A 57,671-nucleotide genomic window follows, 5' to 3' on the forward strand; every position below is an offset into this window, starting at 1 on the left:
GCGCGGCTCCTTCTTCGGCTTGTCCCTGCGGCACAAAAAAGAGCACATGATTCGCGCCGCACTGGAGGGCGTACTGTTCAATCTGTATACAGTCATGCTCGCTATGGAAGAAGTCATCGACAGACCGTCAGTCATTCATGCCACGGGTGGATTTGCACGCTCGGAGCTATGGAGACAGCTCATGGCGGATATTTTCGACCAGGAAGTCATTATTCCCGAAAGTCTGGAAAGCTCATGTCTAGGTGCAGCTATTCTAGGCTTGTACGCGTTAGGGCGAATTGATTCGCTAGATGCAGTATCCGGTATGATCGGCACCACTCATCAGCATAAACCTGCGGCAGAGCATGTAGATATCTATCGCGATTTACTGCCGATCTATATTCGCATTTCCCGTAAATTTGAAGAAGAGTTCAAGGATATTGCAGAATTTCAGGCCAAGTCCCTACAATTTTAAATTAGTGGAACCTGTTCTAACACTGTTGCGTATTATCGTTTTATAAGACCTGTCTATGTCAGTTGGATAGGATAAGAAGGAGGATTAGACGATGCTCAAAAACTTACTGCACCGCCTGCTACATTCCACCTCTCATTCCCATAAGCGGCGATACAGCAGCTCAGATCGTTATTACGACCGTAAACGCCATTCTTCATCAGACGGATACAAGAACAGCCATAACGGTCACCGATATTACAAGGATAAACGCCGTCATTACTCCAGTTCCTAGCCAAACCACACGAAGCAGGGGCGGAGTACAACGTAACACAGAAGCAAACCACAGGCTCCTTAAACTTATAAAGCGAAGCCCCTTCTCATCAAGGGCCTTCGCTTTATTGTTGTGCGCCCTTCGTTTTGCAGAGCAACATCAGTGCACTTTACAGGAAATCGGCTATAACCGAAATTACATAAATTACAGAAACAGGGTTTTAGAGATAATCACCAGCAAAATAAACAGTACCAGAATCGCCCCTACAGAGGTCCAGGCACCTACACCGCAACCCATACCGCCTACTCCGCACATATGACTCATTTACAACACTCCCTTCGCTCATTTACAGGATCATTGTATGTAGACCTGGCCTAATGCGTAAGGGGGGCATTCCCCCATTTTTGCGGCGAATGCCTGTTTATTTTCAGCTACGATTCTGGATTAACCTCTAGCAGCAACAATGCTTCCTCCAGCTCCTGCATAAACTGTCGACTGTTTTCATAACGTGGGCGAATTTGGAAAAGCCGCTCCAATATATGACGCACTGGTTGACTTAATACTAATTCTTCCTGCCAGCTTCCAGGCGGTTGATCCGGCTGAGGCTCATAACTGCTATACAGCATAAAGAGCATGAAATGCCCGATATCGTACAAATCGCTGTAAAAAGCGACATCTTGTCGCTCAGGTGCGCGCTTTTCCAGCATGGCTTCGGTGAATACATCCTCCTGTCGTTCTCCCACGGCCAGAGCAAGCCCAAAGTCGATTAGGTACGGCTTCCCTTCACGGTGAATTACGTTAGGGATGCGGATATCACGATGGATATATCCCCGTTCATGCACATACAAAACTCGCTCCATTAACTCTAAAATGTAGACGATACATTCCTGTTCCGTAAAGGAACGCTCCTGTTCAAAGATAAGCTCCTCCAAGGTCATACCGGAGACGTATTCCATGACCATATACATTTCGTCCGAATGTTTGTCATTCTCGAGCAGTTTCGGAATATAAGGATGCTCCATCTGTCGCATAATGTGAGCCTCGCGCTGCAATAGCTGAACTGCCTGCGCTCGTTTGCTCGGTCTGGGCAGTTTGACCGCCACCTCCTGCCCGCTGTGCCGATCCAGACAGAGGTAGGTTAAACCATAGCTACCCATGCCTAAAAGCGAACGAACACAATAACGTCCGCTGAGCAAATCACCAGGCTGTTTGGGATAATCCATCCATGATTCATAAATATTCCGCAACCAAGCAAACATACTTAGATCCTTTCTTATACATGTCGCACCACGTTTCCTATGCGACTTGTCCTCGTATTCTTGTATTCCGTTATTATATCATCCACGCCAAAAGACCATCAGAACCGATTAGGTCTGATGGTCTTATTAGGCAAGATAATGTTCGTTATGCCTCTCTACGGCTACGCGGTGTCAGACCGAGCCAGGACAACAGCGAACTGCGCGTTTTGCGTTGCCGGCCCTGGTAGGTACGTAAATTAGTGATTAACTGCCGATCCCGTTCTTCCTCGACCCTTTCTTTCATCCAACGTTTATGATCCTCCAGTTGGTTAGATAAGCTAACATTCTTCTCCACCAAACGGCTATGCTCTGCTTCCAGTTCCTCCAAACGGCTCCGCATTTCCGACAAAGCGGTTTGCACCATATCCTGCATCTGCGCCAGCTCTTGCGGCTCTACAGACTCCTGTGTTTGTACGGATACAGGTGCTTGCTCCAATCTATATTCAATGGCTGATGTCAAAGTCTGAAGCTGCTCCTGCGGTTGCATGGGTTCCTCCGACAATTCCTGAACGCTCATTTCATCCTCTAACTCTGTCAGCTCAACCGTAGCAGCAGCTTGCTCCTGCACGACTGTCTCTTCTCTGTTCTCAGCCGCCGCCATTATTTCTTGCCAGGTTGCGGTCAGTGACTCAGCATCCGAGATAGGTGGCAAGCGGAATTCTTCATCCTCCAGTTGGAAGGGAGCGGTTATTCTCTCAAGTACCACCTGAACGGATTGCTCCATCGTCATATGCTGCTCACGCAGCGCCCTCCGCATCACCTTCAAACAATCAACATCCCCAGCACTGAACATTCTCGACTGGTTAGCGGAACGCTGAAACACATATCCCTGTTCCTCCAGCGCCGCTGCATATTTACGAAGGGTACTCGCCCCAATTCCCAGTTGCTTTGCTGCTTCCGTCGTCGACTTGCTTTCTTCCATTTAATCATTACCTCCCCGGATGGTATGGAAAGAAATAAGCTTGTATATGTAGAATTCGCGGAAACCATTGGAAATCCTTTGGCAAAAATGTTCTAATAATGCAGACTACTAAGAACCTTTGTCATAAACGAATACATTATAAAAATACAAGAAGCGACATCGCTGAGAACGCCCCTACACTGTATACTCTTGAGGCTCTTTAAGAAGCGTCACCTAAAATGTCATACTTTCAATATTGTTATGGCAACATTTCTTCCATGAGTATGGTCCATGTTATGATTTATACGAAAACCATTTATAAATAAATGGATATTTTCTTCCTGCCCTCCCATAAAAAGAATATTGATAATCCACGTTTATTCTTTAATTAATCCTTAATAGCTCTCCCTACTCATCTTTCGTTTTTTAATTTATCGGAATGAGGGCAAAAAAATGGATATTTTCAAAAGATCAGCAATATGTTATGTTATGTAACGTAAAATGGATTTCAGGCATAATTTGTAGCATATTAACGTTCGCTGGAACGAGGAGGAAACATAAATGAAGGGGAAGGCAAGGAAAGTAGCGATTGTCGGCGCGGGAATGGTCGGTTCGAGCTGTGCCTACTCAATGGTCAATCAGTCCATTTGTGATGAAATCATGATGATTGACCGCACGTATGACCGAGCTTTAGCCCATGCACTGGATCTGTCCCATTGTATGGATTTTACGTCTACACGCACCAAGGTCCGTGCAGGCACATATGCAGACTGCACGGATATGGATGTTGTAATTATAACAGCTGGATCCAACCCTAAACCCGGCCAAGACCGCTTGTCTGTATTGGACGATGCCGTGCATATCACCAGAGAGATTGTGACAGCTATTATGGAGGGCGGTTTCGATGGTATTTTCGTTATTGCCGCTAATCCTGTCGACATTGTTACTTATCTGGTGCAGAGTATATCCGGTCTGCCGCGTAATAAGGTGATCGGCACAGGCACCTCTATTGACTCATCCCGACTCAAGACGTTGCTTTCTGAGGTATTTTCCATAGATCCACGCAGTGTGCAGGGGTATGCCTTGGGCGAGCATGGCGAATCCCAATTCGTGGCCTGGTCGCACGTCACGATTGGCGGCAAGCCGCTCTTGCACATTTTGCGTCAGCATAAGGAACGATTCAGACACGTTGATCTGGATGACATCGCCCGTAAAACAAGGGATGCCGGTTGGGAGATTTTCACCCGCAAAGGTGCCACTTATTTTGGTATTGCCAATGCGCTGGCTTACATTACCCGTTCCATCTTAAATGACGACGGTAAAATTATAGCGATCTCTGCCGTATTGGACGGCGAGTATGGACACACTGATGTATGCACGGGCGTTCCAGCAATCATTGGCAGTAAAGGAATTCAGGAGATCATTGAACTTGAGCTGAGCCCAGAAGAGCAAGCCAAGTTCGACGCCTCTTGCCACCTGATCAGCGACAATATTCGTGCCATTTCAGGCTTAGTGTAAGCCCATAGAGTAAGTACCTTATTCAGAACACGAACCTGCCGCACAGCAAAAAAAGCTCCTTGCCCTCATTTAGGGTAAGGAGCTTTTACAGTTCCCACATTTCGTCTTATATCTCTTTATAACGAAATATCGTCAGACCGGCAATCGCAAACACGACAAAGCTACCCAGTACCACCATCAAGAGTGTATCCGTTGGCACCATGAACGCCCCGAAGTCGTCTCCCCCACTCGGCATCATCGCCAATAAAGGTTGTACCCACGGATAATACGGAGCATAGGTCTGAGAGTTGGCGATCAGCATATTGGGCACGGTGAAGACGAAATTCAAAGCAAGCGGTGCAGCAAAGCTAGACCACAAAAAGGACACCATCAGTTGCAGGGCGGCCAACGGCAGACAAGCAACCCAGCCTGCAAGCAGGCTTTGGGCGATCACGGTCCAAGGAATCGGCCCGTTCATCCCCTGCACAGCTCCAACACCCAGCAGCGCTCCTCCGAACAGCAGCTGAGTCAGTCCGACCATAGCCATAATGATGGTCAGCTTGGCTGCGTACAGACCCGTGCGGGACAACGGCAATGACATCAGCTGCTTCCAGCCGCCGCCCCCATGCTCAAAACGGCAGACTAGAGACCCAAACACGGCGGTCAGCATCGGCAGGAACAGCATTGCATGTATTGTAAGCATGGCAGCCAACAGCAACAGCCAGTTTCCTCCCGGATTCGCCAGTAAACCAACTAGGACGGCAATCGCCGGGCTGACGAGCGCAAGCAGCCAGACGGGCGATTTCGCCATTTTCAGGCGTTCGACAGAAAGTAACCGTACGTATCCTCCGAACATTACGCCACATCCTTTCGGCTAAAATGAGCTGCGGTCAGCAGGCTGAGAATTATACCTGTTGCGCATCCGATAGACGCGAATATCCACGCTTGTGGCGCAACCCATGCGAATTGCGGCCAAGCTAGCGGAAACCATTCGGACAGTTGGGAAGCGAATAAGCTGCCAATGCCTAACGTAATGCCCAGTGTTACAGGCAGAGCTTGATTATGGAACGTGACCGTTAGCCACAACAACAATACGAGTATAGGCAGCGTGCCGCCTAAGGGCCAAAACCCGAGCCGCAGTAGCTCCCCTATCGGTGCTGGCTCTCCCCCAAAGCCAAGAAGCATCCCCAAGGTCCAAGTCCCTACCGTCAAGAGTAGGCAGGACACGCACAGCATTCCAATGGCCAGTGTTAGCTTTGCCATATAAACACTAAATTTGGAAATAGGCAAAGCCAACAGCTGCTTCCAGGAGTTAGAGGTATGCTCCACATTCGCCAACATGGAAGCGACCATCGTGGCTCCTAACACCAGTGCAAGGGGAACAAACAGTGCGATGTTATCCATCAAGCTTTCCCATAAGCGGCCCTTATATCGCGGAATCAGATAGTCATAGCGGAGCCCAAAGTTCAGTCCCTGCATCGCCACCAGCCCAAGAGGACCGAGGAATACCAGGAACCAGATTCCCTTTCTGCGTGCTTTGAGCAGATCCGCTGTCAGCGCTCGCAGCATCATAGGGAGCCCCCTCCTTTGCCCACCACCTGCATGAACATATCCTCCAGCGATTTACGGCGTTCCTCCACACGATATACGGCATGTGTGTTTTCAACTAATCTTCTAACTAGCAGCGCAACAGCCGCATCATTCATGTTGTCAAAATCCAGCGCTGACCCGTCCTTCACTGAATGGTAGCCCTGTTCACGTGCAATCAATTGGGCTGCTTCCGGCTCCGATACTACGATCCGAATCCCCCCTGCGGACTCCTGACGAAGATTGTGAATCGTATTTTGGAAGACCAGTTGTCCTTCACGGATAATGCCGACGGTATTCGCCATATGCTCTACCTCACTCAGCAAATGGCTGGATACCAGTACAGTGATCCCCCGCTGCTTGGGCATCGCCTGTATCAATTCGCGCATTTCCTGAATGCCCTCGGGGTCCAAGCCATTCGTTGGCTCGTCCAGAATAAGCACTTCGGGATTGCCGAGCAGGGCTGCTGCGATACCAAGTCTCTGCTTCATGCCCAGCGAGTAACCTTTAACCGGGCGTTTAGCGTGCTTGGTCAGCCGAACGACCTCCAATACTTCCGCAATGTTCTCTTTCGGCACATTCAAAATACGACGAATAGCCTCCAGATTTTCGACGGCGTTCAAATGACCATAATACGAAGGATACTCTACCAATGAACCGACTTTACGCAAAATATCGAGTCTATGTCTGCGAATATCTTTGCCGAATATACGGATCGTTCCTCGAGTTGGGCGAATAAGCCCAAGTAGCATGCGGATCGTTGTCGTTTTCCCTGCTCCATTGGGTCCGAGAAATCCGTAAATATCTCCCCGCGCTATTTTCAGGTCCAGCTGATTAACCGCGGCGCGGCCTTTGTATATTTTGCTGAGACTGTTCGTTTCAATGATTGATTCGTTCAAGTTCCTCACCTCGACACCTATCGTAACGCGCCAAGTTTAAAGCCAAGGGAACACTGAGTTTAAGTTTTGTTTAAAAAACAGATTCGTGTCCCGGCCGATGAACTGCAAATCTCCCTCTCCAAATTCATTTCGCGCGCCAATAGTTCTGTGATCGCCAGGCCAATTCCAGCTCCTTTTTCACTGGATTGCCGTTCCATTCCCGGGCCTTTATCTGCAATGACCAATGCCTCTCTCCCGTTAACCTTCTGAACTTGAATACCAATATACCGGCCTGAGGCAGCATGACGAACTACATTTTGAAAAAGATTATCCAGCAGACGGCGGAAGCCCTGCTCGTCGACATTCCACACCATACTATGCTCGGGCAGGTCGATATCCACTTCAAAGCCTTCCTTTTCCCACACCGGATACCAGCTGGCCGCACACTCGCGCACCAGCCGCAAAATATCACGCGGTTCGTTATTCATGGTGTATTTGCCACTAGATAGGAGATTATAGGTCAGCAAGTTGTCGATCAGACTTCCAAGGTCTTTTAACTTATTTTCCATTAGTGTAATCGACTGCTTCCCTCTGCTGCTCAGGTTTTCTGCATCCAGTGTATACAGATGACTGCGCACAACCGTAAGCGGTGTTCGAATATCGTGTGACAGATCAGCGACCAGCCTCTTCCGCAGTTCCTCCTCCTGACGCTCACGTCCTCGGCTCTCTGCCAACTGTTCGACCATCCGATTAAACGCCTCCTCCAGTTTGCCTATTTCATCCGGGCGGCCGGTGGCAACAAGGATGGGCATTCCATCCTCTCCTCGCTGCGACATGGCAGCCTGAAGCTGCAACAACCTCCGCCGAATGCCTCCAAAAAACAGAAGAGATACGAATATAAAAGCTCCCAGAACCAATAGAATAAAAAGGAGATAATACATCAACATGCCATTGTCACTTGTCAGATGTTCAAAGAACGAACGGGGCACTTTTAATACCATATAGCCCTGATTCATATCATCCTTGCCCCCACCAATAAAGGCCACAACTGTAAACGGACCCTCAGAGCTGGCTTGCTTCATAAAAGCTATAGCCTGTGCCGCGCTCCATTGTTTTGGAATGTTAGGTTGGGTTGGCAGCTCTAATCTGGTTAACCCTGCGGTATCGACCCAAAATATTTGTGAATCCGGGAACATATCCTGCTGTATTTTGCGCAGACGGGCTGAAACTTGCTCTGGACTAGTTCCCTTCAAGGCGATAGCTTCTCGATGCCAGCTATGTTCAGTTTGGGTCGTAGAGGGATAGTAAGGATTCTTAGGCTTGACATCTGTCTGCAAGTTCAACAGTATGCTATATATCAAGGTTGTAACAGGCAATACAATGGGCAACAGCATCATAGCAAACACAATAATGACCAGATAGCGGAACAACAATGAATTACGAAACCGCCCCTTCTGACCTGAACGGGAGTTGCGATGCAATCTTACCCACTTCTTACGCATACCGCTCATTATGCTTTCACCCGATAACCTACACCGCGGATTGTTTCAATGATACGAGGTGCCGCAGGATCAATCTCCAGCTTTTCCCGCAAGTGCCGGATGTGGACCATCAAGGTTTTGTCTCCGTCGATATATGGATCTCCCCACACCGCCTCATACATTTGTTCCTTCGTCATAATCTGGCCCAAATGCCGCAGCAAATAAGCAAAAATATGATATTGCTTGCCTGTCAGCGTAATTTCCTCCCCGGTATCACGATTTACAATACGATTATCTGGAGGAAACACAGACAGATGCCCCAGTTGTAGAGATTCTTCGGATACGCTTCCTGATCGCCGCAGCAAAATTTCCATACGTGCTATGAGTTCATCGGGGTGAAAGGGCTTTGTCACATAATCATCAGCAAAATCCAATCCTTGCAGCTTATCGTCAATGGATGTACGGGCAGACAACATGAGAATGGGAAGCTCCGGGTACTCTTTCTTGAGCCGCTTCCCAATCGTGAACCCATCCAGACCAGGTAACATCACATCCAGAATCACGAGCTGGCACGTACGAGCTGCCTCCACAGCCCCATCCCCGCTGCGAAGCCAGGTTACAGCGTAATTTCGCTCTTCCAAATACTGATGCGTCCAAGCACCAATATCTTGGTCATCTTCGATGTATAGCACATTTGTTTTCATAATAGACACCTACTTATCGTTTTTCTTTTATGTAATGGGCATTATAGCATTTATGGTACATAACCCACTTAAAAAGGTTAATAACTACCTTATACGACATACGCTTCACAATTTCAAATTTGAATGCAGGTGAACAAGGAGGCCTATCAGATGCTGCTGGAAGCGATATACCACCACCCGAAACATAATTGGGCTTTTGGTTATGATGATGAAACGATAATTTTACGGCTTCGTGCAAAGAAAAATGACCTGACTTCTGTTCATGTTCTTACCGTAGATAAGTACGACTGGGATCGTACTCGGCAGCTTATTCCGATGTCCAAATTTGCCACCGATGGCAGGTTCGATTACTACGAATGTACTGTAAAGCCTACTCACCGTCGGCTGAAATATGGATTTTTGCTGGAAGATGGCGAGGAACGAATTTGGATGGACGAGGACGATTTCACCACCGAGGAACCTCAAAATGCAGACAGTCTGTTCCAATATCCGTTTTTAAATCCGATTGATATTTTGAAGCCACCCGCATGGGTGAAGGATGCTGTATTTTATCAGATTTTCCCAGAACGCTTTGCCAATGGTGACCCCTCCATTAGCCCGGAAGATGCTGAGGACTGGGGTGGCACACCGCAAAGAGACAATTTTTTCGGTGGCGATTTACAAGGGATTCTCGATCATCTGGATCATCTGAGCGAGTTGGGGATCAACGCCATATATATGACTCCTGTCTTCAAGGCGACGACCAATCATAAATATGATACTGAGGATTATATGGAGGTAGACCCGCACTTCGGGGACAAAAAGATATTAAAAAGGCTGGTGGAGGCCTGCCACGATCGGGGAATCCGGGTACTACTCGATGCGGTGTTCAACCATTCAGGACGTACCTTTAAACCGTTCGTGGATGTACTGGAAAAAGGCGAAGCCTCGCCTTACAAGGACTGGTTCCATGTTCATAGCTTTCCGCTGGAAGTGGTCGATGGCACCCCGACCTACGATACATTCGGGCTTGAACCGATGATGCCCAAGCTGAACACGGAACATCCTGAGGTGAAAAGGTACCTGCTGAATGTGGCAAAGCATTGGATTGAAGAGGTCGGTATCGACGGCTGGCGACTGGATGTGGCAGATGAGGTAGACCACGCCTTTTGGCGTGAATTCCGCACTACAGTCAAGCAGGCTAATCCGGATGCATATATTTTGGGTGAGATGTGGAATGAATCGTCTGAATGGCTTCAGGGCGATCAATTCGATGCGACGATGAATTATCCATTCACCTATGCGGTGAATGATTTTTTCGTCAAAAAAGTGACCGATGCCCAGAGCTTCGCCTTCGCCATTGGACGCCAGCTTGCCCGCTATCCGCAGCAGGCATCCGAGGTTGCCTTTAATCTGCTGGATAGCCATGATACACCACGCCTACTGACGCTGTGCGGGGGCGACAAACGACTGATGCGGCTGGCTGCTTTGTTCCAGTTCACGTATATGGGCGCACCCTGCATTTTTTATGGCGATGAGATCGGCCTGGATGGAGATGCCGATCCAGGCTGCCGCCAGTGCATGGAGTGGGATACCGACAAGCAGGACCACGAGCTGTTCAACTTTTATCGTGAGCTGATCGCTCTTCGCAAGGCGCACCCTGTCCTTCGTGATCAAGGAAGCATCACTTTCCTGGAGGCACAACCGGAGGGCGCCTCACTCGCCTACGAGCGGCGCAGCGACGAAGAAGTGTTGCTTGTGCTGCTCAACCGTTCCGATGAGGATCACACTTTTGAATTGTCCATTCCAGAGCAGGAATGGCAGTTAGTCTTTGGCGAAGGCCGGTGGTCCGTGGGAGCAAAGGGGCTGCATGCCGAGCTTTTGCCTTACGGATATGCTGTGCTGAAGGCAACGCCTGTGCGATCAGTCAACTCTGCAAAAGAAGTTGACGACAAGATGCAAAGCAAGGCATAGGCTATGTAGACGCGGATGCTGATGAAAATACCTGCCGACTGTAAAAAAAGCAAGATCGCCGGAAACAAGTTATCCAACTTATTCCCGGCGATTTTTTTACGTTGAGGATATAGCTTTTTGTACAAGCTGATTATTTATTTTGGACATCTGTTCTTACTACCCCAACGTCCGACGCATTGATAGAAATGGGGTTACCGCCTTGTCCTGTTTGAGCTGAAGAAGATTGTCTAACGTCCACCCTAATTCTTTTGCCCTTAAAGCCAGTTCGTCTCCTTTTTCCCAATGCCATGGCCTCCTTAAGTCTTCGTGGCTTCATAAACCTTTCAATATGACCTAACTGTGAAGAGATATGGTATATGCATATGCCACTGAAGAAAACAGGTCTCGGCGAATATCAGATCATAGAGAAAAGAGGCGATTAGCACCCGATCTTGCAAGATCATCCAAAAAATTACAACGAACATACTAACAGCAAAAGAGCGGAACCTGCTTTTACAGGCTCAATGCGACTTAAAACCATCATTGAGCCTGTAATGATTAATGATAGAGAATCATTGCTTATGTCAGTTTTCAACAAGCCAGTAGCCTTTCATGACTATCGTTGAGCGCTTGCAGATTCGCTTGTAGATGATTGAATATTTTAATCAGTAAAATTTAAAGCGTTTACAAGTTAAGCGGCAGGTTGCCCCGGTCAGAGACGATTGCTTGACCGGATCACTTTACAAATTGGCTTAAGCCAATACACCAAGAGCGTATCCAATAATTCCTATTGCGAATAAAGCAAAAATCAGAGCTATAGCATTCACTTTCTTTTTGAGCAGTCTCATGCATAAAAAAGTCAGCAAAAGAGGTAACAGTCCAGGTATCAATTGATCCAGAATCATCTGTATCGTCGTAACAACCTCTACTCCATCCGAACGGGTATATCGGGATACTTCGAGTGGTATATTCAGAGTAGTCCATTTAGATACGAGTGCGCCCATAACAAATAGTCCCAGGATGGAGGCCGATTCCGTAAGCTTTTGCAGCCGGTTTCCGGACATGTCGGACACAATCTCCGTCCCTTTTTGGTAGCCGTATTTCAGTCCGTACCACTTGGTAGCCAGGCGAATAACATTAAAGAGCAAGAAAAATAGGACAGGCCCGATAACGCTTCCGGACAACGCAATGGAAGCTCCTAATGCAGCCAGAACGGGGCGTAATGTTCCCCAGAAAATAGGGTCCCCTACTCCAGCCAAAGGTCCCATTAAGCCAACTTTCACGCCACTTATGGTAGCATTATCAATCGGCTGTCCATTGGCTTTCTGCTCCTCCATAGCGGCCGTTACCCCCATAATCGGTGCAGAGATAAACGGTTGAGTATTAAAAAACTCCAAATGCCGCTTTAGCGCTTCTTTTTGGTCTTCCTTCTTGCTGTATAGCCGCTTGATTGCCGGAATCAAGGTGACACAAAAACCAATCGACTGCATACGCTCAAAATTAAACGAGCCCAGCAGGAACCATGAACGGAAAAACATTTTGTTTAAATCGCTTTTGGTCAACTTTTTTTCTTCCATAGTACCCCACTCTTTCATTAAGAATTTCTTTAGAGCTCTTCAATTTCACCCACTTGATCTTTGCGCTGGCTATATTTGGGATTGAGCTGGATATACAGCAGAGCCAGAACCGCTCCCATGATTCCAAAGCCAACCAGATTGATGCTTGTAAATGCCGCGATGACAAAGCCCAAGAAAAAGAAAGGCATCAGATATTTGGCTGCCATCATGTTAATAACCATGGCATATCCTACAACGACGATGAATCCCCCTGCAATTTGCAGCCCTTTTGTAATCACCTCCGGGATGGCATCCAGCAAAGTCGTAACTAGACCGGTTTCGGCTGCAATAGCCACCAATACGGCAGGCAAAGCGACACGTAATCCCTGAAGAAGGAGGGCTATGAAGTGACATAATTCAATTCCTTTGAAATTTGAAGATTCGGCATATTTATCTGCCAGATGCTGAAAGAACACGGTAATCGTTCTAACAAAGATAGTTAACACTTGTCCGCCAGCCGCAATCGGAATCGCAACGGCAATTCCCGCACCGATCGATTGGTGCCCGACAATAACCAATATGGTTGAGACTACACTGGCCAAAGCCGCATCCGGAGCCATGGACGCTCCGACATTCATCCAGCCCAAAGCCAACAATTCCAGCGTACCGCCTAGAATAATACCGGTTTTGAGATCTCCCAGGACCAGACCGATCAGTGTACACGCAACTATAGGACGATGAGTCTGTCCTTCATCCAAAACACTGCCCATTCCGCAAATGGCTGCAACCAGCGTGACCATTACGATTTCAAAAACACTCATGTTTGACCCCCTCTCTTATGCGTACGTGTTGTTAAAACTGGACATTTTGGAGCTTGTTAATCAAATTAATTTTAGGATCACTGGCCACTTTTCTAATCTCCAGTTCTATCCCCTTTTCGTGCAATTTATAAAATGCCTCTACATCCTGCTTGTCTACGGACACTGCTCCGGTAATTTGTGTTTTGCCTTCTTTGAAGCACATTCCACCTACATTTACCGATGTAAACGGTACCCCACCTTCTACAACCCGCAGTACATCCGTGGGATTGGTAAACAGGAACAAGGTCTTGAAATCGTTATATTTAGGATTGTTATAAGCTTCAATCGCTTTCGCAATCGTGACAACATAAGCTTTAATCCCCGGCGGCGCCACTTGTAACAATAAGGTTTTGCGCAGCGTATCCGCAGCGACCTCATTGCTGACGGCGATAATTTTGTTACACTTCGTTTCCTTCACCCACACAGTAGCCACCTGACCATGAATTAGACGGTCATCAATACGAACAAATGATATTTCCATACCTATAATTCCTCCTCTGTTTGTATGTCCCGGATGACACGAAAAGACTTCATTGAATCCTGACCCGCACGGATGGCCAGATCACTCAGATTCTCCACGTTCTCCAGCCCTCTATTGGTCAGCAGGTCTACGATCATTGGCAGGTTTACCCCTGTTACAATGTCCATTTTTTCATACCTGGCCACAATCCTACTGGCCGCATTATAGGGACTGCCACCAAACAAATCGACGAGAAAAATCAATCCGTCCGTCCAATCAATTGTTTCCAAGGCCGCTTTGTACTTCTCAACAAGTCCGTTAACACTTTCACCTGGTTCAAACGTTACACCCACCACATTTTCCAGATGGCCGAAAATCATTTCCGTGGATCTTAGGATCTCTTCGGAAAATTTTCCATGAGTGCCAACAATAACACCTATCATTTGTTTCACCCCCTCCTTGCATCCTTCGCCTATACTTATATGCAAGTCTCATGCCAAGATTCTGTATGATGAGATTAACTATCAAAAAAAAGACCAAACCCTCGGCTGCTCCGGGAATTTGGCCTTTTCTCACCAACTACTTATTATCCTTATCCGCATGATTAATACACATCCAGCATCGTTTTATACACTTGCGCCACTACTTGGGGATACAGTTATATACTTCGCTTAGGATTTCGCAAATATAATATTTTTCATCATTAGTCAGCTTAATGTTAATACTGGAGGCAAATATATTGCAGGAACGGTTCACCACATCGATTAATCGTTGGTCAAGCAAGGATATATCCTCCTGATACACTAGCCCTTCTCCAATGACCATTCGTTCCAGCGCATGAGCCGTATGAACAGCAAGCTGAACCTTCTTTGCATAATGGAAATCAGCCTCCAGTTCCTGTTCCAGCTGCTCGATAAATTTCATCAAAATCCCCAAAATTTTGTGAGGATTCAAATAAGTCATAAACTCCTTTAGCGTATCCTCACATAGATCTCTTACGACCACGCTTCCGTGTTCATGCATAACAGGCAACTGATTGTTGAGCAACAATTCTCTTAATGCCTGTTCACCGCTTGCCTCGATCAGTTTTTCCAAAGGGATAAACGGTACATTGAGCTCGCTTAGCCGCTTAACCCCAATCACCGCAAGAAGCGTATGCTTGGCCCGTAAATCCTTCACCACTTTATCCAATTCCCTGACCTTTGCCGGTACAACAACTATTTTCTCTTCGGTTAAGTCATAAACAACCTTCTCTACAAACTCCTTTAGCTTGGCGGCGGCACCTTTGCCGGAGGAACAGACCGTCACGATTACCTTATTACTGGTCTTTTCCGCTTTCACTCCAGCATTTCCAGTGTTATATCCACGAAAATCCTTCAAAGATTGATAAATTTCCTCTATATTCATATCAAAAATACTGGCCTTTCGCACAGCCTCCAACACAAGCGGGGTTGAAACCATATCGATAGTCTTCACCTTAATCCCGACACGTTCCATAATGGTTGCTTCAAGATTGAGCAAGGAGCCCATATCAACCAGCAGCAATACGCCTCTGCCATTGTCAATGTCCTTCACTTTATCCACAATAACTTCCAGGATTTCTCTAGGACTAACATCCAAAGGCATGTCTACTGCGCAAATATTTGAGCTTCCCAGCAGGCTGTCGACAACGCTAACGACACTGCTTGCCGTACTGTTGCCATGTGCAGCTACAATGATTCCCACATTTCCCTGGTGCTCCTCTTCTACCGATTTCAGAAGAATCGCCACATAGGTAGTCTCGGCATCGGGTACGTTGACTTCAAACTTGGACTCGATCAAATCCTTGATAATAAGTGCCAGTCTGTATTCTTCATCCTGATCATTCATCGGATCATAGATTTGTTTACTGACATATTTTTTCTCCCGGATTCGCTTTAAGAAGGCACTCAAATGAAGACTGAAGGCATAAACAAACCTGTCGCTGTAATTTCTATTCAATTCTTTTTGAGCCATCTCTTGCACCTGTTCAGCGAACTCCAGAATATTTCTGCCTACGATCTTAAGAATCCGTTCCCGTCCCCCTTTGATGTTATAAAATCGGTTATAGAAACTTTTGATGTGAATATTGACATCTGTAGTTATAAACTTATTGATAAAACTGTCATCGAGTCCTTCTTCTTTGAGCATCCCTATCTTGTCTTCAATCAATTTGTACAGGTTGAACGGCAGTTCAGAAGCGTCTGCTTCATCCATTCCTTTGCTGCCTTCAGGAGTAATATACAGCGAGGAGTTGACCATCTCCATTTCGGCAATCTCCTTGCGGTTCTTCCCCATATTAAATAGGCCTTCCTTGATATTTCCGGGCAAAATTTTAAAATCAAGTTCAATCTCTTCCTTATTTTCATGTATGCTATTCAAAAATCCTTTGGCACACACAAGCTGAATGTTCGATTTCAACTGACCGATATTGCCATAGGTTACGCTGCCAATCAGTGCTTTTACAGTTTCCAATTCAACCCTAATGGGCTTGTTCACACGATGGGCTTCGTTTGCAAAGAGATGCTTCAGGATCAAAAACCGCTCCTCAACGGTCCGCTCTTGCAAGGAAGGAATGTTGATCGTAATCGGTATCCGTCTGATAAAGGTTTTCAACATAGAAGAACCGGGATCTTCGGTCGTAGCGCCGATGAGCAGCACATTCGCTTCCCGCTTGCGCTCCGACTCGCCCAATTTGTTGTAACTGTTCGTGTCCATGAAATAAAATATCATTTCTTGGCCTTCTGGGGGCAGCCGATGAATCTCATCCAAAAACAGGATGCCCCCATCCGCTTTCTCAACCAGCCCCTCTTTCTCCCGATCAGCCCCGGTAAATGCTCCTTTTACATGACCAAAAATGTGGGAGAGTAGCAGTTGAGGGTTATTGTAATAATCAGCGCAGTTAAATACGATAAACGGTGCTTGCTCTGAAAAGCGCTTCATATATTTACCATAATTATACATCAACCTAGCGAACATTGTTTTCCCAACGCCAGTCTGCCCCACAATCAGCGTATGTAAGCCCTTCGGCGGGTATAATATTGCCGCTTTTCCCTGCTCAACCTGGTTTCTCATACTCCCCATGAAACCGATTAAGGCGTGAAACGGATCCACTTGCTCTCCAGGCAGCAATATTTCATGAATGCTGTTGACTTGGATTTGTTTCTCTTTAAGCTGAACCCGAAAGGTCTCCTCGATCACCTGCTTGTGCAAAAACTTGACGGGTCTCCCCTTGATTTTAATAATCAAGTCGGCGCGAAGTAGACTATTAAGCTCCTTGCTTACATTATTTCTTAACATATTCTGTTGATCGGCTATTTCCGCAGCCGTAATTCCACCGCCGTCCTGCAAGGCCTCTACCGACAGTTTCTTTGTACCATTGGCAATATACTCTAAGATCTCATCAATTCGTTTCACGGTATTCCCCCATGCTGACTAGTTCTTATTTAATTAGTATATAAAAAAAGAAATAATCCTCTACAAGAAAATAAACTGACAAGTTAATCATTAATCTGATACCCTTTTTATTGAATCTATCCAAAACTCAAATTCAGCCCATTCCATTCACTTCTTTTCCAAGATCAGAGGTTGGCAGTATAATTGCATAAGCTTCACGAATAAGCTGCATAAAAAGTTATTTTTGTTTCCCAGTAAGGAGCTGAGATAAAATAATGCGCTACGGATTACAGCAAGAGCAAACATTCAGGCTGGCTATGACTCCAGAATTACGACAAGCCATCACGATTCTTCAATATTCTTCGGTCGATCTGATGTCATATCTTCATGAGCAAGCAAATGAAAATCCGATCATTGATTTGACAGAGATCGACATGTCCATCGAAAGAATCAATACAGAAGAAGAATATTCGCCACGAAAAAATGATAATCCGGTAGACCTTCTGGATTTTGTCTCTAATCCCGCAGATAATTTATATAGACATCTTAAAGCGCAGCTTGGGATGGTCAGCGGGCTATCCAGGCTACAACAGATGATTGGCATGTTTCTGATTGGGAATTTAAATGAAAAAGGCTACCTTGAGCTGGATGTAAATACAGTTGCCGGAATACTTGACGTCCCCACCGATGAGGTTGAAAATATACTTGCCCTGATTCAAGGCTTTGAACCGGCAGGAATCGCTGCCCGCAGTCTGGAGGAATGCCTTCTTTTGCAGCTGCGATATGCCGGGAATGATGATGTTTATCTGGAAGAAATCGTGCGACATCACATGGTCAATCTTTCATGTAACCGCATACAAAAAATCGCGGATGCTCTGGGGATCGACATTCACATGGTACAACAAATTACCGATCAGATACGCAAGCTGAATCCTTGTCCGGGAGCGGCATTTGCTCCATATGAACGCCAGCATCATATAGCAGATATCTCAGTGGAGAAATTTAAAAACGACTACATTGTGACAGTTAATGATATCACAGTCCCACGCGTCGGGATTAATCCTTTTTACCAAAGTATGCTTCGAAAGCCGGCTATGGAGGAAGAGAAACGATTTCTTCGTGAGAAAATGAATACGGCATTATGGCTTATTCATAGCCTTGAGCAGCGCCGCCTGACCCTGATGCGTGTGGCCCAGGCTATTGTTGATAGGCAGCGGGAATTTTTTGAGCATGGCGTTTATCATCTGAAATCGATGACCCAAAAGGAGATTGCTGAAATAACCGGCCTGCATGAATCCACGATCAGCCGGGCGGTCAGTAATAAATACATGCAGACGCCCCGTGGATTGTTTGAACTCAAATATTTCTTCACCTCCGCCCTAGGATCGAAAGACGGAGATGCTACTTCATCAGAGAGCGCAAAAATGCGGATAAAGCAGATCATCGACGGTGAAGAGAAGCAAAAACCATTTTCAGATCAGGCAATCACAGAACTGATGGCAAAGGAAGGACTAGAGCTGTCACGCAGAACGGTAGCCAAATACCGAGAAGAATTGGGGTATTTATCCTCCGCCAGGAGAAAAGTGTATTAAAACTTCAGCAAGCGATTGTGAAAACCAAGAAGCAGCGCTATCACATTCTACCGGCTGCCTCCCTCGTAGAATCTCCAATAGAATAGGCCAACCAGTAACCTCTGGTTGGCCTATTCATATGACCTGAGCGAGTACAGCAGTCTACGCAGGTAGTGTCTGTGTTTTCAATTGCACGTACAACTGGTGTGTCACCTGCTGCGGCTCAATACCCAACTCATCTTCCAATAAGCTGACGAAGCTTTCATAATGCTTTTGAGCAGCTGTATACTCGCCCAACTGGGCATAGGCTGTCAGCAGCAGACCGCAGATATCATCTGAGTAAGGCTCCCTCTGCTGTAGGCTGAGCAAGCGCTGGACAGACTGACGGGCACGACCTGAACGTAGTTCTTCTTTAGCCAGTTCTGAAGCACATGCCAGATACATATTGCGTAGTTTTTCTCTTTTTGCATACGCCCATGGATAATCGTGCTCCTCCAGATAATTGCCACGGTACAGAGCCAACAGGCTCTCGATACGCGGTGTACCGCCATTCCCAGAGGCCGCCCACTCGGAGATGCCCCGCTCGAATAGCTCCACATCTGTAACCCAGCCATTACGATTCAAACGATAGCGATCCAGGTTGTATTCCAGCTTCGTATCTTGCATCCGTTCTTTCAACGCCTTGCGGATTTGGTAAATGGACGTGTGTAGATGAACAACAGCCTTATCCAAATGATATTCGGGCCACAGCGCATCCAGCAATTGCTCCTTGCTAACCCATTCTCCTTCATGATGTAGTAAAAAGGAGAATAGCTCCTGCGACTTTAGTGTACGCCATTTGAATGGCTTTGCTCCCACGGCTCCTTGTCCATCCTCCGGAATTTCAAGCTTTTGAAAACAACGCACTTTGGGTAATTGCTCTGCTGCGACGACCGAGCTGGAAGGACGGGAATCTGCCAGCGTGGCTACAATCCGATCTAACGTTTTATTAAGCCGCCGGGCATGAACAGGTTTTAACAAGTAATCCAGTGCCTGCAGTTCGAATGCTTCAATAGCGTATTCCGAATACGCAGTCACAAAGACGATATGAATATGCGAGTCCAGCTGTTGAATCCACTCGGCGGCCTCCAGTCCGTTCATCTCCGGCATTCCGATATCTATAAAAACAATATCCACGCGTTCTGCCGCCAGATGATCCAACCCAGCTTGTGCAGACGTATATTTGCCCATGACCGTTAATCGTCCGTCCGCCTCCAGCAACCGTTCCAGGTACGTTAATGCCGACCTCTCATCATCAATCAATATCGCCTTCATCTGTGTCCGCGCCCCCTTCTTGCTGCAACCATCCATCACAATGCTCTATGACCAGGCTATCTGCTTTATCATCCGATTTTTAATTTCTTATATTTTATATATCGTATAAACTCGGGCGCGACATTAGCTTTTCTGGCCGATGTACTGTATTTTTTTATTCATTCAGTAGGGTGAGATAAGATCGTTTCCGGCACACGGAAGCTTACCGTCGTCCCTTGCATAGGATTGCTTTCAATCCGCAATCCTTCTCCATACATATGGATCAGACGGCGATGGATATTACGCAGTCCCACACTGGAGGATACATGCTCCTCCGACAGTAGCTGTTGTAGTCGCTCTGGTGGAATCCCTACGCCGTCATCGGTCACGCTGACCACAAAATCGGCTCCATCTTCTTGTACAATCACCCGCACTGTTCCACCTGTGGCCCGCTGCATCACACCGTGTCGTATCGCATTTTCCACGATGGGCTGAATGCTTAATGGCGGGATCAGCGACCGGATGTTCCTCCCTACCTCTATAGTTACCTGCAACCGTTCTTCAAAACGGGCTTTTTCCAATGCCACATACGATTCTACCAATTCCAGCTCCTTGCATAGCGGAACTGTATTCTCCCTGTTTTGAAAATCAAAGCTTCCCCGCAAGTACTGACTCAGCTCCATGAGCAGCTCCGCTGCTTTGTCCGGGTCTACTGCTACGGTCGAAACAATGACATTTAATGCATTGTACAGAAAGTGCGGCTTGATTTGCGCCTGTAAAAAGGCCATTTCCGAACGCACCGCTTCCTCTGCCGAATTACGCATGTTCAACAGGGTGCGTACACGCGCCTTTAATTCCTCCGCATCAACAGGCTTACGCAGAAAGTCATTTGCTCCGGCCATAAAGCCTGCATGGATATCGCCGGGCAGGTCGCGTGCCGTCAGCAGCAATACGGGTAGCTCGGAGAGAGAATACCCTTCGCGAATTCGTCGACACAACTCAATACCGGACATTTCTGGCATCATCCAGTCCGTAATAACTAGATCAAATCGGGCACGGCCATTCAGCAGCTGAAGCGCCTCCTCAGCATGGTCCACAGCCACCACACTACAACCTGTGGCGTATAACAGCTCTTCCAATACCCGAAGGTTAACCCCATCATCATCTACAGCCAGCACTCTGTAAGGAACATTCCTCACTTGCTCTAATCCATCCTCTTCAAGCGGATTCACACCCTGATTCGAGGTCACACCAGGCTTCAATATAACCTCAGACAAGACATCTTTTTGAACTTCATGTGCCGACGTACCAGTCTCCGCTAAGGGCAGTGTAAAATAAAAGGTCGAACCCTTGCCCAATCTAGATTCTACTCGGATATAACCTCCATGCAGCTCCACCAGACGACGGGTTATGCCTAACCCAAGCCCAGTTCCACTATATCCTTTGTCCTCAGCATTCGCTCCTCGATTAAAAGGTTCAAATATGTGTGAAAGATGGTCTGGGGCAATACCTGGTCCGGTATCCTTCACACTGATTTCCATTTCACGGTTCCTCACCTTGGCAGAGATTACGATTTCGCCTTCCTCCGTAAATTTCATCGCATTACCCAATAAATTGTATAAGATCTGATTCAACCGGTCCTCATCTGCATCCACCTTGGGCAACGAATTAGGCCATTCTTTGACGAATTGGAGCTTTTTCTTACCTACGTTATGACCCAATACCTCCAGCACAGAATTCACGGCAGTCTGTACATTTACAGGCCGACGGTTTAAGGCTAATCTTCCATTTTTCAAATTAGAAAAATCCAAAATATCGTTAATCAAATAGGAGAGTCTACGCCCTACCTTCGCAATCAAGACCAAGTTATGCTTTTGCGGCTCATTGAATTGCGTCCCGTAGCGGTCTAGCATGGACTGAGCGATATTAATAATGCCATGTAGAGGAGTACGCAGCTCATGTGACGTGTTTGCCAGAAATTCGTCCTTTAACCCATCCAGTGTCAGCAACCGTCGTGATAGGTTCTCAACCTCCATGAACGAATATACAAAACGTTTGGCCAGCAGTAGTGTTTGGGCCAATACGAATATGAGCATTTCATAGGCTGTCACCCCACGTACATCTCCCCAGCCCAGAACATACACAAAACTAGTTACCACAATCATAAGAATGCTCATAATACTAATGACTAGCAGCGCAGCATCATCCGTCCGTTGAAGAAGTCCACGAATCAGAATCAGTAATACATACCCCACACTGACTACACCAAAAAGAAGAATAAAAGTCTCAAAGGATGAAAGGACCAGTGTAGGCAACAATAGCCCCATACCCAGCATCAGTGCGGTTACAATATTATATAGAAGCAGCACGATTCGATTCATAACAATCTGTGTCGTCAGATGAACATACCGAATCAGAAAATAGTAGAACAGCGTCGAAGAGAACGATTGAATTTTCAATATCCATTCATAAGGCAAATCCGGCATCCCCCAGACTAGCAGCTTCTCTCCATGTGTCAGAATGTAAAATAGTGCCGCGATGCAAAAGCATGCTAAGTAAAGCAGGGCCTTCTCTTTTCTACGTAAAAAGTACAGCATGATAAAAAATACGGTAGGGATAAAAAATCCTGCAACCAGTACGGTGTCCTCTGCCATCGCTACTTCACGGCTATGCGTAATACTGGCATAATCCCCAAATAGCAGCGGATAAATGATCCCCCCAGAGGAATAGCTATAATTAGCCACATGCACGGTAATATCAGCCGAATGTCCATCTACTGCAGCAAATCCAACAAAGGGGGCGTTGCCCTGCTTGCCCTTGTCGGCTGAAACAGAGGGAATACCACTTGCCCCCACCTCTGCTCCGTTAATCCATACTCGGCTGGAGTTGCGAATATTTTGCATATGGATGCCGTACATATTTTCCACTTTTTCAGGCAATAGTACACGAACATGATAGGTTCCATATCCAGTCGCCTGTCCCCCAGGCATCCACTGATTCCATTTACCAGGCACATCCACAATTTTGGCAGAAGATCCGGTGCCTAATCCCAATTTGGAGGAGTTTTGACGATTTCCCCAATCCTGATATCGCGTTTCCTGAAAAGATGAAGGCTGCAAAAGCTGATTAGGATAAAACTCCCACTCTCCCCCCAACTGTACAGCACCTTCCTTGTCGGGGTCCCAATTACGCAAATCAATAACACCGTTGTGAGCTTTCCAATGACTGTTTCCGGATAATACACCCGACACTAACGGATATACCGGCAACGCAACCGCAAGCAGAAGTATAATAAAAAATAAAACACCCTGTTTTTTCATAAATCCCCCGCTCTTTTCAATAACGTCTATCTTTTTGTATCGGTTATTCTATTCAGCTACATTAGAAGCGTTGTCCATACAAAAAAGGACGTCCGCCGCAGATAAAATCTGTGCGGAATCGTCCCCTTCTATACATCCTTGCACTTCCTATATTCCCCTTATTAAGGAATTATAACGTCATCAATACTACCGCCAGGAATCGAGCCTGAATCATCTCCGCTGCTATCGCTCGGTGGCGTTGCTTCACCACTGCTGTCGCTGCTTCCTGTTCCACTGTTATCGCTCGGCGGTGTTGCTCCACCGCTAATGTCGCCGCTTCCTGTTCCGCTATTATCGCTTGGCGATGTTGCTCCACCACTGCTGTCGCCGCTTCCTGTTCCGTTGCTATCGCTTGGCGGTGTTGTTCCACCACTGCTGTCGCTACTTCCTGTTCCGTCGCTATCGCTTGGCGGTGTTGTTCCACCACTGCTGTCGCCGCTTCCTGTTCCGCTGCTTTGTTGCTGGCTGTCTATAAAATCTTTATACTCCTGAATCGCATCTTCCAGATTCATGTAATTTTTCTTAAGTTCCGGCATAGGCAAATACTGGTCCAGACGATTGAATGCATCCACTACTCTGTGAAAGTAGACCGTCGTAGGATCTGTACCATTTACTGTAAGCAGATTGTTCGCAATGTTCTTGAGCTCATTGATATCAAGATCAGTTACGATCCATTTGGATTGGTAGTTCGCAAACGCTGTAATCAAATCCGTGTTAGCCTGGTCTACCTGCAGTTGTGTGCTATTCGGATTATTAAGCACAAGGTTTGCCAGATTAATTTGCCCCTGAAGTTCTTCGTTATCTTGATCAGTATAATGACGTCCGAACGTCTGAACTTCATTATTAGCCAAATTGATATTGAGGTTCAACAACATAGTATCCACCGCTATAGGTGCAGTATACTGGTTCTGTACCTGTTGCAGCTCCTCATATACAGGAACAACGTCTTGTAATTCAAAGCTGGACAAGCCTAAGAAAGTAGAGGCATGCTCTGAAGCAGAAGACAAAGCTTGCTGAGCCTCAGCGCTTAATGTGCCTGAATTTTGCAGCAAAATTCCATTGATCGAAGTCTGCATTTCAATGACTTTGTCTCTCAACTGTAGCCTTTTCTCATTATATTTTTCAATATAGGTCCCTTTAGCCTGACTTAATTGATTATAAGAGATCACCAATTGCTCCTCAGGAGTAAACGGCATAATAAGTGCAAAGTGGGCTTGTACTGTTTGTTGATCTAAAAGCTGCATTTCCGTATTCAAGTAATTACGAGCTACAGGGTCAGACAGCAGTTTGAGTTGAATATCTTGAACCAGCTGCTGCAGTTTTTCCCGAGTTGTAGCAGGCACTGGCGCAGTAAATTCCGTAAGCCTTTGACTCAGCTCCATGTTCAAGTTCAATACGTCCTGCTGGGTCATAGCAGTGTGCATCTTCTCTGTATATTCCTGAATCAGGTTGTCTAGTTCAGCATTTTGAGAACCACTCTGATCGTAGATAACCTGCGCTTCTTGTAAAGTATTTTTAAGCACTGAGAAGTCCGCTGCTTGCAGTGCCAAGAATGATTCTGTGGCACCTTCTATTTTTTGTTTCCATTCGTCCAACTGCTCCGTTGTAGATAATGGATTCAGATATACTTTTGATCCTTCCCTCACAATGGACTTGTAACGCGCTTTGTCAGTTTTCAAATTCTCCACACGATCCGTTACATCGAGAAAATGCAGATATGCATCTCTGAGTTTTACTGATGCTTTGTATACCTTTATTACTCGACCCAAGCTTTCTACTTCCCGATCCACAATATTCTGAGGCGCATTCCCTTCCAACACATTGTTGCCAAATCGAATAGCTTGACTTAGTGAGTCATCCCAAAGAGGCGGAAATTCGTCACCAACCATCCGGTTTTGTTCAAGGATAGTCGAAGCTAACTGAATCAGTCTAGTTAATTCCTGTGTTCCAATCACCGGTTCTGTGACTGAGGCTGTGTACACAGAAACATCCTGTTTCAATGTGCTGAGCGCTTGATCTACTTCTGCCTGCGTGGCTGCCGTATTGTTCAGTACCAGCATAGCTTGATTGATTGCTATAGACAGGCTTTCCTTCGCTGCGGCTGGGTAAAGCGCCTGATCTGTTCCACCCTCATCTGCACGCTCCAGCAGTTCTTTGGCTGCATTGATTTCTGTCTCCAACTGACTGCGGTCTACGCTGATAATGTCACTGTCGTGTTTTTTCTTATCTTTGCTGTCTGTATCCGTGATAACCGATCCAGCAGAGGATGAGTTCTTTGTACCATTCACGAGACCAATAGCTTCTTTCACCGCATCATAGTTAATGATAACATCCCGCGGCTGTTTTTGTTCCGGCAGGTTAAGCTGGCTGATTGCTGCTCCCTTAGCCAACGTAATTAAGGGAACGCCCACATATTGAGATGCATCCAGCAAACCAATACTACCGTTAACCAACAGCTTGCCGAGTCCCTGTTGTAATGAAACACGGCTAATCGCAGCATTTCCTTCGGTCATGATCGATGCATCATTTTTCAGCGTCAAGTTGTCAATCTTTGTCGTTCCGGTTGCTGTCAGCTTGGCATCCTTAGAGCCCAACTCCACACCAGACCATGTCGTATTTTCCAAAATGGCCGATACAGACTGATTTCCTGAACCTTTGATTTCCAATACGCCTGTGGAGGACATGTTTTTCAAGGTTACCGAACCATTGACGATTAGGCGTCCATCAAAAGACATACCCTTACCGTCAAATACGCCACCGTCTGCGTTAATTTCCAGCTGTTTTACACCTGTGAGTGTACGCAAATTACGGTTAAGATCGATTTTTGCCCCTTTTAATACCGCTTTGTTATTTTCACCGAACAAGCCTTGCAAAGATCCTTCCAGCTGGTAGGGGATATTTCCGATTCGAACAGTATTGCCCTCTGATTTCACTTCTCCTACTGGATGATCCAACAGGCTAACGAATACTTCCGCACTACTCTCACGGTTCAATGGATTTTTCAAATCCGTTGCAGAAGCATCCTCTGATAACAAACCATAATTGCGAGCTACCTGAACTGCATTTTGCTGTGCGTCCATAGTACCTGCATCCTGCAAGTCCATTGCGCGTACTAGCGATACGATCAGTTCTTCCTTGGTAATGGCATCTCCCGGACGGAACAGTTCTCCGTTGCCTGTCATATACCCAGCTGCACGTACAGCCTCAATATAGGGAGCACCCCATGCATCCGAGGACACATCCATAAAAGAAGTTTGCGGCTGATTGTTAACTTCCAACTGGAACAGACTGCACAAAATTTTAGCCGCTTCTGCGCGGGTCAAATTCTTTTGTGCCATAAAATCGCCCTGATTACCACCTGTCATCAAACCCAAAGTGCGAGCTTGTGTTACAAATCCAGTTTCACTTTGCGTATCTGCTGTCGCTGCATAAGCAGTCTGGGCACCGCCCATCCAAGGCAGAGATACGATGGAGCCTGAAGCAATCCCCAGTACCATTGCAGATGCAATCCATTTATTTCGATTTACAAGTTTCAACATTTTCACTCCTAGACGCTATTTATTGGCATATATCCTGTTATATCAAAGGCTTTAGTCATGTTTAGTTCTACGATTTATGCAACCAAGGAACTATGCTAAGAGAAGTATACGAAACCCTACTGAACCGATTCTGAACAATTAGACCTATACGAATCATTCCGCAGCAAAAATGCTTGGCTTGGAGTTAACTCCATATGGCATAATATCCGATGTAAGCGGTGGAGTAGACTAGATTTGAAGAAAACCATATCTAGGAAGCGAGGTATAATCAAATGGACTATGTTAAGCTTGGAAATACCGGCTTGGATGTATCCCGGCTTTGTCTTGGCTGTATGGGCTTCGGGGTCGCTGAACGATGGATTCATCCATGGATACTAGATGAAGAGCGCAGTCGTCCAGTTATAAAAAAAGCTCTGGAGCTAGGCATTAATTTTTTTGATACCGCAAATGTATATTCAGATGGAACTAGCGAGGAAATTGTCGGACGGGCTTTAAAGGATTATGCGAATCGAGATGAAATTGTCCTAGCAACAAAGGTTCATTTCCGTATGCATCAAGGCCCCAATGGTGCGGGACTTTCCCGAAAGGCTATCATGAGCGAAATTGATAAGAGCCTTAAGCGACTGGGGACAGATTATGTGGATCTATACCAAATCCATCGCTGGGATTACAATACCCCTATTGAAGAGACGATGGAAGCATTACATGATGTTGTGAAGGCCGGAAAGGCAAGATATATTGGTGCTTCTGCCATGTATGCATGGCAGTTTCTGAAGGCATTGCATGTCGCTGAGAATAATGGATGGACACGGTTTGTATCAATGCAAAATCATTTAAACCTTTTATACCGTGAAGAAGAGAGAGAAATGCTGCCGCTTTGTAAGGAGGAAAAGATCGGTGTAATTCCATATAGCCCGCTTGCAGGAGGTAGATTGACGCGGGATACGCAGGAAACAACACATCGGTCTGAAACCGATCAAGTGGCAAAATCTAAATACGATGCGACTGCAGATTCCGATCGATTGATTGTGGATCAGGTTGCGACAATCGCAGAAAAACGTGGAGTTCCCCGCGTTCAAATTGCTCTTGCCTGGTTGCTGCAGAAAGCACCGGTGACTGCTCCCATTATCGGTGCTACAAAGACATCTCATCTCGAAGATGCGGTAGCTGCTCTATCAATTACGTTAACACCAGAGGAAATTGCGTCGCTGGAAGAACTGTATGTTCCTCATCCAGTAATTGGCGCTCTATAAAAATAGCAATGTGATAATAGTTTGGATATAAGAAACAGCAAAAACGCCCTATCCAGTTACATAGGGCGTTTCTTGATCAGTAATAACGCTAAAACCTGACATACCAACTATATATTTTTATATCCGTTTTGTTCATTAACCCCTGCGTGCTTTGCGGGAGAGCAGATTGCCCAAGGACTGAACACCTTGTACAAACACGACTAGAATGATAACAGTAATCAGCATTACCAGCGTATCAAAACGTTGATAGCCATACGCTATCGCCAGGTCGCCAATCCCACCGCCACCGACCGCACCAGCCATAGCCGTTGCACCAATCAGTCCAATGGCGGCTGTCGTTAACGATAAAATCAAAGAACTGAATGCCTCGGGTAGCAAAAAGTATCGAATGACCTGAAACGGAGTCGCTCCCATCGCATCTGCTGCCTCCAATATCCCCGGGTTGACCTCCAACAGCGAATTTTCCACCAACCTGCCGATATAAGGTGCTATATATATAATCAAGGGGACAATGGCCGCACTAGTCCCAATAGATGTATGCACAATCAGACGAGTTAACGGAATGATCGCTATCAGCAAAATAATAAACGGTAAGGAACGGACAATGTTAATGATCGGATTTAAAATACCGTACAGCCATTTGTTCTCCAAAATTCCGCCTGAACGGGTAACAACAAGTAAAATACCGATAGGAATCCCAATCAGAGCGCCAATAAATAATGATATGCTGACCATGAGCACGGATTCATACAAAGCTTCCCACAGTTGATCCCAAGTTATCGTGGTTCCTGTAATCATCATAGACTCTCCACCTCCTGAATATGGACTCCTTTGCTCTTGATAAAATCAACAGCCTGCTGAACGGCCTGCTGCTCACCGCGCAGTTGAAGTGTCATATAGCCAATCGTCGTTTCTTGTATCTCCGTCATGTTGGCAAACAAAATGTTCACATGGATATCATGCTTCCGAATCAATTCATGAACCACTGGGTCGGAAGCTGCCTGTCCGATAAATTCCAGCTTGTATATGCGTTGCGACTCTTGTTGCTCGAACGTTTGCAGTACACTATCCGGTACTTCATCGTGAATAACTGTGCGTACAAAGCTTTGCGTCGTTGGATGCTTCGGCTGCCCGAATACCTCCAGTACATCGCCCTGCTCAATGATTTCCCCCTTCTCCATTACAGCTACCTTGTTGCAAATCCGTTGAATGACCGACATCTCATGGGTGATGATCAATATGGTGATCTTGTATTTCTTGTTGATTTTGCGAAGCAAATCAAGAATAGACTGCGTGGTCTGCGGATCAAGTGCCGAGGTTGCCTCATCACAGAGCAAAATGGACGGGTTGCTCGCAAGCGCCCGCGCAATCCCGACACGCTGCTTTTGTCCGCCGGAAAGCTCGCTGGGATAGCTATTTGCCTTATCTGATAGTCCTGTGAATGCCAGCAACTCTGTTACACGCCTCTCAATTTCCCGCTTGTTGCGCTTGAGCAGCACCAACGGAATGGCAATGTTTTCGAATACTGTTTTCGATTCCAGCAGATTAAAATGCTGAAAAATCATGCCGATCTTCTTCCTTACTTTTCGCAGCCCCGAGGTCGAGTAGGCATTTAAGCTCTCCCCTTCGACAAGAACCTCACCGGTCGTTACTTTCTCCAGACGATTGACCAAACGGATAAGCGTACTTTTTCCCGCACCACTGAATCCGATAAAACCAAAGATATCTCCTTTATCCACTGTGATATTTATATTTTTTAACGCTTGAATGCTTAAGCCTTTTCTTACATAGGTTTTGGATACATTCCTAAGTTCAATCATAGCTCCTAACTCCTCCCGCTCCATCAAGTATGTAAAATCTCTCTGAGTTGATTTCTTTCCTATGGCACGAACATCGAATCAAATTTAAATCCGAGTATTTTAGTAAGTTTTATAGAGTATACTACTTCGATTTTATATTGATGTCAATATGTGTTTTAAGTTTGGTGCAAGCATTTCTTTCTTTGCATAAATGAACATGATATTGCAGATGGTATGGAATAAGCCGAAGTATACACATCTTACCCGAATCAGGGCGGAAGCGGAGGAAGATAGATGAAGCAAATATTTACCTTGTGGCTATGCATTGCATTGATGGGGATGTCCACAGTTATGGGAGAATCAGCATCAGCTACCCAAGCTGTGGACGGACAGCCGTATCATTTTGGATTTAAAAAAAGTAAGGGAGGCGAGCTGCCTTCCATCGCACAAGAAGGCTTTATGCACCTGATTGAAAGACAAGGCGGCATCTTTTTGGGGGATACGACTAAGAAAGAATTGTTTCTTACTTTCGACAACGGTTACGAAAATGGATATACTCCCAAGGTGCTGGATGTATTGAAAGCCAAAAAGGTTCCAGCCGCCTTCTTTGTAACCGGGCATTTTGTAAAAGACCAACCGGATTTGATGCTCCGCATGGCCAGCGAAGGCCATATTATCGGAAACCATTCATGGAGCCATCCTGATATGAGCACCATTTCTTCGGCAGAGATTCGGTCTGAGCTGGATCGGGTACGAACTGCGTCTGCAGAGCTGACTGGGCAAAAGGAAATGAAATATGTCCGGCCACCGCGCGGCATTTTTAATGAAAAAGCATTGGCATCCTGTCGAGAAGCCGGATACACGAGTGTGTTCTGGTCGGTGGCCTACAAGGACTGGGACACGAATATTCAGCGAGGAACAGACTATGCCTATCGCCAAGTTATGCAGCAGCTCCACCCTGGAGCGGTCATTTTGCTCCATTCTGTATCCAAGGATAATGCCGAGGCACTTGGCTCGATCATTGACGAGGCTCGCAAGCAAGGATATGAGTTCAAAAGCCTGGATGACCTTAAAGTTAAGCACTATCATTAAAAATAGCATCTAACTTAATGACTCAATACCGTCATCAGCCCGATCCACATCTGCCCTAGCAGACTGTGTGAATCGGGCTGATTAGTTTACGAATAAGGAAGGTCATGGATATAATGACGTAAGAAACGATTTGGAGAGCACTTTTTTGGAGGTACATATATTATGCACTTTGTATTTGATTTGGATGGGACGATCTGCTTTAAGGGGCAGTGTGTGTCGGATAAGATCGCAGGCTGTTTGGAACAATTGACTCAAGCGGGACAATGAAGTCATTTTTGCCTCGGCACGACCAATCCGCGACATGCTGCCCGTACTTCCTAAACGCTTTCACAACTACACCCTGATTGGCGGTAACGGCTCATGATCTCCCAAAAAGGCAGTGTAAAATACGTAGAGTCCTTTCTTCCGGAAGTAAAGAATGCTCTACTCACACTGCTAGAGGAGCACCAAGCCACCTACCTGATTGACAGTGAGTGGGATTATGCATATACAGGCGCAGCTGATCATCCCATACTCAACAATGTGGATGTCAACAAGTTGGCGCAAAAGCTACCTGTGGCGTCCCTGAAATCCATTGTAAAAATGCTCATTTTAACTGCTGACGATATGGAAAGCTTGGCTGCTAAGCTTCTACCGCTGGGTGTGGTCATCCATCAGCACCGTAATGAACAGGTACTGGACATTAGCCCCCAGAATATCCATAAATGGAACGCGCTTGAGAAACTTGGTGTGCAGCCTCGTCAATTTATCGCCTTTGGCAATGATGCGAATGATATTCCAATGTTCAACATCCAAAGGATAACAACGCCTATTTCAAGGTTAGCTTATACACTCTAGCTTCATAAGGCCGCAACTTCAAGGCGTGCAAATTTTCTCCTTTTACCGGTTCGTAGTTGGAGAGAAGCAGCTCCGCCTTGGCGGCAGGAAACTCCTCACCGTCGGGCCAGTGGAACACGGGATCACGGTCAAAGAAATTCAAAATGACAATCAAACACTCTTGTCCCAGCATGCGTGAAAATACATATTGCTCTGTATCAAGTGGCAACAACAGCTTGTATTCGCCATAGACTATGACCTCATGTTGTTTGCGCAGAGCAATCAACTTACGATAATAGTGGAAAATTGAGTTCGGGTCATTTCTTTCTGCCTCTGCATTAATGTGCGTGTAGTTATCATTAATTTTCATCCACGGCTCTCCATCGGTAAATCCGGCTGCAGGTCCGGCATTCCACTGCATGGGAGTGCGTGCATTATCCCGACTTTTTCGCCAGATCGCGGCCATAATCTGCTCCTCTGGCTCACCGAGCTTCCGTTGCTGCTCATAATAGTTTAACGTTTCCACATCTCGATAATCATCAATCGACGGGAAGGCAATATTCGTCATCCCGATTTCCTCACCCTGATAAATATAAGGTGTACCCTCAATCATATGTGTGAAGGTTGCCAGCATTTTGGCGGATTCCACACGATATTGTCCATCATTCGCAAAACGGGAGAGAGCCCGTGGTTGATCGTGATTGTTGAGATAATTGGCATTCCATCCTTCCTGATGAAGCACCGTCTGCCAACTACTCATTATTTTTTTCAGTTCCACCAGCGTCCACGACTTGTACTTCCATTTTTCCGTTCCTAACCCTTGTGCATCAATAAACATGTGCTCAAACTGGAACACCATATTCAGCTCATGCCGCTGATCTCCCACATAATCCAGTGCCTGTTTCGGTCCTAAACCGGACGTTTCGCCAACCGTCATTAAGGGATAACGCTCCAGTACTTTTTCATTTAGCATCCGTAGAAGTACATGAACCTGTTCCAGATTGGAAAAGAGTTGATAGGCACGCACCAAGGTTTGTTTGTCGGGATTATGGGCATCCGGCAGCCCTTCTGCTTTGACAATATGGGCAATGGCGTCAAAGCGGAAGCCATCGACTCCCTTTTTTAACCACCATTCCACCATACGATAGAGTTCACCCACCATCTCTTCATTTTCCCAGTTCAGATCCGGCTGATGCTCGGAATACAGATGCATGTAATATTCGTCTGTAAGCTTGTCATATTTCCACACAGAACCGGAGAAATACGATTCCCAGTTGTTCGGATATCCGCCATTTTTGCCTGTTCGCCATATGTAGTAGTCCCGCTTCGGATTATCCTTGGATGAGCGTGACTCCGTGAACCACGGATGCTCATCCGACGTATGGTTTAATACCAAATCCATCATAATTTTGATGCCTCGTTCATGCGCCTGATGAAGGAGTTCATCAAAATCCTCCATCGTTCCAAACTCATCCATAATGGCATAATAATCGCTAATATCATATCCATTATCGTGATTGGGCGACTTATATATCGGGCAAATCCAGATCACATCAATCCCCAGCTCAGACAGATAATCCAGCCGAGACAAAATGCCGCGCAGGTCCCCTTTTCCGTCTCCGTCAGAATCCTGAAAACTGATCGGGTATATCTGATAAACAACAGCTTCCTTCCACCATATTCTTCTAGGCATGTTTCCCTCCTGTATCTTCTCTGTACATCCAATAGCTTATGCTCTTAACATACACGCAATACCTGTATGCGAATCGTTGGTGCAGGGAAATAAGGGACTTGTAAGCTTGCTCGGGCGCATAAGCAGAGCTGATATAGCCTACGATATATTTTTTAATTTATTTTTTTGAAAAACAGGTTGTATAAATGGACTTGGCGTTACCTATATTTATGAACTGCCCATATACTTGAACCAAAAGCGGTGCCATTCTTGAATTTAGGGAGGAATGTATATGAACCTTCGACCCAAGGAGCCAAAGGATCTGATTGTGGAATCAGCTGTAATCCCACCCAACATCCATGTGGATGTGGAGTCAGCCACTGAGGGGGGAACACGCCGCCTGATGCTTAGCGATAACCCGGAGACGCTTACCCATGTGACGGTACCTACCGAGCAAGCCACTTTGTGGCATGATGTGGTTCGCACCACAACCCGGACAGTCAAGCACCGGATTTTCGGCTGGCATTATAACAAAATAGGCAGCCCTGTTAAACTGGGCATCACCATAGAGAATAAAAGCACGGCTCGCCTGGAAGTACGTCATATTGAACGTGCCCTTGAGATTGTACCTGAGGACGGCAACTGGATTATTGATGTTGGGCAGTCTATTGCCAAAAGCTGTTTGGCGGGTACGATGAAACGTCTGAAGCCAGTAGACCGTCACAAATTCGGCAGAGGCACCGCCTTGCTGGAGGAATTTGAGCTACCCGAAGGATCGCTGGCTGGATTCATCTATGACCTCACGGTAGAATATGCCGAAGGCCACGGTACGCTGGACTATGTGATTCGCACCGTAGTCAGCAAAGATACGCAGACGGATCTGCGCGAGATTCACAAGGATGCACTCCCTCCTGTCCCGCCGCCGCAGGCGCACCCACGAGGAGTATGGTCCTTTTCTGAAACAAATGCGCGCATGCCGGAGTATGTAGTAGGGCAAAGCGCCAACTACCGAGCATGTGCCACTAAGAAGCTGAACGGCGAAACTCCTGCAGATCTGCTGTTTACCGGAGCACGCAGCGAGCTGGGGCCTGCGCTTGATAATCGCGGACAATTCGGAACGATATATAACGCAACCATTCCTATCGTTAATCACAGTAGTGAGGTACGTACCGTACGAATCTATGCCAATCCACGTGGAGGCGCGTTCGCCGGGTCTGTACGCGTGGATGGTCATGTATATGGTATCCCCTTGCTACAAGATAATACCAAGGTATGCCGACTGACTGACATCCGCGTCCCTCCTGGCCAGTCGAGCTATTCTCTTAGCTTCATGGTTGCAGGTAGCGCGACCACTCCGCTGGGTTTATACGTGATCACGCTATAATCGCAATAACACTAGATGGATACATGGATCGCCTCAATAGTGCAAAGAATATAATTAAGATGTGATTGTTCTAAAATGTTAAATAACCCGGTGACCATAGATCATCGGGTTATTTATGTCGATTTTTTTATAGAATACGCTATTTCAGATTACACTACTCTGCTCAGTATAAAGTTGGAAGGCGGCGTAGGCTCCGGCTTACCAAACAAATAACCCTGGGCAAGTGACACACCTGCATCGCGACAAAATTCAAAATCCTCCATTTGCTCTACACCTTCAGCCAACACCTGACCTCCAAAACGAAAAGCGGATTCCACTATCCCAGTAATTTGCCGTTTCTGATCACTGTTATGATGACAGCCATCAATTATACTGCGGTCAATTTTAACATAATCGGGCTGGAGGCAATTCATAAGCTCTGTCGTAGAATAGCCTGCTCCTACATCGTCCAGCGCCACAGAAACTCCCCGTGTACGATACTGTTCAAAGATTTGATGCAAAAAATTCAGGTCGTCTATTTCTTCTGTCTCTACGACCTCAAACACAAAATCCACCGTATTCATAGATAACCGTTCAATCGTCTCAAAGGTATGATTCAAGCAATAAGCCGGATTATAAATGGTTGAAGGGAGAAAGTTAATAAATCGTTTAATCCCCGCCGGAAGGCAGGTCGCACTTTTTTCAATAGCGGAAATACGAGCCGAGCGATCCAAATGAGCATGCAATCCAGCTTCACGGGCGACTTCAAACAGTCGGAAAGGCTGAAAAGACTTATCTGGCTGTGATGGACGCAGCAAAAACTCAAAGCCGATGATATTCAGCTTGTAGTCAACAATAGGCTGCATATGGCTGGTAAAGTTTTGATTATTAATAATACTCACCAGATCCGGATGCTGCAGTCGAGCTTGCAATTGACCAAATAAAAGCCATTCCTCAAATCCCTCAACATGTTGCAAGCCAGTCACCACAACTTGCATTCGGCTCAAGCACTCCTGCGGCAGACGAGCCAGTCCGTTAACCAGCTGTTCCAACTGTGAACGGCTGTCATAGCGAAACACGATGTTACCCTCACACCAATGTTCTTGTTTCATTTGTTCCGATAGCATGCCCAAGCCCTCTAATGCTGGAGTAAGTGACACCCTAGAATGCCTAATTTTCAGCAATCCTTGATCCTTAATAGGTAATATGATGCTGCAATTGCTGCAAGTCATAATGGTCCTCCTCGGAACAATTTCCCGGTTTTTTCACCATTATATCACAAATAATTAGAACAAAAGTACTATATAATTACGTGTTTTTACAAAAAATAAGCTTATTCTCAACAACAACTTAGGACTTAAGTGCATATTCGACAAAAACAAAACCTTTTTTACACTCATGATAAACGCAGGTACTGTTGTATTTGGCATCAAAAAAAGCAGCAAGTCTCTTGTTTAAAGAGACTTACTGCTTCATTCTGATATGGAGTGGAAACTAAAACTCCAAGTTACTTGGACGCCTTTGGTTTCGTTGTTTTAGCTGGTTTTGCAGCTGCAGGTTTAGTCGTTTTAACAGCTGGCTTCGCGGTTGCTTTCGCAGGTGCCGCAGCTTCCTTCACAGACGTCGTTGCTGCACTAGGCTTAGCGCCAGCTTTCAAGCTGTATTTGGCAAACCCGTCTGCCGCGCTGCTCAAGTATGAAATTTGTTGATTTCCGGCCAGCACATCTTTGGCATCAGGAGAGGATTCAAAGGTAACCTTGGCCTGGCCAAAAGGAGCAATAGACCAGTTGCCGTCCGCTGACGGGTTAATCGTTCCGTTCGTACGGATATAATCAACAACGACTTGGCGACTTTCATCTAGTGCTGCCATCACAATACGTTTGCCATCTGGGTTGGCCAGTTTGGAGGAGGAAGCACGATAGTTATTGGTCGCAACGATAAATTTCTGTGCAGGATCAATAGCCTTCCCATTGTATTGCAGATCCTTGATACGATGGGCTGAAGAATCAATAATAGTTCCCTTGGCATCATATCGTGCAGGCTGAGTTACATCAATCTGGTAATTCACACCGTCAATCACATCAAAATTGTAGGTTGGAAAATCTTTGTTGATCAGCGATTGTTCCTCTGTTTTGCTAGGATCAATGCGGTTGAACTGACCCGCAGACCATTCCAGCCACTCCTGAATTTCAGCACCAGTAACTTCTACGGCATGAACCGTGTTCGGGTACACGTACAGATCGGACACGTTTTTAATCGCTATTGTACCTTCAGGAATGTTGGTATAATACTCGGCACCGTTACGACCACCGGCTTTGAACGGAGCGCCTGCCGACAACACGGGAAGCTTTTCGTATTCTGTTCCTTTAAGATGGTTTTGAACATACCATTTCTGTGCATTTGTCACAATTTGAATGGACGGATCATCCTGCACTAATGCAAAATAGCTGGTAATCGGTGCAGTCGTTGTACCGACAGGTTGACGAATATAATCTAGCGTTCCTTGATGCTCTTCTTTAATCGCATCAACTAGTTTAAATTCAGGAATAAACTGCGCAGCCTGATTGGTGGTACTTACAACCGGACGCACTTGAGACTGAGAGTCGATGACGTTCCACTCACGGTTTTTCTTTTCCAGGCTCAGATCGATAATGCCTAGATCCTTGCCCCAAGAAGAAGCTTCTACAGCCGGTACACCATTAATAGTTCCTTTGTCCAAATCTAATCCGCTCATATCTTTAAAATCTGAGCTTGGGAAAGATTTGTGAGCATGCCCAAACAGAATCGCGTTAATTCCGTCTACCTTGCTCAAATATTTAACGGCATTTTCCATCATTGGCGTTTGCGGCACATCTTCATAGCCTGTATGTGCAAGTACGACAATAATGTCAGCCCCTTCTGTTTTCATTTGTGGAATAAACTTTTTGGCTGTTTCCACAATATCCTTTGTAACGACCTTATCCTTCAAATTGGCTTCATCCCACTGCATAATTTGAGGTGTTACCAGACCGATGACACCCACTCTGAGTGTATGCTCTTCGCCCTTCTCATCCATTACTGTTTTATCAAGAATCTGATAAGGGGTGAAATAATTTTTAGTAGCTTGCCCCCCTTTATCAACATAAACGTTCGCATTTACATAAGGAAAATCAGCTCCCTTGAGCGATTTGTCCAGAAAGTCGAGACCGTAGTTGAATTCATGGTTGCCCACTGTAGCTGCATCATAGCCCATTAAATTCATCATCTTGTAGACCGGATGAACACCGCCTTCTTTCTCAAAGGTTTTATTGCGAGCCATATAATCGCCTAATGGATTGCCTTGCAGCAAATCACCATTATCGAACAACATACTGTTTCTTGTTTCACTACGTGCCTTCTGGATCAAACTAGCTGTACTAACCAAGCCATATTCGTTGGTTTCTTTGTCCGAATAGTAGTCATAATTCATCAGTGCCCCATGAATATCCGTCGTTTCCATGATCCGCAGATTCACCGTAGCGCTATCGCGAGAATCGCTAGCTGCCCAGGATGGAGCGGCTGAAAACACCAGCAGGCTACAAGCTACAACTGCTGCTGTAAACCCTTTAAACCAATTTTTACGAAATAACAAAATATACCCCTCCTCATTAAGGTGTATGCCTCATATACATACTTTTGCACATATATGTAAGCTTTGAACCCACCATTCCTATTTTAATCCAACGCCAGACAAAAGAGTAGTCATTTGCTTAAAATATTTATGAAAAAATAATTATTTTTCGCATAAAAAAGCCAGTAAATCTCCTGAAAAGGTTGGAAATTTACTGGCTTGTCTGTTATATTGTTTCTATTTCGTCCACACCTGGCGCTCCGTTTGTTGACCAACGTACTCAATACGAGTCGGATTGACGTCTAAAATGACATAATCGGGATCATCAGGTCCGGAAAACCACTTTTTCAGAGAATCATTCCACACTTGTTTGCGTAACCCCTCATCAGCTGTAACCTGGACGGTAGCCTCCACTTCCAAGACTTCCTTCGTACCACCCACTTCATAACCCAGCAGCAGATAAGCATTCGGATTGTCCTTTAGCTCTTCCACTTTATGTGTTTTGCGATCCGTCGCCAGATGAATGTTCATTCCATCGTTAAAAAGGGCCATATAGCGCACTTTCGGTTTTCCGCCCTCTACCGTACCTAACGAGCAAAATTTGTTGTTATCCAAAGCCTTCACAATGGCTTGTTCCAGCTGACTGCGATCCAATGTATCCGTTTTACCCACAGTACAACAACTCCTTTTTACGAATTAGAATTCTATAGAGTCTATGCCACTTGGCACCAGCTCTCCTAAACATACAGTGTAGCTGTTCTGAAAATAACATGACCAGAACAGATCTGAATGATTCATGTTCATTTTCAGATCAAAGCTCACAGTAAAAGTGTACCCTGTCGTTCGGCAAATGAACCGTGAGCGCTTCCTTAAGGCTGGACAGACCCGCCTTCAAGGCATATAATCGTCGTAGTAAACCCGAATAAACGAACCCATTAAACCATACAATGCCAGGGGTGCTGGAATCGGCCGGCTGAGAGTGTGTCCCAAGACACTGACCCTTACAACCTGATCTGGGTAATGCCAGCGTAGGAATGCTTAAGCAAGATGTGCCTTTTATTAAAACAGGACATCCCTTACTTTGGTATATACAAGCGCAAGCGTCCCGGAATCCCGGGACGCTTTTTTTGTTGAAGATGAAGTTGTTGGAAAGATTGCATTCCGGCAGATGTTATTTTTGTGAAAATGGGGAACATAAGCTGTCTGATTGGACGGACAACGGGTAATTAAAAAGGAGAGAACACAAAGATGAAGCGCATGAAAATGTTAAGCCTGGGTCTAATCAGTCTTTGGCTCATGGCTCTGACTCTGACCGCTTGCGGCGGCAATCCCCCTACATCTCAAAAGGAGGCTCCTGCTGCCGACACTTCAACGTCTACCTCGGCAAAGGGGCTCAAAGATGTTAAAGTCGTGCTCGACTGGACACCCAATACGAATCACACAGGACTCTATGTCGCCAAGGACAAAGGATTTTACGAAAAAGCAGGCTTGAATGTCCAAATTGTTCAACCAGGCTCAGGCGGAGCCGACCAAATGGTTGCTTCGAATGCTGCACCTTTTGGTATCAGCTATCAAGAAGGCGTCACTCAGGCTCGCATCCAAGGCGTGCCGCTCGTATCCATCGCTGCGGTGATTCAGCATAACACCTCTGGCTTCGCAGCCCCGGTAGACCGCGGAATTAAAAGCCCGAAAGATTTCGAGGGTAAAAGCTACGGCGGCTGGGGTTCTCCTGTAGAAGAAGCGGTCATGAAATCCATCATGGATTCAGACCAAGGTGATGTGAGCAAAGTGAAGATCGTCAATATGGGTAATGCAGACTATTTTACAGCCGTGAAGCGGGATATTGACTTTGCCTGGATTTTCTACGCATGGACCGGGATTGAGGCCAAGCTTCGAGGTGAGCCATTGGATATGCTATATGTAAAAGATTATTCCAAAAACCTCGATTACTATACACCTGTAATTGTGAGCAATGAACAGACGATAAAAAATGATCCTGAGCTGGTTAAGGCGTTCATGGACGCTACCGCGCAAGGCTATGAATACACTATCGCCCATCCAGAAGAAGCGGCAGATATCTTAAGTAAAGCTGTGCCGGAGCTGGACAAAAAACTGGTACTCGCTAGTCAAAAATGGCTAAGTCCGCGTTATCAGGACGATGCCCCGCAATGGGGCGTACAAAAAGCGGAGATATGGAAAAACTACTCGGACTGGATGTATGAACGCAAGCTGCTCAGCAAACCTTTGGAAGTCGATAAAGCCTTTACAAACGACTTCTTGCCCAAGCGTTGATCTTGTAAATAGAGCTTGAAGTAGCCTTTGTGCCACTACGCGGACTGATGATGCTTTCCATCGCCACCGCCCCCGGATTTCCGGATTAAAGCATCAGCAGGGTAAAAATCCGGGGACAAAAGCGACCGCTTCGCTTGTACAGCACCATTCCGTCCGCTTCGCTCTCGCTCCACTTGGTTTATTCTTTAGTCTCATAGTATCTAAGCGCAAAAGCAGGTGCGCTTGTGTGTAAAAATGCCACACAACCCTGCTTTAAAAATAAGGTGCTTATAAGGCGGTTGGCAGCGTAGCGATTCATTTGAATCTGGAGAAGCGAGGTGTTCGCCTGAAAGCTTTCTTTAGGAAAGCTAGCTTCGGAAGCATATGCTCAGGGGGATTCTTACCTTTTAAATTTTATTCAAAGAATCCCGCGGCAACAGCGATCGTAAGATCAAATGAACCGTGAAGCGGTCTCCCCGCCTTAAACCAATTTATTTTCCTAATAACTTAAACAAAAAAGGACAGGTGAAATTCGCATGGCTAACACATTGCTCAGTATTCAAGTCATCCCTAAAACTCCTAATAACGAAGACTCTTATCCATATGTAGACAAGGCGATTGAGGTCATTCAGCGTTCCGGCGTCAAGCATCAGGTGAATCCATTGGATACCACAATGGAGGGCGAATTGGACGAATTGCTGAAAGTCGTCAAAGACATGCATGAGGCCTTGACGGAAGCTGGAAGTCCCAGCGTCATTTCACAGATCAAAATCGCACATAACCCACAGGGCATCAGCATGAACAAGCTGACCGAGAAGTATCGCCCATGAATCCGAAAGGCAAGAACGCATCCTGGTGGAAAAGCGTATGGCCGCCCCTTGTGGCGGTCCTCTTCTTTTTAGCGGCTTGGCAGGGAGCGGTTAACTATTTACATATTGAATCCTGGCTCCTGCCAGCTCCATCCCTAATCGTACAAGAGGGCATGGCGCAATCGGCGTTGCTTGGCACCCATACATGGGCTACGGTTCGCCTGACGCTTGCGGGATTTGCTATAGGGACAGCAACGGGACTGCTGATCGCCATCGTTCTTCATACGATTCCTTTTCTCAAATCTGCTCTATACCCGCTCTTGATCCTTAGCCAAAACATTCCGATTATCGCCCTCGGTCCGTTGCTCATGGTATGGTTCGGTTTTGGGGTGCTGCCCAAGCTTATGGTCATTACATTAGTATGCTTTTTTCCCGTGGCTGTAGCGGCCATGGACGGGCTGACACGGACAGACCGTATGATGATGAATTACATGCGAATGTCAGGTGCAAGCCGCAGGGCTATTTTTCTAAAGCTAGAGCTACCACACTCCCTGCCACAAGTCTTCTCTGGCGTTAAAATCGCTGCTACCTATAGTGTGATGGGCGCGATCATTGCCGAATGGATTGGGGCCAGTGAAGGAATTGGATATTATATGTTGCTGCAAAAGTCTGCCTATCGTACGGATCTCATTTTTGCCGCTATCGGTATTATTGTTGCACTCAGCTTGCTGATGTTTGTCGTTATTTTACTACTGGAGAAATGGTTGGTTCGCTGGAAACCTGACCAAGAGTAGATTCCACATATTGCATTAAAGCATCAATGAAAGGACGTGGCATATATGAGTCTGCATCCGACTGACTTGACATCACCACCCGTCGCTGATGAACAGCAACAAGCCGGAGAACTGCAGGTAATGACGCCTGCCCCTCCTGCTTTGGAATTGGACGGGATCAGCCTCGCCTTCCGGGAAAAGCGAAGCTCACTGCCTGTACTGCAGGATGTATCCCTTACCGTTAAACCGGGCGAATTTGTCTCTCTCATCGGTCCGTCAGGCAGTGGCAAAAGCACGCTATTTCACATCATCGGAGGGCTGCTCAAGCCGCAGCAGGGACGTATCCGTATGCATGGACGGGACATGACTGGTGAACGCGGGCATATCAGCTATATGCCGCAGCAGCCCGCCCTTTTCCCGTGGCGCACCACGCTGGACAACATACTGCTCGGGCAGGAAAATGCACCACGAAAGGATGCAGCAGCGGGCTCCCGATACGGCAGCGAACGTGAACATCGAAAAGAAGCCTTGCAATGGCTCGAACAGGTTGGACTGGGCAAGTTCGCGAAGGCGTATCCGCATACGCTATCTGGTGGCATGCAGCAGCGCGCGGCCTTTCTCCGCGCCCTGCTCAGCCCACAGGAATTAATGTTGCTGGATGAGCCGTTCAGCGCACTCGATGCGCTGACACGTGCAGACATGCAGCAATGGTTATTGCGGATGTGGGAGAAGAACCGCCGCTCTGTGCTGTTCATTACCCACAGCATTGAAGAAGCGTTGCTGCTCTCCGACCGCATTTATGTGCTGTCGGCGCGACCTGCTTCAGTGATGCATGTCGTAGATGTTCCTTTTCCCCGCCCGCGTAGGGAAGAAATCACCCTGGATCCACGCTTTATGGAATGGAAACGGACCATGACTGGCTGGATGCGCGAGGAAAAGCACAAACTGGACGGCGACATGGACGCCGCTGAAAGCATCCGCAAATACACCTCGGACGACAGGGTAAACCATTATGAATGATTGGAACATGCACTCTGCATTGAGATCGAACGCGGCAGCAACTGTTCCCTTAATCGACGCGCACATTCATGTAGACAGCTACCCGCCTGAACAACAGGAGCTATTGCTCGCTTCGCTTGCCGACAACCATGTAGAAGCCATCATAGCTGTGTCCATGCATCTCGCCTCCAGTCAAGCCAACTTGCGCCTGGCTGAGCGTTGGCCCAGGCTAGTACGTCCCGCCTTCGGCTTTCATCCAGAACAGGCTCTGCCAGCACATACCGAGCTTGACCTGTTATTTGACTGGATGGACGAACATGTACAGCAGATGATCGCGGTGGGCGAAGTTGGCTTGCCCTATTACAATCGGATCGAGGCTTCACGCAGCGGAGAGCCTTTTGAGCTCGCTCCTTACATAGCACTGCTGGAGCGTTTTATCCAGTTTGCAAGCAAACATAGCAAACCCATTGTGTTGCACGCTGTTTATGAAGATGCAGACATTGCCTGCGACCTTTTGGAACGTCATGACGTCACACAAGCGCATTTTCACTGGTTTAAGGGCTCTGCCGCCACGACCAAACGTATGGCCCGGAACGGCTATTATGTCTCCTTCACACCGGATCTCCTGTACGAAGAAGAAATTCGCAGTTTGGCAAGACAGTATCCGTCTGATCAGGTCATGGCAGAGACAGACGGTCCATGGCCGTTCGAGGGTCCTTTTACCGGACAGCAGACGCATCCACGGATGACTACCGAGGTCATTCGCGCATATAGCAAGCTGACCCATCAAGATGAAGCTGCTGTCCGTCAATTATTTTATGATAATACAAGACGCTTCTACTCACTGTCTGATTCGTAAAGGCATATCTGCTATTTACTAAAAAAGATTACAACCACAACTTATAGTCAGAGCAAAGAACCTCCTTATGTACGCGAAACTTCAACATGCGTAATTAAGGAGGTTCTTATAGCTTTAAATAACACATATTTCTCAAATGCCACTTGTAAATTGCAGCATTCTTTATCGTTGCTCCATTTTTATTGCTTCAAGAAACCCTTCTGTTCCAAAAATGGCTTCAACTGCAAGCGCGCTGGTTCGGTCAGTCTCGTGGCCATTTGCTCAGACCAAGGTGTAGAGCGTTGACCGCCCGTACGTTCCTTCAAATATTCGGCTGATGTGTGGTCGTATACCTCCACAGCTTTCATCGTTTGGTTTTTGTCATAACCGTTCATATGCAACACACCGGACAGTGGAAGACGTGGACGCAAGCCCGTTTCCTGATCCGGTACACCAATGCACATACCGAACACTGGATATACCAGCTCTGGCAAGCCTAATAACTCGGATACCTCTGCTATTTTAGTACGAATGCCCCCGATGTAAACGATGCCCAAGCCGAGTGATTCAGCGGCCACCGCTGCATTTTGTGCAGCTAACGCAGCATCAATGGTTGCAACCGTATAATTTTCGACGGACCCTTCATAGGAAGGCTGGCCTGGCTGATGATGAATCGTCACCTGCTTCAAACGATACAGGTCTGCGCACCATACCAGAAATGTCGGGCACTGCTCGACGTAAGCCTGCCCTCCTGCCAACTCGGCCAGTTTTGTTTTTAAAGAAGGCTCGGTAACGGCAATAACGGTATATGCCTGCACATTGCTGGACGAGGATGCCATTTGGCCAGCTGCCACAATAGCTGCGAGCTGCTCGTCGGTAATGGGGTCTGACTTGAATTTTCGCACAGACCGATGGTTCATCAACAAGGAAATCGTATCATTCATGACTGCTTCACTCCTAATCCATAATATAAGCTCTTTATCTGCTTCAAGCTGTGAGTACACGAAAAGGTTCTTGCATGCTTGCATGGCACTCTTACAAATATTATGAAACTTTCGCGAATGATAAGCAACCTGACGCGATGAAGAATGACTGCATGAATTAAATAAATAAAAAAACAGAAAAAAAAGCAAGTACGCACAAAGCCAAAATTGTGCGTACTTGCTCTAATTACAAAAATGATATCGCTGCAAATATCCAACAGCATGCATCTGCCGAATACATCAATACGTTTACAGCTTCACCCGCTGGAGACGCAGCGCATTCAGTACAACCGAAACAGAGCTGAATGCCATGGCCGCTCCCGCCAACCATGGAGCCAGAAAGCCCAAAGCAGCAATCGGAATGCCGATCACGTTATAACCGAGCGCCCAAAACAAATTTTGCCGTATGTTTGTCATGGTCCGGCGACTCATTTCGATCGCGTCCGGAATGCTATTCAGGTTACCACGCATGAGAGTAATATCGGCAGCCTCCATGGCCACATCTGTACCTGTGCCCATTGCCATCCCTATATGGGCTGTAGCCAGCGCTGGCGCATCGTTAATACCGTCCCCGACCATGGCTACGATCTTGCCCTGTTCCTGAAGTCGCTTCACTTCCTCGGCCTTTCCTTCAGGCAGCACTTCCGCCAGCACCCGTTCAATTCCCGCCTCGGCGGCAACGGCCTGTGCCGTCCTTTCATTGTCACCTGTAATCATAATGACTTCAATGTTCATCGCCCGTAGACGGGCAATAGCTTCCCGTGATGTTTCTTTAATTGTATCCGCCACGGCCACTAATCCGGCATAGGAACCATCCACAGCGACAAGCATTGCCGTTTTCCCTGCGCCTTCCAGTTCATTCATTTGCTGCTCGGTTGAGTCATCCATCGTGATGCCTTCCCTGCTCATTAATCGGCGTGTGCCCACCAATACCTGCTTGCCCTCCACAGAGGCCTTCACACCATAGCCTGGAATATTTTCAAAATCCGTCGGGCCCACTAGCTCAATACCTCGATCAGCAATCCCTTTTACAATGGCTTCCGCCAGCGGATGCTCCGAGCTTTTTTCTGCCGCACCGAGCAATCGCAGCAAATCCGTTTCAGCCAGGCTGCTCGCTCTAACTATAACATCTGTCAGCTCTGGTTTGCCGTTCGTAACCGTACCTGTCTTATCCAAAATCACTGCGTTGACGGAACGGGTCATTTCCAAATGCTCGCCGCCCTTGAACAAAATACCGTATTCAGCAGCACGTCCCGATCCTGCCATAATGGACGTTGGGGTGGCCAATCCAAGCGCACAAGGACAAGCAATGACGAGAACTGCAATCATTTTCTCCAGTGATCCTGCAAAATCCGACGGTGTCACAAGGAAAAACCAGACGAGAAATGTTATCACGGCAACAGCAACTACGATGGGGACAAAGATACCCGAGATTTGATCAGCAATCCGCTGAATCGGGGCCTTAGAGTTTTGCGCATCTTCCACGACCTTAATAATACGGGCCAACGCCGTATCACCACCCACACGCTCAGCCTGAATACGAAGTACTCCGTTTTTATTGAGCGTGGCTCCTGTGACTGGGGAACCCTCTCCTTTTTCAACCGGAAGACTCTCTCCACTTAACATGGATTCATCCACTGCCGAACGTCCAGCCACGACCACACCATCGACGGGAATTTTCTCCCCTGGGCGCACAATAAAGATGTCCTTCACACGCACTTGTTCAATCGGCAAATCTAGCTCTTGTCCATCACGTACCACACGTGCCGTTGTCGCCTGTAGGTTCATCAGGCTCTTGATCGCCTCAGACGAGCGCCCTTTGGCTACCGCCTCGAACCATTTACCGACTAGTATAAGCGTAATGAGTACCGCACTTGTCTCGTAATACAGCTCTGGCATGGTCGTGACAGGCATTCCCGCCATTCCCTCCATGGCGTCAGACGGACGCAGAGTAAGGTACAAGCTGTAAAAATAAGCCGCAGACGTACCTAGCGCAACTAATACATCCATATTCGAACTTCCATTACGAAGCGCTTTATATGCTCCCACATAAAACTGCCATCCTATGATGAACTGAATTGGTGTCGTCAGTACAAGTTGAAACCATGGATTCAAGAACAGTTCCGGCACATAAATCCATGAGGAAAAGGAAAAATGAGCCACCATCGCCCACAATAACGGTAGCGACAGCACTGCCGATATCATCCACTTCCATTTTTTACGTTGGATATCCTTACTGCGGACATCCGCAATATTGTCCTCAGCGCTCTGCGGGATCGCTCCATAGCCCAGCTGTTCAATCTTGCTTACCAAATCACTAACCGTAGTACTCCCAGCAGCATATTCCACATGAGCTGTTTCCATCGCCAAATTTACCGTGGCACCTGTTACGCCTGGTATTCGGTTTAATCCTTTTTCAATTCGAGCTGCACAAGCCGCGCAAGTCATGCCCGTCACATTCAAATTGGCTTCTTCACTCACAGTTCCAAAACCAAGAGAAGCAATTTTATCGCGGAATTCTGGGATTTCCACCTGCTTGGGATCATAGGATATGGACGCCTGCTCCAATGCCAAATTCACATTAGCTTGTGCCACGCCGTCTATTCGATTTAAACCTTTTTCAATACGGCTTGCGCAGGCTGCGCAGGACATCCCCGTAATATGAAGCGTTGTATGCTTATCACCGTCGGTCGCACGGTTTTCCATGGTAGTCCTCCTTCTACATACCCCAGTGGGGTATATTATGTTCAAAAAGAAAAAGCTCCTAATATGGAAGCTTCTCCTTCGAACAAATCTGTTCACGCATCATACAGCATCTTAATCTTAAACAACATCATAGCCTTGGTCTTCAATGGCTGTTTTCAGAGCTTCAACGCTCAGCTTGGATTCATCATATTCTACATTTACTTGTTTCGTCTCGAGGCTGACCTTGCCGGTAGCGCCTACTTTCTCCAAGGCTCCTTCTACTGCTTTCACACAATGATTACAGCTCATGCCTTCTACGTTCAATGTAACTTGTGCCATTTTCGTTTCCTCCTCAAGGGTACGTCCATACCCATAATGTGTATACCTGCTACTTTTAACGGATTAGCTTCTTAACCGTCACCAGCAGCTCATCAATCACTTCTTGCTCTCCTGCCTGCATGCGCTCAATGACACAGCTTTTCATATGCCCTTCCAGCAGCAGCTTGCCGACACCATTAAGGGCCGACTGAACAGCCGCAATCTGATTCAGCACATCGTCACAGTAGGTATCCTTCTCAATCAATCCCTTAATCCCGCGAACCTGACCTTCAATACGGTTTAACCGGGATACAAGGCTGTTCTTGAATTCTGCCGAATGATGACTTTTTCTAACTGTCTTCTCTCCATCTGTTCCACAATGAGCCCCGTGGACTTCAGTGTGGGAAACAGGTTGCTCCTCAGCCATACATCAGCCTCCTGTGTGGTGTATATGCACTCATGCATTTAATATATCCCCATCATAATATACCCCCATGGGGTATGTCAACCTTCCAGAAAAGTGTCACCTTTTCGCCTTAATTTTCGTCACCGTTTCTTCTCAAGCGAATTAAACTGATCGAAATAAGGCTGAAGCAACCTCAAATGCTCCTCGTAATCTTCTCTTTCTCTTTCAGGCAAACGATCTGGATACAATACCCCATTTTCGCCCGTTATACGGGGAACATACTTGTAAAACTCCGTGAACAGAACACGGAACTTAACAAATTCATCCTTACTTAAAGCTTTTTTCGCATAGTCTAACTCGTCCTGTAAATCTATACTCTTATGGGTTTGGAATTCCTCCTGATTCAATTTATCAAAGTACGGTTCCAGCTCGGCGGTTATTCGATTATACTCACGCTGTTCATCGACGCTTAAACGCTCCTTATGGAGCATCCCGTTTTTGTCCGTTATTTTAAGATTATAGGCTCCTAGTTCCTTTAGTAATTCCATAAAAACACTAAACTCTTCCTTCGACAAACGTCCCTGTGCTTGTTGGAGCTTCGATTCTACTCTTGTATATTCCTCTGCCGTCCCTCCCATTTCAATTAGCTTTTCCTGCGAGCCATACAGCGTATCAGTCAAGTAAGAGTATGCAGCAAAGGCACCTGTCGGGATCAATAATGCCGCTACTAGAATCGTTGTCACGATATACTTTTTCATAGGTTTAGATCCTTTCCCTTTAATTCGCTCAATTTGTATCATGATATTTTCCTTTAACTCAATGGGAGGAGATAAGTGGTTATCCTCATGCTGCATCGCCTTACGTAGTTCTTGCTCAAGCTTCATGGATTTTCTCCACCTTTCCGATCAGAAAATGTCCCTGCCGCTCTTTCGAACGGAGCTTTTGCAAAGCCGCGTGAATTCGTGACTTCACCGTACCTAACGGTATCTCTAAAATGTTTGCGATTTCCTCTTGGGAATACTCATGCAAATAGTGCAATACAATCACCTGTTTTAGCTTGAACGATAGCTGCTGAACTGCTTGGAGCAATACATGATTTGCAACCTTGTCCACTATTTCCTCAGAAAAATCAAACGCTGCATGATGCTCCAGACTCTCAGCCTTACTTGTGATTCGCATCCTCATCCATCTTTTTCTCCGATACGCCCGAATTTGACGCATAACAATCCCCATCAGCCAAGGTTGAAAAGATCTATTTGTATCAAATGTCTCCAGTGATTTATACACCTGTATATAAATTTCCTGAACCACATCATCAACGTCTGCCTTTTCCTCCAACAGAAAATGCACTGATTTATAGACCGTATGAATCGTGTAATCATAGAGCTCCTTATAAGCTTCGCGGCTGCCAGCCAGTGTCTCTGCAACAAGCATTGTCATCTGATCATCCTGTGCCAATCTGACCACCTCCTTGCACTGTTCGATCCTAATCTCCTCCTCTCTTTCGGCTCATACTCTATATTGGAAGGAACGGGGAATATCGTTCGATTTTTTTGTCTCAATAACAGGGAGACAGGGTATGGTCGGTTTTGTATTAGGTAAATTATTCTTCTGTTTAATTCCGACCATACTGATCCTGCTGTTTATTTGATTTGCATTCTAATTCACAAACCTTCTCGTATGTACTTAAAACAGATCCCCCTCCCCGCGAGGGAAGCCGAAGATATCTCGATTGTAAAACGATAAAAAAACACCCATGGTCTGAAGTGGTTCATGCATCAGTCCATGGGAGTTTTCAGTTCAAATTGCCTATTTTAAGCCTTCGCGCGTGCTTCCTTGGCAAGTACAATAAAGCTTAACAGCGCACCAAGCTCTGCTATAGCAATCACAACCGCCATCGGTACGGGGGTTGTTCCACTACCCAAGCCCACCAACGGTGAAGCGATGGAGCCAAGCAATAGAGGCAGCAAGCCAAGCATGGCGGACGCACTGCCTGCGGAACGCTGCTGACTCTGCATGGCCAGTGAAGTCGTCGTTGTACTCACAATACCTACGCAGGATACGACAAAAAACATCGGTATCAATACGGCTAACAGTTGGCCTCCGGTAAAAGCTACGGTAAGCAAGCTGATCCCGGCTACAGCCGCAATCACCAGACCTGACAAGAGCAACCGTCGCTCGCTAAATCGACCCACGAGTCTACCCGTCAACTGGGAAAACAGTACAATTCCTAAACCATTCACTGCAAAAATGATGCTATAAGTCTGGGGGGAAACCCCGAAAATATCCTGAAGCACGAAAGGCGAGCCAGCAATGTACGCAAACATCGCCCCTGTAATCAGCGCCTGTGAGAGGGCATAACCCATAAAGCGTCGATCTGCAAACAGATGACCGAGTGTTCCTAGCGTCTGCTTCAAGCCACCGGATGAACGGCGGTTCGTTGGCAACGTTTCTGGAAGACCCAATACGACGGCTATCAGCATGGCCACACCAACTACACACAGCACCATGAATACACCGCGCCAGGAAACAAAATTCAAAATGACACCGCCCAGCACAGGTGCAGCAATGGGAGCCACACCATTCACTAGCATGAGCAGTGAGAAAAAGCGTGTCAGTTCTTTGCCCGAGTACAGATCACGAGCCACAGCTCTGGAAATCACGATCCCCGCCGATCCCGTAAGCCCTTGAATAAAGCGAAGCGCAATGAGCACACCGATATTCGGCGCAAACACACATAACAGCGATGCTGCAGCGTACAGAATTAGCGAGATCACCAGCGGTCCTCTGCGACCCCTCACATCGCTAAGCGGACCAGCAACGATCTGACCAACGGCCAGTCCCAACAGACAGGCTGTCAAACTAAGCTGTGCCAGCGAAGTAGTCGTATGCAAATTGTCGGCTAATGTGGGCAGTGACGGCAAATACATATCTATGGACAAGGGTCCGAAGGCACTTAATGCACCCAGAACAAAGGCAATCCATAATATTCGTGATTTGGTCATATCTGCGGCAACCATTACCGTATTGGATAACCGGTTCATGATAATAATCATCCTTTTCACTAAAATATAAATAATGACTTCAATTTATTATGATATCATTCATTTCGTCTGGCTTCGAATAATTACACGCTAATCCGCAATTTTTTTTCAAAACTGCTATAAATCAGGCAGGAATTTACCAATTTCAGGTCGAATTACACGGTAACCAAAACAAAAAAATTGTAGAATCTGGAGAATGATAATGGTCTATGATGGAGTGCTGCTGGGTCTCATTGTAGGTCTGTTTAGAGGAGGCTGGCGGCAAGGGCTGATCCGTTTCAGTCACATTCGCCTTATAGCCGGCTGGATGTTCCCCCTGCTGCTGCTGGTGCAATTCATTATTTTTTATGCTCAGGAAAAATGGGCTTGGCTGGCAGCTATGAACGGGTATCTATTTATGGGAGTCTACGTAGTCGGATTGATATTTCTCTGGTTGAACAGACATCATAAGGGATTCAAGCTTATTTTAATCGGCGTATTATTGAATTTTATCGTGATGGCGGTAAATGGCGGCAGAATGCCGGTCTCGTTGAGCGCTTCAGAGGTGCTGGGCCCCTATTATACAGATATGCTTAAATCCGGAAGTGTCATCTCGAAACATTACATGATGGATGCGAGCACGCGTTTATCATTGCTTGGTGACATCATCCCCCTTTCTAAGCCCTATCCCCGCACGCAGGTGATTAGTATTGGAGATGTCGTCATGAACTTCGGGATGTTCCTGTTTATCCAAAATGTGATGGTCGTGAAAAGAAATAAGGATAATCAACAAGAAACCAATCCCCGCCACGCCTAGTTCAGACCTTATTCCAAGGAAGGGAGGGAACATTATGAAAAACTTGAAATACTCCCGTGTGATTATCAATGCTATTATCGTTGCTTCTGTTGTAATCGCTTTGACTTCCGGTTACAAAATCGGGGGCTAGTCACCGATAAGATAAAAAGGGAAGCACAGGCTCAACAAAACAGGCTGGATTCCGGCCTGTTTTTTCATGTGAAATTTTCGATTACAAAATTGTAAATTATCCCATTCACCCCTGGTAGCTTTGACATCAAGATACGACAAGGCAGGAGAAAAAATGATGAGTATATTAAAAAAGCTGCAAGAACGGGTTACCACGACGGGAATATACGTATTTTTCATGTGTATGGTAGGCCTGATCGTCCTCTTGTATACGAACCATTGGTCCTTTTTGCACTATTCAACGACAGAGTGGGTCACGATCTATTCCTTATTGGGAGCAGTTCTGATTTTGGAGCATTTTACATTCCAGTTGCCACCAGCCAGTAACAAGCAGTCCATGGATTCCTCCGTGTACCTCGCTTGTATTTTTGTGCATGGCACTGAAATTGCCATTTTGATTTTGCTGTTCAATGTGATTATTGCTGCGTTTCGGCATACAGAACTGTCCTGGTGGAAACATGCAGTCAATTTTTCCATTTACGCACTTTCCATTTTCGTATCGTCAACCGTATTCGAACTAAGCGGCGGAACGCAGGGAGCCCTAAACGAGGACCATTTTACTTCCTACCTGCTGGCATTGATCTGCTACTTTACGGTGAACACAATCACCCTCGGCATCTACTTCTATATCGCATATAAAGGGTCGTTCAATGAGCTCAAACAGGCTTTTTTGGCTGAATCCCTGCTTGTATACTTATGTACACTCATCCTGTCTTTGGTGTTGACCACGCTGATTTATTACAACGGAATTTTAGGACTTTTGCTGTTCCTGGGCCTAAGCATGCTCTTATCCCACGCGTTCAAGCAAATGTTCACGATGTATCGTGAGATTGAAGAAAAAGCCAACACGGATCGCAGAACAGGGTTGTACAATCACAGCTACTTTGAAAATACGCTTGAAGCTGAACTGAATATATCCAGATCGCAGAATATTCCCCTAAGTCTGGCGCTGATTGATATTGATGATTTCAAAAAATACAATGATCATTTCGGTCATCTCAAGGGTGATCAACTACTGGGGTTTCTCGGTGAGTTTCTGAAAAAGGAAACGTTCGGTACTCACATTACCGTATCCCGCTATGGTGGAGAAGAATTCACTCTGCTTATGCCCGATCATACCGCTGAACAAGCTTATGAAAAAGTCAATGCTATCCGAAAAAGACTGAATGATTCCCGTTACGAGGGAGTCGAAATTTTCCCACACGGGTGCCTGTCCTTTTCCGCAGGCATTGCACAAAGCCGCATTGACATCTACGACAAATCACAGCTGGTCGATCTGGCGGATAAAGCACTGTACTACGCCAAGAAACAGGGCAAAAATATCGTTCATACACACGGCAGTCTAAATGAAGTGGAACGCGAGGTCGATCTGGGACAGGATATCCGTGATCTTGAGCAGCAGCTCAATCTGTTCTTGTACAAGGATATTAACACCTTCAAGCATTCCAAACGGGTATTCAGGTATGCAGCGGACATGAGCGATGTGCTTCAGCTCGGTCCAAAGGATAAACGGCGTTTTTTACTAGGAGCACTCATTCACGATATCGGAAAACTGGAAATCCCCTGGAATATTCTTAATAAAAAAGAGAAGCTGTCCAGCGAGGAATGGCGGATGGTACAAGCTCATGTCATGTGGGGCAAACGTATTGTCGAAGCCAACGAAAGATTCATAGATTTAGTTCCTTTTGTGGAGCTGCATCATGAACGTTATGACGGGGGAGGCTATCCGTTTGGCTTCAAGGGCGAGCAAATCCCAAGGCTGTGTCGGATGCTGACAATCATCGACTCTTTTGATGCGATGACAACCGAGCGTCCCTATCAACCGACCAAAACATTCGAGGAGGCCATCGAAGAATTGCGTACTTGTTCGGGAAGCCAATTCGATCCCGAACTAACGGCTATTTTTATCCAATATATTCAACATAAGCAACCTGCTTTCACGCAGTCTATAGAAGCAGGCCTCTAATGTCTCATACACTATTCCTCTTTATCCCTACCGCGAATGAAATCCAGGCGATTTCATTCGCAGTAGGGATTTTTCATAGGATTCGCGTTCTGCATGATGCTTATTATTTCAAATTTCATATAAATGTCATAATTCGTTCCATCTATTCACGCTATATGCACTATGATTAAGATAGGAATTGGTTTGTCCGTATAAAATGCTACAAATGAGGATATCCTCGCTTCAAGTAATCGAGAGAAGGTGACTTCACAGGCATGTTGTACCTGTCCAGACCAGCCCGTGCGGCTTGTCTTTTATTGCTGTGTCTCCCTCTTCTGCTCCTGTTTCCTCACTCATCGTGGGCTCATGCATTTGTCGTTGAATCCAGTCCGACCGAAAATCAGGTTTTGGACAAGTCTCCTTCTGAGGTGACTATCACTTTCAACGAAGATTTGCAATCTGCCTTCATGTCCATCAAAGTGACCGATGAAACAGGCAAGCGGGTCGACACAGGAAAAGCACAGCTCAACCCAGAGCACCCATCCACCATGGAAATACAATTGATTCCAGGGATGAAAAATGGAATTTACACCATCACTTGGAGAGCTTTGTCCGCAGATGGACATCCAGTCAATGGAGTGATTCCATTTCAAGTAGGTAGCGGTTCCAATGCGTATACCGATCAAGCTACCCCTTCTGAAAGCTCTGGGACATCACGAATCGACTTAATCGCTGTCCGTTGGCTCCTTTACATAGGACTATCGCTGCTTTTTGGAGCGATTTGTTTCCGACTGTTCCTCTTACCGAGCATAAACCGAGACAAGAATCGCAGTGAGCAGAAGATGCTTAATCAGCAGCCCTCTGACACATTACCCCGTTGGACTAAGTTGCTATGGAGCGGCTATGGCATAACGTCTGCTGCCATTTTAATCAGCCTACCGCTTCAGGCGTCTTGGGATGCCGGAGTTTCCATCAGGGAGGGCTTCTCACTTCCCATTCTGGGAGAAGCGCTTCAATTTACTGGAGCAGGTAAAATCTGGTTTATCCAGATGGTTCTCGTGCTGCTTCTAAGCGTAACGTTAATTTATGCGATTGATCCCAGCATTTCTAATCGCCAGCGCCGTGTATGGGGCTACAGCTCCGTTCTACTAACGCTGAGCCTCATGCTGTCCAAGGCCTTTGTTGGGCATCCGGCAGCGGCTACCCATCCGGCTCCAGCCATTGTGGCAGATTTCGTCCACCTTGCAGCGTCAGCCTTTTGGATCGGCTCACTTACCGTCATGGTGGTGTGCCTGCCTGTTGCCGGATCGGAGCTGCCTGTATCCAAGCAGGCAGCTCTGCGACAAATCGCCCTGCGCCGCTTTGCTGGCTGGGGCATTGCTATGGTGGCGGCGCTACTCGCCACTGGTATTTATGGAGCGGTGCTGTACCTTCCGGCTCCCTCCATGCTGCTAAACACGTCCTATGGACTCGTTCTGCTCGGTAAAGCAGCGCTACTGCTAGTTATGCTGGTCTTTGCAGCCAGCCAGTTCCGTAGCGCTCGACAAGCGGCAGCGAGCAAACGAGCCGCCGGAAGATTGCGTGTCGAGTTGTCCGTCGGCCTGCTCGTGATGCTGTTGGCAGCGGTGCTCACTCACATGTCACCTGGCCAGGCACCTGCTGTACCGTTTGAGGAGACTCGCACTACTGGCGAATACAGCGTTACACTGGCAGTCAGCCCGAATGCTGTGGGCAGCAATGAATTTAAGGTATCCGTTCAGGATAGCAAGGGTACTGCCGTTTCAGATATCCAGCAAGTCACATTGACGCTTACCCCAGCTGATCCTGACCAAGATCAACAGGAATTTGTTCTGCCCGTGAAGCAACAACAGCCCTTCCGCAGTCAGGAATTGATAACCTCCGAAGGAACATGGGCGGTAAAAGTACATGCCCTGACGGCATCACTCGATGCGGTTGATGCTGAATTTACTCTGCATGTAGGCGGTAAAAAATAATTATTTTATCTAACAAGGAGCGAAATGAAGAATGACGATGAATATAACGATTCAAACAGCAAAATCCAGGTTTTCCAGGTTCACAACCTCTATAGGTTTAATTGCGGCTGGTGTCTTGCTTTTTGCAGGTATGGCCAGTGCGCATGTGACGGTCAAGCCTTCCGTTTCACAACCTAATGCGTGGGAAACGTACACGTTGAAAGTGCCTGTGGAAAAAAACATTCCAACCACCAAAGTCGCTTTAAAAGTTCCTAAAGAGGTCGTTTTCAAACAATACGAGCCTGTACCGGATTGGAAGGTAGTCACCGAAAAAGACAGCTCTGGCAAAATAACCACCGTCACATGGACGTCTGAAAAAGACGGCATTCAAGCGGGACAGTACCAACGCTTCAGCTTTGTAGCACAAAATGCAGGCCAGAATACCGCGGCAGCCTGGGACGCCTTCCAATATTACAGTGACGGAAGTATTGTGGAATGGACAGGCGATGAAGGAAGTAACAATCCTCATTCCATTACCAAAATTACGGCAGATGCCACACCCGAAACTTCTGCTCCTGCCGCAGACAGCGGACATGATTCGGCAGGCACCGCAGAGGGCCATGCGAGCACAGATACGGCCAAAGATAACAGCAGTGCAGCGCCGACCTCGGACAATGCTGCTGAGGCTACGCCTGCCGCTTCTGCTCCAGCCAGCTCTGCTGCACAAACAACAGCACTTGTCCTCTCGATCATCGCAGTCGTGCTTGGTGCCGCAGCAGTAGGCATTGCACTCAAGCGTCGCAAGTAATCTGAGTTACAAACAACAGAGCCTTACATGTAAAAAAGCTGGTGCCATTCATTCAGGCACCAGCTTTTTTTATCGTTATCTCATCCTATCATTTTACATTCACCTATCTATCATTTTTTTGGTAAAATGGTAGGAACCTCACGATTCTAACATGATAGCATTGCAATCTATTGAGCATAGGAGATCATAGGATGAAAATCGTAAATAAGGCTCTGTTATCTAGCGTTATCTTTCTGA

47 protein-coding genes, 1 pseudogene and 1 riboswitch (2 of these 49 cut by a window edge) are annotated in these 57,671 nt (G+C 46.5%); of the genes and pseudogenes, 19 read left to right on the top strand and 29 right to left on the bottom strand.

Annotation, left to right across the window (positions count from 1 at the left end):
* Nucleotides 1-454, top strand: the 3' end of a protein-coding gene (gntK, locus tag C0638_RS05420) for a gluconokinase (protein WP_013369114.1). Its footprint begins 1,094 nt before the window's first position; 454 of the gene's 1,548 nt are visible here — the last part of the coding sequence; its start codon lies beyond the left edge, outside the window; its stop codon occupies nucleotides 452-454.
* A gap of 91 nt (nucleotides 455-545) precedes the next feature.
* Nucleotides 546-725 (top strand): hypothetical protein, encoded by a 180-nt coding sequence (locus C0638_RS05425; RefSeq protein WP_080567850.1) that lies wholly within the window; start codon nucleotides 546-548, stop codon nucleotides 723-725.
* 183 nt (nucleotides 726-908) lie between these two features.
* On the opposite strand, the gene C0638_RS25565 is transcribed toward C0638_RS05425, so the two are convergent.
* The 3 genes from C0638_RS25565 to C0638_RS05435 form a co-directional block, all read right to left on the bottom strand.
* Entirely contained in the window at nucleotides 909-1,028 is a 120-nt protein-coding gene (locus C0638_RS25565) for a hypothetical protein (protein WP_013369112.1), read from the bottom strand.
* Between the two features lie 107 nt (nucleotides 1,029-1,135).
* Nucleotides 1,136-1,963, bottom strand: coding sequence for a serine/threonine protein kinase (locus tag C0638_RS05430; RefSeq protein WP_058710442.1), 828 nt, complete (start codon nucleotides 1,961-1,963; stop codon nucleotides 1,136-1,138).
* A 145-nt stretch (nucleotides 1,964-2,108) separates the two neighbouring features.
* Entirely contained in the window at nucleotides 2,109-2,924 is an 816-nt protein-coding gene (locus C0638_RS05435; RefSeq protein ID WP_013369110.1) for a MerR family transcriptional regulator, read from the bottom strand.
* A 540-nt stretch (nucleotides 2,925-3,464) separates the two neighbouring features.
* Between C0638_RS05435 and C0638_RS05440 the strand changes: the two genes are divergently transcribed.
* Nucleotides 3,465-4,421, top strand: coding sequence for an L-lactate dehydrogenase (locus C0638_RS05440; protein WP_058710441.1), 957 nt, complete (start codon nucleotides 3,465-3,467; stop codon nucleotides 4,419-4,421).
* A gap of 106 nt (nucleotides 4,422-4,527) precedes the next feature.
* Here C0638_RS05440 and C0638_RS05445 read toward each other — a convergent pair whose 3' ends face one another.
* Genes C0638_RS05445 through C0638_RS05465 form a run of 5 tightly spaced genes read right to left on the bottom strand, consistent with a single transcriptional unit; the run spans nucleotide 4,528 to nucleotide 9,050 of the window.
* Nucleotides 4,528-5,256: an ABC transporter permease gene (locus C0638_RS05445; protein WP_058710440.1), complete on the bottom strand. Its 729-nt coding sequence runs from the start codon at nucleotides 5,254-5,256 to the stop codon at nucleotides 4,528-4,530.
* Nucleotides 5,256-5,972 carry an ABC transporter permease gene (locus tag C0638_RS05450; protein WP_058710439.1) on the bottom strand — a complete coding sequence of 239 codons (717 nt, stop codon included), beginning with the start codon at nucleotides 5,970-5,972 and terminating at the stop codon, nucleotides 5,256-5,258. Before C0638_RS05450 ends, C0638_RS05445 begins: the two co-directional genes overlap by 1 nt.
* Nucleotides 5,969-6,886 (bottom strand): ABC transporter ATP-binding protein, encoded by a 918-nt coding sequence (locus tag C0638_RS05455; protein ID WP_013369106.1) that lies wholly within the window; start codon nucleotides 6,884-6,886, stop codon nucleotides 5,969-5,971. The genes C0638_RS05450 and C0638_RS05455 overlap by 4 nt, the downstream gene beginning before the upstream one ends.
* Nucleotides 6,887-6,945: 59 nt before the next feature.
* Nucleotides 6,946-8,376 (bottom strand): sensor histidine kinase, encoded by a 1,431-nt coding sequence (locus tag C0638_RS05460; RefSeq protein WP_058710438.1) that lies wholly within the window; start codon nucleotides 8,374-8,376, stop codon nucleotides 6,946-6,948.
* Nucleotides 8,376-9,050, bottom strand: coding sequence for a response regulator transcription factor (locus C0638_RS05465; RefSeq protein WP_058710437.1), 675 nt, complete (start codon nucleotides 9,048-9,050; stop codon nucleotides 8,376-8,378). Before C0638_RS05465 ends, C0638_RS05460 begins: the two co-directional genes overlap by 1 nt.
* Nucleotides 9,051-9,200: 150 nt before the next feature.
* On the opposite strand from C0638_RS05465, the gene C0638_RS05470 reads away from it, so the two are divergent.
* Entirely contained in the window at nucleotides 9,201-11,003 is a 1,803-nt protein-coding gene (locus C0638_RS05470) for an alpha-glycosidase (RefSeq protein WP_058710436.1), read from the top strand.
* 731 nt (nucleotides 11,004-11,734) lie between these two features.
* On the opposite strand, the gene manZ is transcribed toward C0638_RS05470, so the two are convergent.
* From manZ to C0638_RS05495, 5 genes are all read right to left on the bottom strand, one after another.
* Nucleotides 11,735-12,577 (bottom strand): PTS mannose transporter subunit IID, encoded by an 843-nt coding sequence (manZ, locus tag C0638_RS05475; RefSeq protein WP_269203258.1) that lies wholly within the window; start codon nucleotides 12,575-12,577, stop codon nucleotides 11,735-11,737.
* Between the two features lie 11 nt (nucleotides 12,578-12,588).
* On the bottom strand, nucleotides 12,589-13,359 hold the full coding sequence (locus tag C0638_RS05480) for a PTS mannose/fructose/sorbose transporter subunit IIC (RefSeq protein WP_013369101.1): 771 nt from the start codon (nucleotides 13,357-13,359) through the stop codon (nucleotides 12,589-12,591).
* A gap of 31 nt (nucleotides 13,360-13,390) precedes the next feature.
* On the bottom strand, nucleotides 13,391-13,879 hold the full coding sequence (locus C0638_RS05485; protein ID WP_013369100.1) for a mannose/fructose/sorbose PTS transporter subunit IIB: 489 nt from the start codon (nucleotides 13,877-13,879) through the stop codon (nucleotides 13,391-13,393).
* A 2-nt stretch (nucleotides 13,880-13,881) separates the two neighbouring features.
* A complete protein-coding gene (locus C0638_RS05490) occupies nucleotides 13,882-14,301 on the bottom strand; it encodes a PTS sugar transporter subunit IIA (RefSeq protein ID WP_013369099.1) in 420 nt (139 codons plus the stop codon).
* Nucleotides 14,302-14,500: 199 nt separating this feature from the next.
* Nucleotides 14,501-17,293, bottom strand: a complete 2,793-nt coding sequence (locus tag C0638_RS05495; protein ID WP_102163379.1) for a sigma-54-dependent transcriptional regulator — start codon at nucleotides 17,291-17,293, stop codon at nucleotides 14,501-14,503.
* Between the two features lie 254 nt (nucleotides 17,294-17,547).
* Here C0638_RS05495 and rpoN point away from each other — a divergent pair, with 254 nt between their 5' ends.
* Nucleotides 17,548-18,864 (top strand): RNA polymerase factor sigma-54, encoded by a 1,317-nt coding sequence (gene rpoN, locus C0638_RS05500; RefSeq protein ID WP_040102292.1) that lies wholly within the window; start codon nucleotides 17,548-17,550, stop codon nucleotides 18,862-18,864.
* 141 nt (nucleotides 18,865-19,005) lie between these two features.
* Here the strand turns inward: rpoN and C0638_RS05505 are convergent, their stop codons facing one another.
* The 3 genes from C0638_RS05505 to C0638_RS05515 all read right to left on the bottom strand — a co-directional run bounded on the left by C0638_RS05505 (nucleotide 19,006) and on the right by C0638_RS05515 (nucleotide 27,034).
* Nucleotides 19,006-20,157 carry a response regulator gene (locus C0638_RS05505; RefSeq protein ID WP_058711906.1) on the bottom strand — a complete coding sequence of 384 codons (1,152 nt, stop codon included), beginning with the start codon at nucleotides 20,155-20,157 and terminating at the stop codon, nucleotides 19,006-19,008.
* Nucleotides 20,158-20,315: 158 nt separating this feature from the next.
* A complete protein-coding gene (locus tag C0638_RS05510; RefSeq protein WP_058711905.1) occupies nucleotides 20,316-23,456 on the bottom strand; it encodes an ATP-binding protein in 3,141 nt (1,046 codons plus the stop codon).
* Between the two features lie 161 nt (nucleotides 23,457-23,617).
* Entirely contained in the window at nucleotides 23,618-27,034 is a 3,417-nt protein-coding gene (locus C0638_RS05515; protein ID WP_058711904.1) for an S-layer homology domain-containing protein, read from the bottom strand.
* A gap of 272 nt (nucleotides 27,035-27,306) precedes the next feature.
* On the opposite strand from C0638_RS05515, the gene C0638_RS05520 reads away from it, so the two are divergent.
* Complete coding sequence (locus C0638_RS05520) at nucleotides 27,307-28,287, top strand: aldo/keto reductase (RefSeq protein WP_058711903.1); 981 nt, start codon at nucleotides 27,307-27,309, stop codon at nucleotides 28,285-28,287.
* Between the two features lie 135 nt (nucleotides 28,288-28,422).
* Here the strand turns inward: C0638_RS05520 and C0638_RS05525 are convergent, their stop codons facing one another.
* On the bottom strand, nucleotides 28,423-29,088 hold the full coding sequence (locus tag C0638_RS05525; protein WP_044787773.1) for a methionine ABC transporter permease: 666 nt from the start codon (nucleotides 29,086-29,088) through the stop codon (nucleotides 28,423-28,425).
* A complete protein-coding gene (locus tag C0638_RS05530) occupies nucleotides 29,085-30,107 on the bottom strand; it encodes a methionine ABC transporter ATP-binding protein (RefSeq protein ID WP_058711902.1) in 1,023 nt (340 codons plus the stop codon). The genes C0638_RS05525 and C0638_RS05530 overlap by 4 nt, the downstream gene beginning before the upstream one ends.
* A 273-nt stretch (nucleotides 30,108-30,380) precedes the next feature.
* Here C0638_RS05530 and pdaA point away from each other — a divergent pair, with 273 nt between their 5' ends.
* A complete protein-coding gene (pdaA, locus tag C0638_RS05535) occupies nucleotides 30,381-31,178 on the top strand; it encodes a delta-lactam-biosynthetic de-N-acetylase (protein WP_058711901.1) in 798 nt (265 codons plus the stop codon).
* Nucleotides 31,179-31,340: 162 nt separating this feature from the next.
* Nucleotides 31,341-31,964, top strand: a pseudogene (locus C0638_RS05540) (HAD-IIB family hydrolase); the annotation flags it as partial.
* Nucleotides 31,965-31,986: 22 nt separating this feature from the next.
* Here the strand turns inward: C0638_RS05540 and C0638_RS05545 are convergent.
* Nucleotides 31,987-33,687, bottom strand: coding sequence for a glycoside hydrolase family 13 protein (locus tag C0638_RS05545; RefSeq protein WP_058711900.1), 1,701 nt, complete (start codon nucleotides 33,685-33,687; stop codon nucleotides 31,987-31,989).
* Nucleotides 33,688-33,958: 271 nt separating this feature from the next.
* Between C0638_RS05545 and C0638_RS05550 the strand changes: the two genes are divergently transcribed.
* On the top strand, nucleotides 33,959-35,050 hold the full coding sequence (locus C0638_RS05550; protein ID WP_058711899.1) for a hypothetical protein: 1,092 nt from the start codon (nucleotides 33,959-33,961) through the stop codon (nucleotides 35,048-35,050).
* Nucleotides 35,051-35,199: 149 nt separating this feature from the next.
* On the opposite strand, the gene C0638_RS05555 is transcribed toward C0638_RS05550, so the two are convergent.
* From C0638_RS05555 to C0638_RS05565, 3 genes are all read right to left on the bottom strand, one after another.
* Nucleotides 35,200-36,261, bottom strand: a complete 1,062-nt coding sequence (locus C0638_RS05555; RefSeq protein ID WP_058711898.1) for an EAL domain-containing protein — start codon at nucleotides 36,259-36,261, stop codon at nucleotides 35,200-35,202.
* Nucleotides 36,262-36,536: 275 nt separating this feature from the next.
* Nucleotides 36,537-38,639, bottom strand: coding sequence for a bifunctional 2',3'-cyclic-nucleotide 2'-phosphodiesterase/3'-nucleotidase (locus C0638_RS05560; protein WP_058711897.1), 2,103 nt, complete (start codon nucleotides 38,637-38,639; stop codon nucleotides 36,537-36,539).
* Between the two features lie 216 nt (nucleotides 38,640-38,855).
* On the bottom strand, nucleotides 38,856-39,290 hold the full coding sequence (locus C0638_RS05565; RefSeq protein WP_025678677.1) for a pyridoxamine 5'-phosphate oxidase family protein: 435 nt from the start codon (nucleotides 39,288-39,290) through the stop codon (nucleotides 38,856-38,858).
* Nucleotides 39,291-39,560: 270 nt separating this feature from the next.
* Nucleotides 39,561-39,670: riboswitch (TPP riboswitch) on the top strand.
* Between the two features lie 196 nt (nucleotides 39,671-39,866).
* Between C0638_RS05565 and C0638_RS05570 the strand changes: the two genes are divergently transcribed.
* The 5 genes from C0638_RS05570 (at nucleotide 39,867) to C0638_RS05590 (ending at nucleotide 44,329) form a co-directional block, all read left to right on the top strand.
* The gene (locus tag C0638_RS05570; RefSeq protein WP_013369082.1) at nucleotides 39,867-40,910 is read left to right on the top strand and encodes an ABC transporter substrate-binding protein; all 1,044 of its coding nucleotides are present in this window, start codon (nucleotides 39,867-39,869) and stop codon (nucleotides 40,908-40,910) included.
* 515 nt (nucleotides 40,911-41,425) lie between these two features.
* The gene (locus C0638_RS05575; RefSeq protein WP_013369080.1) at nucleotides 41,426-41,719 is read left to right on the top strand and encodes an MTH1187 family thiamine-binding protein; all 294 of its coding nucleotides are present in this window, start codon (nucleotides 41,426-41,428) and stop codon (nucleotides 41,717-41,719) included.
* Nucleotides 41,716-42,492, top strand: coding sequence for an ABC transporter permease (locus C0638_RS05580; RefSeq protein ID WP_025678674.1), 777 nt, complete (start codon nucleotides 41,716-41,718; stop codon nucleotides 42,490-42,492). The genes C0638_RS05575 and C0638_RS05580 overlap by 4 nt, the downstream gene beginning before the upstream one ends.
* Nucleotides 42,493-42,537: 45 nt before the next feature.
* Complete coding sequence (locus C0638_RS05585) at nucleotides 42,538-43,491, top strand: ABC transporter ATP-binding protein (RefSeq protein ID WP_102163380.1); 954 nt, start codon at nucleotides 42,538-42,540, stop codon at nucleotides 43,489-43,491.
* Nucleotides 43,484-44,329, top strand: coding sequence for a TatD family hydrolase (locus C0638_RS05590; RefSeq protein ID WP_013369077.1), 846 nt, complete (start codon nucleotides 43,484-43,486; stop codon nucleotides 44,327-44,329). The genes C0638_RS05585 and C0638_RS05590 overlap by 8 nt, the downstream gene beginning before the upstream one ends.
* 179 nt (nucleotides 44,330-44,508) lie before the next feature.
* On the opposite strand, the gene nfsA is transcribed toward C0638_RS05590, so the two are convergent.
* From nfsA to C0638_RS05625, 7 genes are all read right to left on the bottom strand, one after another.
* On the bottom strand, nucleotides 44,509-45,252 hold the full coding sequence (nfsA, locus tag C0638_RS05595) for an oxygen-insensitive NADPH nitroreductase (protein ID WP_013369076.1): 744 nt from the start codon (nucleotides 45,250-45,252) through the stop codon (nucleotides 44,509-44,511).
* Between the two features lie 288 nt (nucleotides 45,253-45,540).
* On the bottom strand, nucleotides 45,541-47,997 hold the full coding sequence (locus C0638_RS05600; protein WP_102163381.1) for a heavy metal translocating P-type ATPase: 2,457 nt from the start codon (nucleotides 47,995-47,997) through the stop codon (nucleotides 45,541-45,543).
* 117 nt (nucleotides 47,998-48,114) lie between these two features.
* Nucleotides 48,115-48,315: a copper ion binding protein gene (locus tag C0638_RS05605; RefSeq protein WP_013369074.1), complete on the bottom strand. Its 201-nt coding sequence runs from the start codon at nucleotides 48,313-48,315 to the stop codon at nucleotides 48,115-48,117.
* 55 nt (nucleotides 48,316-48,370) lie between these two features.
* Nucleotides 48,371-48,721, bottom strand: coding sequence for a metal-sensitive transcriptional regulator (locus C0638_RS05610; protein WP_013369073.1), 351 nt, complete (start codon nucleotides 48,719-48,721; stop codon nucleotides 48,371-48,373).
* Nucleotides 48,722-48,840: 119 nt separating this feature from the next.
* Entirely contained in the window at nucleotides 48,841-49,584 is a 744-nt protein-coding gene (locus C0638_RS05615; RefSeq protein ID WP_102163382.1) for a DUF3600 domain-containing protein, read from the bottom strand.
* Nucleotides 49,574-50,158 carry a sigma-70 family RNA polymerase sigma factor gene (locus C0638_RS05620; RefSeq protein ID WP_102163383.1) on the bottom strand — a complete coding sequence of 195 codons (585 nt, stop codon included), beginning with the start codon at nucleotides 50,156-50,158 and terminating at the stop codon, nucleotides 49,574-49,576. Before C0638_RS05620 ends, C0638_RS05615 begins: the two co-directional genes overlap by 11 nt.
* 356 nt (nucleotides 50,159-50,514) lie before the next feature.
* On the bottom strand, nucleotides 50,515-51,744 hold the full coding sequence (locus tag C0638_RS05625; RefSeq protein WP_102163384.1) for a multidrug effflux MFS transporter: 1,230 nt from the start codon (nucleotides 51,742-51,744) through the stop codon (nucleotides 50,515-50,517).
* Nucleotides 51,745-51,946: 202 nt separating this feature from the next.
* Here C0638_RS05625 and C0638_RS05630 point away from each other — a divergent pair, with 202 nt between their 5' ends.
* From C0638_RS05630 to C0638_RS05650, 5 genes are all read left to right on the top strand, one after another.
* Nucleotides 51,947-52,540, top strand: coding sequence for a DUF5317 domain-containing protein (locus tag C0638_RS05630; RefSeq protein ID WP_013369069.1), 594 nt, complete (start codon nucleotides 51,947-51,949; stop codon nucleotides 52,538-52,540).
* A 283-nt stretch (nucleotides 52,541-52,823) separates the two neighbouring features.
* The gene (locus tag C0638_RS05635; protein ID WP_058831371.1) at nucleotides 52,824-54,674 is read left to right on the top strand and encodes a bifunctional diguanylate cyclase/phosphohydrolase; all 1,851 of its coding nucleotides are present in this window, start codon (nucleotides 52,824-52,826) and stop codon (nucleotides 54,672-54,674) included.
* 254 nt (nucleotides 54,675-54,928) lie between these two features.
* Nucleotides 54,929-56,647 (top strand): copper resistance CopC/CopD family protein, encoded by a 1,719-nt coding sequence (locus C0638_RS05640; protein WP_102163385.1) that lies wholly within the window; start codon nucleotides 54,929-54,931, stop codon nucleotides 56,645-56,647.
* A gap of 37 nt (nucleotides 56,648-56,684) precedes the next feature.
* The gene (locus tag C0638_RS05645; protein ID WP_102163850.1) at nucleotides 56,685-57,434 is read left to right on the top strand and encodes a YcnI family copper-binding membrane protein; all 750 of its coding nucleotides are present in this window, start codon (nucleotides 56,685-56,687) and stop codon (nucleotides 57,432-57,434) included.
* A gap of 191 nt (nucleotides 57,435-57,625) precedes the next feature.
* On the top strand, nucleotides 57,626-57,671 hold the start of the coding sequence (locus C0638_RS05650; protein ID WP_058711608.1) for a stalk domain-containing protein. The gene runs 1,202 nt beyond the window's last position; 46 of the gene's 1,248 nt are visible here — the first part of the coding sequence; it begins with the start codon at nucleotides 57,626-57,628; its stop codon lies beyond the right edge, outside the window.

This window comes from Paenibacillus sp. lzh-N1, from assembly GCF_002872435.1.
In the GTDB taxonomy this organism is placed as follows: domain Bacteria; phylum Bacillota; class Bacilli; order Paenibacillales; family Paenibacillaceae; genus Paenibacillus; species Paenibacillus polymyxa_C.

Bases quoted from the DNA above. Each gene is read 5' to 3' on its own strand.
- manZ (WP_269203258.1), bottom strand. From the start codon at position 12,577: ATGAAAGAGTGGGGTACTATGGAAGAAAAAAAGTTGACCAAAAGCGAT.
- pdaA (WP_058711901.1), top strand. From the start codon at position 30,381: ATGAAGCAAATATTTACCTTGTGGCTATGCATTGCATTGATGGGGATG.
- C0638_RS05485 (WP_013369100.1), bottom strand. From the start codon at position 13,879: ATGGAAATATCATTTGTTCGTATTGATGACCGTCTAATTCATGGTCAG.
- C0638_RS05525 (WP_044787773.1), bottom strand. From the start codon at position 29,088: ATGATGATTACAGGAACCACGATAACTTGGGATCAACTGTGGGAAGCT.
- C0638_RS05555 (WP_058711898.1), bottom strand. From the start codon at position 36,261: ATGACTTGCAGCAATTGCAGCATCATATTACCTATTAAGGATCAAGGA.
- C0638_RS05430 (WP_058710442.1), bottom strand. From the start codon at position 1,963: ATGTTTGCTTGGTTGCGGAATATTTATGAATCATGGATGGATTATCCC.
- C0638_RS05585 (WP_102163380.1), top strand. From the start codon at position 42,538: ATGAGTCTGCATCCGACTGACTTGACATCACCACCCGTCGCTGATGAA.
- C0638_RS05640 (WP_102163385.1), top strand. From the start codon at position 54,929: ATGTTGTACCTGTCCAGACCAGCCCGTGCGGCTTGTCTTTTATTGCTG.
- C0638_RS05450 (WP_058710439.1), bottom strand. From the start codon at position 5,972: ATGATGCTGCGAGCGCTGACAGCGGATCTGCTCAAAGCACGCAGAAAG.
- C0638_RS05580 (WP_025678674.1), top strand. From the start codon at position 41,716: ATGAATCCGAAAGGCAAGAACGCATCCTGGTGGAAAAGCGTATGGCCG.
- C0638_RS05520 (WP_058711903.1), top strand. From the start codon at position 27,307: ATGGACTATGTTAAGCTTGGAAATACCGGCTTGGATGTATCCCGGCTT.
- C0638_RS05490 (WP_013369099.1), bottom strand. From the start codon at position 14,301: ATGATAGGTGTTATTGTTGGCACTCATGGAAAATTTTCCGAAGAGATC.
- C0638_RS05570 (WP_013369082.1), top strand. From the start codon at position 39,867: ATGAAGCGCATGAAAATGTTAAGCCTGGGTCTAATCAGTCTTTGGCTC.
- C0638_RS05515 (WP_058711904.1), bottom strand. From the start codon at position 27,034: ATGTTGAAACTTGTAAATCGAAATAAATGGATTGCATCTGCAATGGTA.
- C0638_RS05645 (WP_102163850.1), top strand. From the start codon at position 56,685: ATGAATATAACGATTCAAACAGCAAAATCCAGGTTTTCCAGGTTCACA.
- C0638_RS05510 (WP_058711905.1), bottom strand. From the start codon at position 23,456: ATGAAAAAACAGGGTGTTTTATTTTTTATTATACTTCTGCTTGCGGTT.
- C0638_RS05590 (WP_013369077.1), top strand. From the start codon at position 43,484: ATGAATGATTGGAACATGCACTCTGCATTGAGATCGAACGCGGCAGCA.
- C0638_RS05610 (WP_013369073.1), bottom strand. From the start codon at position 48,721: ATGGCTGAGGAGCAACCTGTTTCCCACACTGAAGTCCACGGGGCTCAT.
- C0638_RS05530 (WP_058711902.1), bottom strand. From the start codon at position 30,107: ATGATTGAACTTAGGAATGTATCCAAAACCTATGTAAGAAAAGGCTTA.
- C0638_RS05445 (WP_058710440.1), bottom strand. From the start codon at position 5,256: ATGTTCGGAGGATACGTACGGTTACTTTCTGTCGAACGCCTGAAAATG.
- C0638_RS05505 (WP_058711906.1), bottom strand. From the start codon at position 20,157: ATGAAGGCGATATTGATTGATGATGAGAGGTCGGCATTAACGTACCTG.
- C0638_RS05600 (WP_102163381.1), bottom strand. From the start codon at position 47,997: ATGGAAAACCGTGCGACCGACGGTGATAAGCATACAACGCTTCATATT.
- C0638_RS05630 (WP_013369069.1), top strand. From the start codon at position 51,947: ATGGTCTATGATGGAGTGCTGCTGGGTCTCATTGTAGGTCTGTTTAGA.
- C0638_RS05470 (WP_058710436.1), top strand. From the start codon at position 9,201: ATGCTGCTGGAAGCGATATACCACCACCCGAAACATAATTGGGCTTTT.
- C0638_RS25565 (WP_013369112.1), bottom strand. From the start codon at position 1,028: ATGAGTCATATGTGCGGAGTAGGCGGTATGGGTTGCGGTGTAGGTGCC.
- C0638_RS05550 (WP_058711899.1), top strand. From the start codon at position 33,959: ATGAACCTTCGACCCAAGGAGCCAAAGGATCTGATTGTGGAATCAGCT.
- C0638_RS05605 (WP_013369074.1), bottom strand. From the start codon at position 48,315: ATGGCACAAGTTACATTGAACGTAGAAGGCATGAGCTGTAATCATTGT.
- C0638_RS05575 (WP_013369080.1), top strand. From the start codon at position 41,426: ATGGCTAACACATTGCTCAGTATTCAAGTCATCCCTAAAACTCCTAAT.
- C0638_RS05435 (WP_013369110.1), bottom strand. From the start codon at position 2,924: ATGGAAGAAAGCAAGTCGACGACGGAAGCAGCAAAGCAACTGGGAATT.
- C0638_RS05625 (WP_102163384.1), bottom strand. From the start codon at position 51,744: ATGAACCGGTTATCCAATACGGTAATGGTTGCCGCAGATATGACCAAA.
- C0638_RS05480 (WP_013369101.1), bottom strand. From the start codon at position 13,359: ATGAGTGTTTTTGAAATCGTAATGGTCACGCTGGTTGCAGCCATTTGC.
- rpoN (WP_040102292.1), top strand. From the start codon at position 17,548: ATGCGCTACGGATTACAGCAAGAGCAAACATTCAGGCTGGCTATGACT.
- C0638_RS05615 (WP_102163382.1), bottom strand. From the start codon at position 49,584: ATGAAGCTTGAGCAAGAACTACGTAAGGCGATGCAGCATGAGGATAAC.
- nfsA (WP_013369076.1), bottom strand. From the start codon at position 45,252: ATGAATGATACGATTTCCTTGTTGATGAACCATCGGTCTGTGCGAAAA.
- C0638_RS05460 (WP_058710438.1), bottom strand. From the start codon at position 8,376: ATGAGCGGTATGCGTAAGAAGTGGGTAAGATTGCATCGCAACTCCCGT.
- C0638_RS05425 (WP_080567850.1), top strand. From the start codon at position 546: ATGCTCAAAAACTTACTGCACCGCCTGCTACATTCCACCTCTCATTCC.
- C0638_RS05440 (WP_058710441.1), top strand. From the start codon at position 3,465: ATGAAGGGGAAGGCAAGGAAAGTAGCGATTGTCGGCGCGGGAATGGTC.
- C0638_RS05465 (WP_058710437.1), bottom strand. From the start codon at position 9,050: ATGAAAACAAATGTGCTATACATCGAAGATGACCAAGATATTGGTGCT.
- C0638_RS05635 (WP_058831371.1), top strand. From the start codon at position 52,824: ATGATGAGTATATTAAAAAAGCTGCAAGAACGGGTTACCACGACGGGA.
- C0638_RS05545 (WP_058711900.1), bottom strand. From the start codon at position 33,687: ATGCCTAGAAGAATATGGTGGAAGGAAGCTGTTGTTTATCAGATATAC.